General features: G+C 63.1%; 49 protein-coding genes, 1 tRNA gene and 1 pseudogene. 23 read left to right on the forward strand and 28 right to left on the reverse strand.

Translation table 11 applies throughout. The annotated features are described in order from the left end of the window. On the forward strand, positions 1–741 hold a 741-nt coding region (locus FJW05_RS26055; protein WP_348639836.1), incomplete at its 5' end, for an ankyrin repeat domain-containing protein. A gap of 28 nt (positions 742–769) precedes the next feature. On the opposite strand, the gene FJW05_RS26060 is transcribed toward FJW05_RS26055, so the two are convergent. Together FJW05_RS26060 and FJW05_RS26065 are read right to left on the reverse strand one after the other, a co-directional pair. After that, a complete protein-coding gene (locus FJW05_RS26060) occupies positions 770–1,297 on the reverse strand; it encodes a gamma carbonic anhydrase family protein (RefSeq protein ID WP_140636817.1) in 528 nt (175 codons plus the stop codon). 19 nt (positions 1,298–1,316) lie between these two features. Continuing rightward, positions 1,317–1,661, reverse strand: a complete 345-nt coding sequence (locus FJW05_RS26065) for a hypothetical protein (protein ID WP_140636819.1) — start codon at positions 1,659–1,661, stop codon at positions 1,317–1,319. A 110-nt stretch (positions 1,662–1,771) separates the two neighbouring features. Here FJW05_RS26065 and FJW05_RS26070 point away from each other — a divergent pair, with 110 nt between their 5' ends. Together FJW05_RS26070 and FJW05_RS26075 are read left to right on the forward strand one after the other, a co-directional pair. After that, positions 1,772–2,500 (forward strand): hypothetical protein, encoded by a 729-nt coding sequence (locus tag FJW05_RS26070; protein WP_140636821.1) that lies wholly within the window; start codon positions 1,772–1,774, stop codon positions 2,498–2,500. Positions 2,501–2,690: 190 nt separating this feature from the next. Beyond that, positions 2,691–3,935 (forward strand): cytochrome P450, encoded by a 1,245-nt coding sequence (locus FJW05_RS26075; RefSeq protein ID WP_140636823.1) that lies wholly within the window; start codon positions 2,691–2,693, stop codon positions 3,933–3,935. 228 nt (positions 3,936–4,163) lie between these two features. Here FJW05_RS26075 and FJW05_RS26080 read toward each other — a convergent pair whose 3' ends face one another. The 5 genes from FJW05_RS26080 to FJW05_RS26100 all read right to left on the reverse strand — a co-directional run bounded on the left by FJW05_RS26080 (position 4,164) and on the right by FJW05_RS26100 (position 8,114). Further along, the gene (locus tag FJW05_RS26080; protein ID WP_140636825.1) at positions 4,164–4,508 is read right to left on the reverse strand and encodes a cupin domain-containing protein; all 345 of its coding nucleotides are present in this window, start codon (positions 4,506–4,508) and stop codon (positions 4,164–4,166) included. Between the two features lies 1 nt (position 4,509). Then, entirely contained in the window at positions 4,510–5,790 is a 1,281-nt protein-coding gene (locus FJW05_RS26085) for an O-acetylhomoserine aminocarboxypropyltransferase (protein ID WP_140636826.1), read from the reverse strand. A gap of 157 nt (positions 5,791–5,947) precedes the next feature. After that, on the reverse strand, positions 5,948–6,469 hold the full coding sequence (locus tag FJW05_RS26090) for a CoA-binding protein (RefSeq protein ID WP_140636828.1): 522 nt from the start codon (positions 6,467–6,469) through the stop codon (positions 5,948–5,950). Beyond that, positions 6,466–7,248, reverse strand: coding sequence for an AAA family ATPase (locus FJW05_RS26095; RefSeq protein ID WP_140636830.1), 783 nt, complete (start codon positions 7,246–7,248; stop codon positions 6,466–6,468). Before FJW05_RS26095 ends, FJW05_RS26090 begins: the two co-directional genes overlap by 4 nt. Before the next feature lie 44 nt (positions 7,249–7,292). Further along, a complete protein-coding gene (locus tag FJW05_RS26100; RefSeq protein WP_140636832.1) occupies positions 7,293–8,114 on the reverse strand; it encodes an enoyl-CoA hydratase in 822 nt (273 codons plus the stop codon). A 150-nt stretch (positions 8,115–8,264) separates the two neighbouring features. On the opposite strand from FJW05_RS26100, the gene FJW05_RS26105 reads away from it, so the two are divergent. From FJW05_RS26105 to rpsI, 5 genes and pseudogenes are all read left to right on the forward strand, one after another. Then, the gene (locus FJW05_RS26105; RefSeq protein ID WP_140636834.1) at positions 8,265–8,720 is read left to right on the forward strand and encodes a PaaI family thioesterase; all 456 of its coding nucleotides are present in this window, start codon (positions 8,265–8,267) and stop codon (positions 8,718–8,720) included. A gap of 39 nt (positions 8,721–8,759) precedes the next feature. Beyond that, entirely contained in the window at positions 8,760–8,939 is a 180-nt protein-coding gene (locus FJW05_RS26110; RefSeq protein WP_210239111.1) for a type II toxin-antitoxin system HicA family toxin, read from the forward strand. 51 nt (positions 8,940–8,990) lie between these two features. Further along, positions 8,991–9,369 (forward strand): annotated as a pseudogene (locus FJW05_RS26115) (type II toxin-antitoxin system HicB family antitoxin). A 651-nt stretch (positions 9,370–10,020) separates the two neighbouring features. Then, positions 10,021–10,485: a 50S ribosomal protein L13 gene (gene rplM / locus FJW05_RS26120; RefSeq protein ID WP_040983169.1), complete on the forward strand. Its 465-nt coding sequence runs from the start codon at positions 10,021–10,023 to the stop codon at positions 10,483–10,485. After that, entirely contained in the window at positions 10,485–10,955 is a 471-nt protein-coding gene (gene rpsI, locus FJW05_RS26125) for a 30S ribosomal protein S9 (RefSeq protein ID WP_140636836.1), read from the forward strand. Before rplM ends, rpsI begins: the two co-directional genes overlap by 1 nt. Positions 10,956–11,047: 92 nt before the next feature. Here rpsI and FJW05_RS26130 read toward each other — a convergent pair whose 3' ends face one another. Beyond that, on the reverse strand, positions 11,048–11,956 hold the full coding sequence (locus FJW05_RS26130; protein WP_140636838.1) for a LysR family transcriptional regulator: 909 nt from the start codon (positions 11,954–11,956) through the stop codon (positions 11,048–11,050). Positions 11,957–12,051: 95 nt separating this feature from the next. Here FJW05_RS26130 and FJW05_RS26135 point away from each other — a divergent pair, with 95 nt between their 5' ends. Beyond that, entirely contained in the window at positions 12,052–12,924 is an 873-nt protein-coding gene (locus tag FJW05_RS26135) for an aldo/keto reductase family oxidoreductase (protein WP_140636840.1), read from the forward strand. Between the two features lie 220 nt (positions 12,925–13,144). Here the strand turns inward: FJW05_RS26135 and FJW05_RS26140 are convergent, their stop codons facing one another. Further along, entirely contained in the window at positions 13,145–14,203 is a 1,059-nt protein-coding gene (locus FJW05_RS26140; RefSeq protein WP_140636842.1) for a glycerophosphodiester phosphodiesterase family protein, read from the reverse strand. An 83-nt stretch (positions 14,204–14,286) separates the two neighbouring features. Next, entirely contained in the window at positions 14,287–15,501 is a 1,215-nt protein-coding gene (locus FJW05_RS26145) for an acyltransferase (RefSeq protein WP_140636844.1), read from the reverse strand. Between the two features lie 124 nt (positions 15,502–15,625). Between FJW05_RS26145 and speB the strand changes: the two genes are divergently transcribed. Beyond that, positions 15,626–16,627, forward strand: a complete 1,002-nt coding sequence (gene speB, locus FJW05_RS26150; RefSeq protein WP_140636846.1) for an agmatinase — start codon at positions 15,626–15,628, stop codon at positions 16,625–16,627. Between the two features lie 29 nt (positions 16,628–16,656). Further along, on the forward strand, positions 16,657–17,589 hold the full coding sequence (argC, locus tag FJW05_RS26155; RefSeq protein WP_140636848.1) for an N-acetyl-gamma-glutamyl-phosphate reductase: 933 nt from the start codon (positions 16,657–16,659) through the stop codon (positions 17,587–17,589). Between the two features lie 52 nt (positions 17,590–17,641). Here the strand turns inward: argC and FJW05_RS26160 are convergent, their stop codons facing one another. Then, positions 17,642–18,733 (reverse strand): COX15/CtaA family protein, encoded by a 1,092-nt coding sequence (locus FJW05_RS26160; RefSeq protein WP_140541325.1) that lies wholly within the window; start codon positions 18,731–18,733, stop codon positions 17,642–17,644. Between the two features lie 151 nt (positions 18,734–18,884). Between FJW05_RS26160 and FJW05_RS26165 the strand changes: the two genes are divergently transcribed. Then, the gene (locus FJW05_RS26165) at positions 18,885–19,100 is read left to right on the forward strand and encodes a DUF2842 domain-containing protein (protein ID WP_140541324.1); all 216 of its coding nucleotides are present in this window, start codon (positions 18,885–18,887) and stop codon (positions 19,098–19,100) included. 33 nt (positions 19,101–19,133) lie between these two features. On the opposite strand, the gene FJW05_RS26170 is transcribed toward FJW05_RS26165, so the two are convergent. Further along, positions 19,134–20,192 carry a polysaccharide deacetylase family protein gene (locus FJW05_RS26170; protein ID WP_140636862.1) on the reverse strand — a complete coding sequence of 353 codons (1,059 nt, stop codon included), beginning with the start codon at positions 20,190–20,192 and terminating at the stop codon, positions 19,134–19,136. 90 nt (positions 20,193–20,282) lie between these two features. On the opposite strand from FJW05_RS26170, the gene FJW05_RS26175 reads away from it, so the two are divergent. Next, on the forward strand, positions 20,283–21,512 hold the full coding sequence (locus FJW05_RS26175) for a GNAT family N-acetyltransferase (protein ID WP_140636864.1): 1,230 nt from the start codon (positions 20,283–20,285) through the stop codon (positions 21,510–21,512). Positions 21,513–21,733: 221 nt separating this feature from the next. Next, complete coding sequence (locus tag FJW05_RS26180) at positions 21,734–21,976, forward strand: hypothetical protein (RefSeq protein WP_246672195.1); 243 nt, start codon at positions 21,734–21,736, stop codon at positions 21,974–21,976. Between the two features lie 119 nt (positions 21,977–22,095). Here FJW05_RS26180 and FJW05_RS26185 read toward each other — a convergent pair whose 3' ends face one another. Then, positions 22,096–22,530 carry a peptidylprolyl isomerase gene (locus FJW05_RS26185; RefSeq protein ID WP_140636866.1) on the reverse strand — a complete coding sequence of 145 codons (435 nt, stop codon included), beginning with the start codon at positions 22,528–22,530 and terminating at the stop codon, positions 22,096–22,098. Positions 22,531–22,813: 283 nt separating this feature from the next. Then, positions 22,814–25,045 carry an exopolysaccharide transport family protein gene (locus FJW05_RS26190; protein ID WP_140636868.1) on the reverse strand — a complete coding sequence of 744 codons (2,232 nt, stop codon included), beginning with the start codon at positions 25,043–25,045 and terminating at the stop codon, positions 22,814–22,816. A gap of 262 nt (positions 25,046–25,307) precedes the next feature. Here FJW05_RS26190 and FJW05_RS26195 point away from each other — a divergent pair, with 262 nt between their 5' ends. The 4 genes from FJW05_RS26195 (at position 25,308) to FJW05_RS26210 (ending at position 29,963) form a co-directional block, all read left to right on the forward strand. Next, entirely contained in the window at positions 25,308–25,871 is a 564-nt protein-coding gene (locus FJW05_RS26195; RefSeq protein ID WP_140636870.1) for a polysaccharide biosynthesis/export family protein, read from the forward strand. A 10-nt stretch (positions 25,872–25,881) separates the two neighbouring features. Then, a complete protein-coding gene (locus tag FJW05_RS26200; protein WP_140636872.1) occupies positions 25,882–27,012 on the forward strand; it encodes a glycosyltransferase family 4 protein in 1,131 nt (376 codons plus the stop codon). A 96-nt stretch (positions 27,013–27,108) separates the two neighbouring features. After that, positions 27,109–28,644 carry an undecaprenyl-phosphate glucose phosphotransferase gene (locus tag FJW05_RS26205; protein ID WP_140636874.1) on the forward strand — a complete coding sequence of 512 codons (1,536 nt, stop codon included), beginning with the start codon at positions 27,109–27,111 and terminating at the stop codon, positions 28,642–28,644. Continuing rightward, positions 28,641–29,963 carry an O-antigen ligase family protein gene (locus tag FJW05_RS26210; RefSeq protein WP_246673637.1) on the forward strand — a complete coding sequence of 441 codons (1,323 nt, stop codon included), beginning with the start codon at positions 28,641–28,643 and terminating at the stop codon, positions 29,961–29,963. The genes FJW05_RS26205 and FJW05_RS26210 overlap by 4 nt, the downstream gene beginning before the upstream one ends. On the opposite strand, the gene FJW05_RS26215 is transcribed toward FJW05_RS26210, so the two are convergent. The 6 genes from FJW05_RS26215 to FJW05_RS26240 all read right to left on the reverse strand — a co-directional run bounded on the left by FJW05_RS26215 (position 29,955) and on the right by FJW05_RS26240 (position 37,071). Then, a complete protein-coding gene (locus FJW05_RS26215) occupies positions 29,955–31,721 on the reverse strand; it encodes a tetratricopeptide repeat protein (protein ID WP_210239112.1) in 1,767 nt (588 codons plus the stop codon). The two genes, FJW05_RS26210 and FJW05_RS26215, sit on opposite strands and share 9 nt — an antisense overlap. 248 nt (positions 31,722–31,969) lie before the next feature. Then, entirely contained in the window at positions 31,970–32,815 is an 846-nt protein-coding gene (locus FJW05_RS27555; RefSeq protein ID WP_181165081.1) for a hypothetical protein, read from the reverse strand. Between the two features lie 48 nt (positions 32,816–32,863). After that, entirely contained in the window at positions 32,864–33,058 is a 195-nt protein-coding gene (locus FJW05_RS27855; protein ID WP_246673638.1) for a hypothetical protein, read from the reverse strand. A 22-nt stretch (positions 33,059–33,080) separates the two neighbouring features. After that, on the reverse strand, positions 33,081–34,316 hold the full coding sequence (locus FJW05_RS26230) for a hypothetical protein (RefSeq protein ID WP_181165082.1): 1,236 nt from the start codon (positions 34,314–34,316) through the stop codon (positions 33,081–33,083). Between the two features lie 221 nt (positions 34,317–34,537). Continuing rightward, a complete protein-coding gene (locus FJW05_RS26235) occupies positions 34,538–35,866 on the reverse strand; it encodes a TfuA-like protein (RefSeq protein WP_140636878.1) in 1,329 nt (442 codons plus the stop codon). Then, on the reverse strand, positions 35,863–37,071 hold the full coding sequence (locus tag FJW05_RS26240) for a YcaO-like family protein (protein WP_181165083.1): 1,209 nt from the start codon (positions 37,069–37,071) through the stop codon (positions 35,863–35,865). Before FJW05_RS26240 ends, FJW05_RS26235 begins: the two co-directional genes overlap by 4 nt. A gap of 142 nt (positions 37,072–37,213) precedes the next feature. On the opposite strand from FJW05_RS26240, the gene FJW05_RS26245 reads away from it, so the two are divergent. Further along, a tRNA-Pro gene (locus FJW05_RS26245) sits at positions 37,214–37,290 on the forward strand. 136 nt (positions 37,291–37,426) lie between these two features. On the opposite strand, the gene FJW05_RS27560 is transcribed toward FJW05_RS26245, so the two are convergent. Next, entirely contained in the window at positions 37,427–37,591 is a 165-nt protein-coding gene (locus FJW05_RS27560) for a hypothetical protein (protein WP_181165085.1), read from the reverse strand. 106 nt (positions 37,592–37,697) lie between these two features. On the opposite strand from FJW05_RS27560, the gene FJW05_RS26250 reads away from it, so the two are divergent. Continuing rightward, positions 37,698–38,765: an acyltransferase gene (locus FJW05_RS26250; protein WP_140636882.1), complete on the forward strand. Its 1,068-nt coding sequence runs from the start codon at positions 37,698–37,700 to the stop codon at positions 38,763–38,765. Between the two features lies 1 nt (position 38,766). On the opposite strand, the gene FJW05_RS26255 is transcribed toward FJW05_RS26250, so the two are convergent. Continuing rightward, a complete protein-coding gene (locus tag FJW05_RS26255; RefSeq protein WP_140636884.1) occupies positions 38,767–39,780 on the reverse strand; it encodes a sugar-binding transcriptional regulator in 1,014 nt (337 codons plus the stop codon). Between the two features lie 151 nt (positions 39,781–39,931). Between FJW05_RS26255 and FJW05_RS26260 the strand changes: the two genes are divergently transcribed. After that, the gene (locus tag FJW05_RS26260) at positions 39,932–40,714 is read left to right on the forward strand and encodes a hypothetical protein (RefSeq protein ID WP_140636886.1); all 783 of its coding nucleotides are present in this window, start codon (positions 39,932–39,934) and stop codon (positions 40,712–40,714) included. 17 nt (positions 40,715–40,731) lie between these two features. On the opposite strand, the gene ptsP is transcribed toward FJW05_RS26260, so the two are convergent. The 5 genes from ptsP to FJW05_RS26285 are packed head-to-tail and all read right to left on the reverse strand — an operon-like array spanning position 40,732 to position 45,451. Then, positions 40,732–42,717, reverse strand: coding sequence for a phosphoenolpyruvate--protein phosphotransferase (ptsP, locus tag FJW05_RS26265; RefSeq protein ID WP_140636888.1), 1,986 nt, complete (start codon positions 42,715–42,717; stop codon positions 40,732–40,734). A gap of 48 nt (positions 42,718–42,765) precedes the next feature. Then, positions 42,766–43,146: a PTS glucitol/sorbitol transporter subunit IIA gene (locus tag FJW05_RS26270; RefSeq protein WP_095767656.1), complete on the reverse strand. Its 381-nt coding sequence runs from the start codon at positions 43,144–43,146 to the stop codon at positions 42,766–42,768. Positions 43,147–43,172: 26 nt separating this feature from the next. Next, positions 43,173–44,177, reverse strand: a complete 1,005-nt coding sequence (locus FJW05_RS26275; RefSeq protein WP_140541311.1) for a PTS glucitol/sorbitol transporter subunit IIB — start codon at positions 44,175–44,177, stop codon at positions 43,173–43,175. Between the two features lie 15 nt (positions 44,178–44,192). Then, positions 44,193–44,960, reverse strand: coding sequence for a PTS glucitol/sorbitol transporter subunit IIC (locus tag FJW05_RS26280; RefSeq protein ID WP_140541310.1), 768 nt, complete (start codon positions 44,958–44,960; stop codon positions 44,193–44,195). A gap of 53 nt (positions 44,961–45,013) precedes the next feature. After that, positions 45,014–45,451 (reverse strand): transcriptional regulator GutM, encoded by a 438-nt coding sequence (locus FJW05_RS26285; RefSeq protein ID WP_095767894.1) that lies wholly within the window; start codon positions 45,449–45,451, stop codon positions 45,014–45,016. Between the two features lie 189 nt (positions 45,452–45,640). Here FJW05_RS26285 and FJW05_RS26290 point away from each other — a divergent pair, with 189 nt between their 5' ends. Then, complete coding sequence (locus FJW05_RS26290) at positions 45,641–46,282, forward strand: hypothetical protein (RefSeq protein WP_140541309.1); 642 nt, start codon at positions 45,641–45,643, stop codon at positions 46,280–46,282. Positions 46,283–46,371: 89 nt separating this feature from the next. Then, the gene (locus FJW05_RS26295) at positions 46,372–47,043 is read left to right on the forward strand and encodes an HAD family phosphatase (RefSeq protein ID WP_140636890.1); all 672 of its coding nucleotides are present in this window, start codon (positions 46,372–46,374) and stop codon (positions 47,041–47,043) included. Positions 47,044–47,119: 76 nt separating this feature from the next. Here FJW05_RS26295 and FJW05_RS26300 read toward each other — a convergent pair whose 3' ends face one another. Next, complete coding sequence (locus FJW05_RS26300) at positions 47,120–48,280, reverse strand: DUF930 domain-containing protein (RefSeq protein WP_140636892.1); 1,161 nt, start codon at positions 48,278–48,280, stop codon at positions 47,120–47,122. Positions 48,281–48,491 lie beyond the last annotated feature (211 nt).

The following is a 48,491-nucleotide window of genomic DNA, read 5'->3' on the forward strand; positions in this document are numbered from 1 at the left end:
CACCCTCCCCGTCCCCAACGACCGGGTTTTAGGAGCCGGCCCCTGTCCCCGGGGCCGGCTCCGCCATTTCGGTCGCCGCCCGCCGGCTGCAACCAATCGGCGCTCAGCTGCCGAAGCGCCATGGTCGGCACGCCCTTCCCCGCCGAGGCGGATGGGAGCAGTATGGCTTGTTCGTTGCGGATGAAGGCGATGCTGGAAGTCCCTGAGGATCGCGGCGCCAGACACCGGCTTTTCAAGGCTATCGACGACGCCTTCAAGGCGGGTGACTTCGAGGGCCTTGGCAAGGCGCTCGGCGGCTCTGCGCGCTGGTTCGACGAGCGGATGCCATTCGAGCTCGGCCTTGGCCATCCGCTCGAATATGCGATCTATTGGAGCCCGGCCGCGTTCATCACCGCCTTGCTCGATGCCGGTACAAACCCGAACTACGAGGATCCTGCCGGGTTTCCTTCGATCATCGCAGCGCTGTCGACGGAACGGCCTGACCGGCTGGACGTCATCCATATCCTGCTCGCGCATGGCGCTGACCCGGATATGCGCGGCGTGAACGACTGGACTCCCCTGCACTATGCAGTATCCCGGCGCGACGCCGAGGCGATCCGTCTGCTGCTCCTGTCAGGCGCGGACCCGTCGCTGCGGACCCGCATCGACGACTACGAAACGGCGCTGGAAGGCGCGGAGGAGGCCGATTTCGAAGCCGGCGCCCTTCTGTTGCGTGAAGCGATGAACAGCCGCCGCGGATGAAGACAGGCGGAGTTGCTGCCCGCCGCCGTCACACTGTCTTGAGCTTGGCCTTGAAGCGTTTGGCATTGGCCACATAGTGCGCCGCCGAGACGCGCAGCCGCTCGATCGCCGCTTCGTCCAGCGTCCTTATCACCTTGGCGGGCGAGCCGACGATCAGCGAATTGTCCGGAAAAACCTTGTTTTCGGTCACCAGGGCGCCGGCGCCGACCAGCGAGTTGTTGCCGATCCTGGCGCCGTTCAGCACGATGGCGCCCATGCCGATCAGGCTGTTGTCGCCGATCGTGCAGCCATGCAGCAGAGCGCGGTGGCCGATCGTGCAGCCTTCGCCGATGGTCAGCGGAAAGCCCGGATCGGTGTGCATGATCGTGTGTTCCTGCACATTAGTGTCGGCGCCGATGATGATCGGTTCGCCGTCGCCGCGGACGACGACGCCGAACCAGAAGCCGGCATTGCGGCCGATCCGGATATTGCCGATCAACGTGGCGTCGGGCGCGATCCAGTTCGTATCGGCGTCCTCGAACTCGGGCACTTTCCCATCGATCGCATAGATCGGCATTGTTCGTCTCCGAATCGTCTCAACCAGCAAATTCGAAGGACCCTAAATTCTCTGTCGCCCAGGATGCAATGGCGATGAGGACGACGCCTAGCGCCAGCGCCCAGGCGATGGCCGTGCAGCCGCAGGACAACAGCGCAATCGTGCCGATGCGGCCCTCGCGCCGGGCGGCCAAGGCCTCGTTGGTGAGCATGAACGGCCCGGCACAGGCCGTTGCCGCGAGCGAACGCAGGATATGGATGGGCGAAACACAGGGTTCAGCAAAGGCCAGGCGCCGGCCGGCCAGCAATTCCATGGCCGATCCGGCCAGTCCGCAAGCCGTTAGACCAACCGCGAAAGCGTAAAGAACAAGCACAACGGGATCCATGTTTACCAACCGTTTACTATGAAAACGCACAGTCGTGCCAACGCGCTGCAAGAGCCATGCCGCGCAGGCTGTGCCGCCTAAAGACAGGTAGGCGGATCGGGGAAGAGCAAATGAGAGAGGCAAATGTTGCCGAGAGCGCGGACTTCGAGGTCGTCAACTCGACCTTGATGAAGCGGGTCTTTTGTATCTTCGCGGCGCTGGCGCTGCTTTCGATTGCCATCAGCGTCGGCGGCAAATGGCTTGGACGATCGATCGCCATGGCCGGCTATACCGATGACACGACGGTGCGCCAGATCGTCATGGGCAACAATCTCATCAGCGTGCCGGCAAACTTCATCCGCTTCGATCAGGCCAGGCGCGACGGCATCGCCTCGCGGCTCGACCTCTATCTGCGCTATCCCGAAATGGACGGCTACAGCACGGCCGCGCGCGACGACTTCAACCATGCGACGACCAGGAAGATCATCTTCCTGTCGTTCGAGCCGCGCATGATGTCGCGCGACATGAGCGGCCGTTTCGCGCCCATCTACAGCGCTCTGATCGAAAAGCCGGGGACGCCCGGCCCGGGCGGCACGACGGTTTACGCCTTCAGCGAAAAATCAGGCTATCTCAACGAGGTGTTGGCTGTTGCGGAGCGTCCCGGTAAGGATCCGTTCGTCGCCCGCTGCCTGAGCGGCCCGAGTGCCGGGGAATCGCTGGCGCCCTGCGAGCGCGACATCCAGGTCGGCGACGATCTCAGCCTCACCTATCGCTTTCCGCGCGAGCTGCTCGCGAACTGGCCGGCGCTCGACGCGGCGATTGCAGCCAAAGTGGCGGGTATCTTGAAGACGGGCCACTGACGCGACGCTCGATCATTTAGCCGGCTATCAAACTGGAGCGATGTCGCCCTCGAGACATCATTGCCGGCCTTGAGCAACCCGGCCTTAGACAGCTCGCAATGCCCACGCCGCTCGTCTGGCTCAACGCCTCGGCTTCACAGGCCAAGATACGGTCTGGCATCGCGTCGACAAGGCGCGCTAATGGTCTGAGATGACCGATTTGATACCTGCCTATCTCGAGTTTGATCCAAAAAGCCGCCGTCTGCGGCTCGATCCGCATGAGCCAGCCTTCGTGCAGAACCCTTACGAGGCCTACGCCTTCCTGCACGGCACTGCCAACAGCTTCTTCTGGGAAGATTATGGGTTCTGGTGCTTTGGCGGCTTCGATGAGGTCAACCGCTTGCTGCGCGACCGCCGTTTCGGCCGGCAGAATCCGGCCGGAATTCCCGACAGCCGCGGCATCGGCGGCGACCGCTCGCATCTCGCGGCCTTCGACGCCATCGAGGCCAATTCCATGCTGGAGCTCGAGCCGCCGGTGCATACGCGGCTGCGGACATTGGTCAACCGCGCCTTCGTCTCACGCCAGGTCGAGCGGCTCAGGCCGCGCATCGAGGCCTTGGCCAACGAGCTGATCGACCGCTTCGAGCCAAACGGCGTCGACCTTCTGCCCGCTTACGCCTCGCCCTTGCCGATCACCATCATCGCCGAAATGCTCGGCGTTCCGGTCGAAATGGGGCCGCAACTGCTCGACTGGTCGCACCAGATGGTCGCCATGTACATGCATGGCCGCACGCGCGAGACCGAGGAGACGGCCAACCGCGCCGCACGCGATTTTTCCGAATTCCTGCGCGGCTATATTGCGAAGCGGCGCAAGAAACCCGGCGACGATCTGCTGTCGCTCTTGATAGAAGCCCAGGAGAACGGCCAGAAGCTGTCGGAAGACGAGCTGGTTTCCTCGGCCATCCTGCTTCTCAATGCCGGCCATGAAGCGACCGTGCACCAGACCGGCAATGCGGTGCGCTCGATCCTGGCGCAAGGCGGCAATCCGCGGCGCTTCTTTGCGACACCGGAGGCGAATGTCGCGACGGTCGAGGAATGCCTGCGCTACGACCCGCCGCTGCATATGTTCCTGCGCTACGCCTATGAAGAGATGGAAGTTTCGCCGGGCATTTTGGTCAAGCCCGGGGAGATGGTGGCGCTGCTGCTCGGCATGGCCAACCACGATCCGTTGGCTTTTGCCGAGCCCGACACCTTCAATCCGGCCCGCATGGACCAGAAGAACGTCTCCTTCGGCGCCGGCATCCATTTCTGCATCGGCGCGCCGCTGGCCCGGCTGGAGCTGCAGGTGTCGTTGAAGACACTGTTCGACCGGCTGAATCTACACCTGGCGGAGATGCCACGCTTCCGCGACACCTATCACTTTCATGGGCTGGAGCGGGTGACTGTCAGTTTCTGAGCGAGGCGTAGCCGACTTCGTCATCCTCGGGCGTAGCGACGCGAAGCGGAGCGCAGACCCGGGGATCTATGCCGTTATTTTAGCCGAAGGATGCGGCGGTGCAGAATTCTGCACCGTGATGGCCGTCTTAACGTCGCGGCATGGATTCCATGGTCTGCGCGCGTCGCTTCGCTCCTTGCTTCGCCATGGAATGACGAGGCGATAGGCCTTCGCCAACCGGAAACCCACTCAAAGCCGGATCACATATTCCTTGCGCGTCGTCTCGAGCACTTCCCATGTGCCCTTGAACCGTGGCCGCAGCACGAAACTGTCGCCGGCCCGCACGGTGCGGGCCTTGCCGCCGTCCTCGGCGATCACCGAGACGCCGGACAGAATGTGGCAAAACTCCCATTCGTCATAGACGATGCGCCATTTGCCTGGCGTCGCTTCCCAGATGCCGGCATAGAGGCCGCCGTCGCGCTCCTCGACATTCCAGGTGCGGAATTTGGGATCGCCCGAAATCACACGGTCCGGCAGCGGCGCGCCGGCCTCAGGTTCGACGGTATCGGTGTTGAGCGCAAGAAAGGCCGACATATCAGACCTTGCCGAGCGCCTGCTCGAGATCGGCAACGATATCGTTGACGTCCTCGATGCCGACCGAAAGGCGGACGGTGTCAGGTCCGGCGCCGGCCTTGACCTTCTGCTCGTCGGAAAGCTGGCGATGCGTGGTCGAGGCCGGATGGATGACCAGCGATTTGGTGTCGCCGACATTGGCGAGGTGCGAGAACAGTTCGAGCGCCTCGACGAATTTGATGCCGGCCTCGTAGCCGCCCTTGAGGCCGAAGGTGAACACCGCGCCAGCACCCTGCGGCGAATATTTCTTCTGCAGCGCGTTGTTCTTGTCGCTTGGCAGGCCGGGATAGTTCACCCAGGCAACCTTGGGATGGTTCGACAGCCAGCCGGCCACGCTCGCGGCATTGTCGCAATGACGCTGCATGCGCAGCGGCAGCGTCTCCAGGCCGGTCAGGATAAGGAAGGCGTTGAAGGGCGAGATCGCCGGGCCGATGTCGCGCAGGCCGAGCACGCGGGCGGCAATCGCGAATGCGAAGTTGCCGAAAGTTTCGTGCAGGACGAGGCCGCCATATTCAGGGCGCGGCTCCGACAGCATCGGGTATTTGCCGGACTTCGACCAGTCGAAAGTGCCGCCGTCAACGATGGCGCCGCCGATAGAATTGCCGTGGCCGCCGATGAATTTGGTCAACGAGTGCACGACGATGTCGGCGCCGTGCTCGATCGGCCGCACCAGATAGGGCGAGGCCAACGTGTTGTCGACGATCAACGGCAGGCCGTGCTTGCGGGCGATGTCGCCGATCTTCTCGATGTCGACGAAGACGCCGCCGGGATTGGCAAGGCTCTCGATGAATATCGCCTTGGTCCTTTCGTCGATCTGGCTCTCGAAAGTCGCCGGATCGTTTGCTTCTGCCCAGCGAACTTCCCAGCCGAAGTTCTTGAAGGCATGGCCGAACTGGTTGATCGAGCCGCCATAAAGCTTGTTGGCGGCGACGAAGTTGTCGCCCGGCTGCATCAGATTGTGGAAGACGATGACCTGCGCGGCGTGGCCCGAGGCGACGGCAAGTGCCGCGGTGCCGCCTTCGAGCGCCGCGACGCGTTCCTCGAGAACCGCCTGGGTCGGATTCATGATGCGCGTGTAGATGTTGCCGAAGGCCTTCAGCCCGAACAGCGAGGCGGCATGATCGGCATCGTCGAAGACGAAGGAGGTGGTCTGGTAGATCGGCGTGGCGCGAGCGCCGGTCGCCGGATCGGGCTTTGCGCCCGCATGAACGGCCAAAGTGTTGAAACCAGGCGCACGAGTCATCGAAATCCCTCTCCTAACGTTCGAAAATCGCCGGGCATTCTTGGCGAAGCGCGGCCGGGAATGCAAAGAAGAAAATACCGTTCGGGGCGCGATCTACGACGAACGCCCGGGAAAATCCATTTCGTCCCGGAATAATTTTGCGCGAACTACCGCATGCTTATTTCTGTCTTACGCCGAAGCTCTGAAATCCCTGGCGCATCAGGGGTTTTTTCGACGACAGAACGCCGGAGTTGACGCCGGTCCAGCCGATCTCGCCGGACAGCTTGCCGTATTCGATCTTCGGGCAGCGGTTCATCACCACCTTGATGCCGACAGCTTCGGCGCGGGCAGCCGCCTCATCGTTGCGCACGCCAAGCTGCATCCAGACGACCTTGGGCAGCGGATCGAGCTGCAGCACCTGGTCGACGATACCGGGCACCGCCGAGGAAGCGCGAAAGATGTCGACCATGTCGACCGGCTGCGGCAGGTCGGCGAGGCTCGCATAGACCGTCTGTCCGAGGATCTGCTTGCCGGCATGACCGGGATTGATCGGGAACACCGAAAAGCCCTTGGCTAAAAGATATTTCAGCACGAAGTAGCTCGGCCGCACATCGTTGGGCGAAGCGCCGACCATGGCGACCGTCTTCACCGAATTCAGGATGCCGGCGATGTAGCTGTTGTCGTAGGTATCGTGGTTCATGGTTCGTCCTCATACAGCGCTTCGGCGAGAAAGGCAGCCGGATCGCTGCAGAAGTCGCGCATCATGCGAAAATGATCGGTGTCCTGAAAATCGATCAGGTCGAGGCCGAAGCGGCCGATGCGAAAGAGCCGCGCGTTCGGGCAAGCCATCAGCAGCGGCGAATGCGTTGCCATGATCACCTGCGCGGTGCCGGACTGCTCCATGCGTTGAAGCAGTTTCAGCAGTTCGATCTGGCGTGTCGGCGACAGGGCGCTTTCGGGCTCGTCGAGGATGTAGATGCCTTGTCGGCGGCAACGCTCCTCGAAGAAGCGGATAAAGCCCTCGCCATGCGACCATGACAGGAAATCGGGTGGTGGCGGCCTGAACGGATCTTCGAGCGCGGCTCGGTCGAGATAGCGGGCGACAGAATAGAAGGATTCAGCCCGGAAGAACCAGCCGGTGGTGACTTTCGGCAGCCAATGGCCGCGCAGCGTGTTGGCGAGCGCCGCGCCGCTCTTGTCGATGGCAATGGAATGGTCGACCGGACGGTAGCCTTTGCCGCCGCCGGCCTCGTCATAGCCGGCCAGCGCGCCGATGGCTTCAAGCAGCGTCGATTTGCCGGTGCCGTTCTCGCCGACGATGACGGTGATGGCGCTTGCGAATTCAAACTCGAATTCGCGGCCGTGGAAGATCGGCAGGTTCCACGGATATTGCTCCCAATCGGCGACGCGCGACGGCTCAAGCAGGATGCGCTTGAGATAGGGCGCTTTCAGCCGCGTCAGTTGCTTGCGGGCAGCCACGTCGAACCTTCAGCGATGGGATGGCGCGGTTCCATTCAGGCCGGCTACTCGTCGGTCCATTCGGGCTTGCGCTTGCCGATGAAGGCGCCGATGCCTTCCTCGGCGTCGCGCGCCAGCATGTTTTCCACCATCACGCGGCCGGTATGGGCATAAGCATCGGCCAGCCCCATTTCGGCCTGGGCATAGAAAGCCTCCTTGCCAGTCTTGATCACCAAAGAGGATTTGGATGCAATGGTTTGCGCATATTTGTTGACAACCTGAATCAGATATTCGCGCGGCACGATGCGGTTGATCAGGCCGAACTCCTTTGCGGTCGCCGCGTCGATCGTCTCGCCGGTGAGCAGCATTTCCATCGCCTGCTTGCGCGAGACGTTGCGCGACAGCGCCACCATCGGCGTCGAGCAGAACAGACCGATGTTGACGCCGGGCGTGCAGAAACTCGCCTCGTGCGAAGCGATGGCAAGGTCGCAGCTGGCGACCAGTTGCAGGCCGGCGGCGGTGGCAAGGCCGTCGACCTCTGCGATCACCGGCTTCGGGTGGCGCACGATCGTCTGCATCAGGTTCGCGCAAGCCGCGAAGGTCCTTTCGAAGAAGGCCTTGCCCCGATCCGGCTCGGCGCGGTGCGCCGTCATTTCCTTGAGGTCATGACCGGCACAGAACACTTTTCCCGACGCTGACAGGATAATGACGCGCACGGATTTATCCGTCTTCATGCGATCGAGCTCGGCCTGCAGCGCCGCCATCATCGCCAACGACAGCGCATTGGCCGGCGGGTTGGCGAGCGTGAGGCGCAGGATGCCCTCGTCCTGGCTGACAAGAACGGGGCCGTCGGCGACGGCGGGCTTGATGGCGACGACTTCAGCCATTTTTAAACCTCTCGATCAGCGCGCGCGGCCTATGGAGCAACAGAACTAGCACGCTGCCGGTTGAAGAACAGCCGCGAGACGTGTTTTCTCCGTCGCACCGTTTGGTCCAGGCGCACCGCCCGGAGCTGCTCATTCATATAGGACGCGCCGATGCCAGCCCAAAGCGATCTGAAGCCAATGCTCAACGCGGCGGAAGTCAATGCACTGATGGCAAGCGTCTATCCGCAGCTCAACGACAATTTCACCTCCTATGAGGCGATCGACGTTTTTCCGGGCGGCTGCACGGTGCGGCTGAACGCTGACGAGCGGCATCTGCGTCCCGGCGGCACGGTATCCGGTCCGGCGCTGTTCACGTTGGCCGACATCGGCGGCTATGTCTGCGTGCTCAGCCATGCCGGCCCGGACGCGCTTTCGGTGACGGTCAATCTCGACATCAATTTCATGCGCAAGGCCGAAGCCGGTCCGATAGATGGCCATTGCCGGATCCTGAAGCTCGGCAAGAGCCTGATGGTGTTCGACATCGATATTGTCGCGGGCCCGGACGGACACACTGTCGCGCACGCCACCGGCACCTATTCGATCCCGAGGAGGTACTCCCCAGGTTGATGCCGCAACGGATGCGCATAGGTTGGCATTTGATCGAGCGTGACAGTTGCCGCATCATTAAAGCGGCTGAGGGACGACGGCTTCGAACTGGTCTCAGTCTGGGGCTCGCATCACAAATTCCGCAAAGGCACCATAGTGCTTGTCGTTCCGCACCCGGAAAAAGATCAGCCAGTCGGCACCGCTCGCGCGATCGCCAAACAGGCAGGCTGGATTCGCTAGACCTGAATTCGTGTGCAATCAGGAGACTGCAAATGAAGAACTACTTTCGCGCTGGTTGAGAAGGATGTCGACAGCGCGTTTGGTATTCGCTTCCCCGATATTCCGGGCTGTTTTTCGGCGGCCAACGTACCGGAGGATATCGTGCCGAATGCGGTCGAAGCTCTGCAGCTTTGGGCCGAGGATATGTCCGTTCCCGAGCCATCCAGCCACGAGGCGATCGTATCGCTTCCCGATATCCGTGCCGCGCTGTCGGAAGGAGCCTACTTGGTCTCGGTGCCGCTGATCGACAATGACAGCGCCGTGGTCAGGGCGAACGTGACGTTCGAACGCGGTGTCCTGCGCGCGATCGATGCCGCCGCGCGAGCGCGGTATTACCAGATCTGCATTTCTCTCGAGCGCTGCCCGCAAGGAAATCGAAGCCAAACACTAGCGGCACTGCACAAGGATTTTGACCGGTCGGCTTCGGTCAACTCTGTTTTGCGTTGGCAGGTGGCACGCGTTGGAGATTGGCCGAAACGCGCCATCGCGATCGTCATTCCAGGGCGGAGCAGGAGCGAAGCTCCGTCGCGAAGACCCTGGAATCCATGCCATTACCTTCGCCAAGGGGTGCAACGGAGCAGAATTCTGCACCGTGGCGGCGCTTCCAAGTCGCGGCATGGATTCTATGGTCTGCGCCGCGTCGCTTCGCTCCTTGCTCCGCCATAGAATGACGACGTTGGGGCGGCGTTTGCGCTGATTACACGGAAATGAGTGGAAAATCTTACGCCAAGACAAACCCGCAAACCTTTCAAAATCCCTATGTCGGGGAACTAGCGGGGACCGTCAGCGCCGATTTTATCGTGTGGTAAAATAATACCTTTCCTCTAATCCATTGTTTTTGCCACATTTTATTGGACGAACTCGTTTTCCGTTACCTTGACGCACCAAGCGCCCTCGCCTATAAGCCGACCCGAAGCAGCGGCCCGCAAAGGCCGCCGTTTTGTTATTGGCGGAGCGGCTCCGGTCATCCCGTCAATCCAAGCAACAAGAAACGCCTTCTCTGTCCCTCCTGGACGGGAAAGGTCAAACCTGAGAGCAAAACATGGCTACCTTTTCGCAGAAGCCTGCGGATGTGGTGAAGAAGTGGGTGCTGATCGACGCCGAAGGTCTCGTCGTCGGTCGTCTGGCCACTGTCATCGCCAATCATCTGCGCGGCAAGCACAAGCCCACCTTCACCCCGCATGTCGATGACGGCGACAATGTCATCGTCATCAATGCCGACAAGGTGGTGTTCACCGGCAAGAAGTACACCGACAAGGTCTATTACTGGCACACCGGCCACCCCGGCGGCATCAAGGAGCGTACCGCGCGCCAGCTGCTCGAGGGCCGCTTCCCTGAGCGCGTCGTCGAGAAGGCCGTCGAGCGCATGATCCCGCGCGGCCCGCTCGGCCGCCGCCAGATGAAGAATCTCCGCGTCTATGCCGGCGCCGAGCATCCGCACACCGCCCAGCAGCCCGTCACGCTCGACGTGGCCAAGCTGAACTCCAAGAACAAGAGGGCTTCGTAATGGCTGAGCTTTCCTCGCTCGCAGAACTCGGCACCATCGCCGCGCAGCCGGCCGCGCCCGTGCATGTCCAAAAGCTCGACAAGTCGGGCCGCGCCTATGCCACCGGCAAGCGCAAGAACGCCATCGCGCGCGTCTGGGTGAAGCCGGGCTCCGGCAAGATCACCGTCAACGACAAGGAATTCGCGAGCTATTTCGCGCGTCCGGTGCTGCAGATGATCCTCAACCAGCCGATCGTCGCGGCCAACCGCGCCGGCCAATACGACATCGTCGCCACCGTCATCGGCGGCGGCCTCTCCGGCCAGGCGGGTGCGGTGCGTCACGGCATTTCCAAGGCGCTGACCTACTACGAGCCGGGCCTGCGCCCGGTGCTCAAGAAGGGCGGCTTCCTGACCCGCGACAGCCGCGTGGTCGAGCGCAAGAAGTACGGCAAGGCGAAGGCCCGCCGCTCTTTCCAGTTTTCCAAGCGCTAAGGAGCGCTTGGGGGCAAGTTCTCGAAGCACTAAGCGCCGCGAAGTCCGAGCATTTCGAAAAGGCCGCCCCCGGGCGGCCTTTTTGTTTTCTGCTACCAGTGCCCTATCGGCATCTTGATGTAGTCGATGAAGGCGCGCAGCGGCGCCGGCACCAGCCGCCGTCCGGGATAGTAGAGAAACGGCCCCGAGAAGCTTTGCCACCACGGCTCGAGCACAGGTTCCAGGATGCCGCTGTCGAAATACGAGCGCACCCAGTCCTCGAAGAGCCAAAGGATGCCGACGCCGCCGATCGCCGCATCGATGGCGAGATCGACGCCGCCGCCGATGCTGACGACCAACGGCCCCGTGGTATCGACCCGCACCACCTCGCCGTCGCGCTCGAATTCCCAGGGCGTCATGACCCCGCTGGGAAAGCGACCGCGCACGCACGCGTGCCCAAGCAGGTCACGCGGGTGTTGCGGCCGGCCGTGCCGATCGAGATAGGCTGGCGCGGCCGAGGTGGTGAAACGCTGCGTGCGCGGCCCGATCGGCACAGCAATCATGTCCTGCTCCAGCCGTTCGTCATAGCGGATGCCCGCATCGCAGCCGGCCACCAGCAGGTCGACGAAGTTCTCCTCCGCGATCACCTCCAGCCGGATGGCCGGATATGCAGCGAGAAATCCCGGAACGATTTTTGGCAGCACCAGCCGCGAGGCGCTTATCGGCACGTTGAGACGCAAGGTGCCGGCAGGCCGGTCACGAAAGCCGTTCACCACATCGAGCGCGGCCTCCACCTCACCCAGCGCGGGGCCAAGACGCGCCAGCAGGCTGGCGCCTGCCTCGGTCAACGCAACACTGCGTGTGGTACGATTGAAGAGCCGCACACCAAGCTGGGTTTCCAGACGACGGACAGCTTCGCTGAGCACTGACGCGCTGCCTGCAGTCACGCGGGCCGCTTCGCGAAAGCCGCCGGCGCGAGCGACGGCCATGAATGCCTGGAGGTCGTTGAGATCAGCCGCCATTGTTCTTATTTCCGCACAGGTCGTGCTGGTTATACCCTGTTATCAGGACAGCAGCCATCCCTTATCTCCCTCGCCGACAGCGAAGGAGAGCAACAATGTCCAGTGTAGACAAATCCGGTACTTATAAACTCGGCGACCGCTCGGTGCATCGGCTCGGCTATGGCGCCATGCAGCTGGCGGGCAAAGGCGTGTACGGTCCGCCGAAGGACCATGACGCGGCCATCGCCGTACTGCGCGAAGCGATAGCGCAAGGCGTGAACCATATCGACACCAGCGACTACTACGGTCCGTACGTCACCAACAAGCTGATCCGGGAGGCGCTATCGCCCTACCCCGACGACCTCACTATCGTCACCAAGATCGGCGCCCGTCGTGGGGAAGACGGCTCCTGGCTGCCGGCTTTTACAGCTGATGAGCTCGAACAGGCCGTGCACGATAATCTTCGCAACCTTGGCCTCGAGGTGATGGACGTCGTCAATCTGCGCATCATGTTCGGGGTGCACGGCCCAGCGGAGGGCTCCATCGAGGCGCAGGTCACCAAGCTTGCCGAGCTTCAGCGCAAAGGCCTGGTACGCCATATCGGCTTGAGCAACGTCACCCGCGCGCAGATCGCGGAAGGCCGCCGCATCTGCGAGATCGTCTGCGTGCAGAACCAGTATAATCTCGCGCACAGGGACGACGACGCGCTGATCGACGAACTGGCGCGCGACGGTATCGCCTATGTGCCGTTCTTCCCGCTCGGCGGCTTCAGCCCGCTGCAGTCGTCGACGCTCTCGGGCGTCGCGGAACGGCTCGGCGCGACGCCGATGCAGGTGGCGCTGGCGTGGCTGCTGCAGCGTTCGCCGAACATCCTCTTGATCCCGGGCACGTCGTCGGTCGAGCATCTGCGCGAGAATCTGGCGGCGGCGGAGCTCGAGCTGTCGGGGGATGTGCTCGGCGAGTTGGAGAGCGTGGCGAAGGCGGCGTGATGGACGATTAGCTGATCTCCCCCCTTGTGGGGGAGATGGCCGGCAGGCCAGAGGGGGGCGCGAAGGAACGCCGTCCCTAACGAGCTTGCGATCGATAATGACTTGGGAATGCGGGCGCGATTGACCTAGACACTGGATAGGCCGGCGGGACAGCGCCCTCCTCTGCCCTGCCGGCCATCTCCCCCTCAAGGGGGGAGATTATTCGCTCCAGCGCCGCGCTCTAATTGATACTCGCCGTATGCGCCGGCTCAGCCTGCTTGATGTCCGTCGTGTAAGGCACGCGATAGCCATTGGCGGCCAGCCACGCGATCGCCGCTTTCGGCTCGTCGGTCTGGATGATGGTAGCGCCGCGGTCGACCCAGAAACCCCAGGCTTCGCGCGGCAGGCTGGCGGCGACGGCAAGCTCGTCGCCGCGACCGCCGGCGAGGAAGCCGCCCGGCTTGTTGACGACGGCGTAGGTGTCGGCCCAGAGGTGCCAGTCGCCCCGCGCCGCTTCCGCCCGCATGCGGGCGCTGAACAGCGGCCCGCCGGCCGATGTCAGCGTCTCGGCGCCGTTGCGCCAAGTGATCAATTCGACGGCGCGCGGCGCGAAGGCCTTGTCGACCTCGCTGGCGAAAACTGCATCATGCACGGCGTCGTCGGCAAGGATCGGCATGAACTGGAAGCCGCCACCGGCCTGGGTAATCGCCGCGCTCGCGGCATCGATGCGCTGCCGGTTCCAGAGATTCTCCTTGACGATCACCTGATCGGCCATGCCGAGATCGCGCGCCTCCGCGACCATGCTAGGCAGGTCGGTCACCTCCAGCTTGTTGTCGAGATTGATCAGGATCCGGTCCCTGGTCGTCAGCAGCATCTCGCGCAGTGTCGATACAGTCTCTTTGGTGACGGCGCCCGTGCCCTCGACGACCAGCCGGCATTTCTTAAGCTCGGCCAGCGTGTATTTCACCACCTCGCCCTTGCACGTGGTCGTGCGGTCGAGCCAGCTGTCATGCATGATGACGAACTCGCCGTCTTTCGCGCGCCGGACGTCGACCTCGACGATCTCGGCGCCGATCGCGATCGAGCCCTCGACCGCGGCCAGCGAATTCTCGGCGTAAAGCGTCTTGCCGGCCTGCATGCTGCCGGCGCGATGCGCGGCGATCATCACATGGTCACGCCACTGGTTGGCATGCTCGAAGCGGTCGAGAATCTGGCTGGCCCGGCTTTCACCGGCTAAGCTTTGCCCCGCAACGGTGGCAAGGGCGGCGGAAAAGGCAAGGCTCAGCCAGAGTGTTCGCATCGGGGAATCGCTCCGTTCCGGGTTGGGACCCGGTTAGGCGATGCCCATGACAGCGCAGTGAACGAAGCCGGCTAGTTTTTGGATCAAATCCGCTTGGAAAGGCGGCGGAACCAGGCCAGCGCCGGCATTTCGACGAAGCGCCATGTGAACCATGACGCGGCGATGACGGCGATCAACATCGCGGCCAAAGCCGCGAAGCCGATCCAGGGCGAGCCGGTGCCGAAGCCGGTCGCATGGTCGCCGCGCAGCATCAGGTCGCCGACTATGCCGAGCCCAAGCTTGCGTTCGATCAGGCCGCCGACATTGATCATGCGGGCCTGGACGAAGATATGGACCATGTAGATCGAATAGGAGAGCGAGCCGAGCAGCAGCATCGGCCGGCTGCGCAAGGCCAAGCTGACCCACCCGCCCTCATGGGCAAAGAGATAAAGCGCCAGCGCGAAGACGACCGGTGCGGCAATGCCGGCGTCATTCGTTCCCGCCACCGAAACGAACAGCGCGATCACGACGATCATCGCCAGCTCGGCCAGCGTCCAGGCGAGGCGCCCTGCCCCGCCGCTCAGCGCCTGTCGCGCCTCTGCAATGGAATCGTGCTGAAACCAGGCAAGCAGCGCGCCGAGCGAGAAGCCGTAAAGACAGCGGATGAAGCCGAAATCGAAGGACACGTCCATATGGCGCGTCGAGACCGCGAGCAGGAAAAGCGGCGCCGTCACGGCTGCGGCGACGAGCCATATCCAGGCACGCTGGCCGGCGGTGAGCACGACGGCGGCGAAAAGCAGATAGGTGAAGAACTCGGCCGAGATGCTCCAGCTCGGCGCGTTCCAGCTCAGATGATCCTCAACACCCATGCCCTGCAGAAGGAAAAGGTTGGCGACCAGGCTCTTCAGGTCGAAGCCTGCGGTGAAGGGCGCCGGGCCCGTTCCGTGAAGCGCCGGCAGCACGAGCCGCAGCGCCTCGAAGCCGGCGAAGGCGGCGAGCATCAGGAGATGCAGCGGATAGATGCGGCCGAAACGCACGAGCGCGAACCGTGCAAGGTCGTCCTGCCCGGCGAGCCGCCCGCCATAGGCGCTGGCAATGACGAAACCGGAGAGCACGAAGAAGAAATCGACGAACAGATAGGAGCCGCCGACAAAGGCGCTCTGCGACACTATCGAGGTGGTCGGGAAGTGGAACAGCGCCACCAGCAGCGCGCAGATGCCGCGCCAGGAATCCAGCACCAGGAAACGCTCTCCGGCCGTCGTGCCGACACGGGTCGCGGCGGGCGCAGATGCAAGATTGAGCAAGGCAGTCTCACCCATAATGATACAGGTCCTGTGTTGCCGTGGCACTCGCCGAGCGCCGCTTCGTTTCCGCAAGCTGTGACTGGCATGTTGCGTGCCGGTTCTGTAGTTGTGGCTGCCCCGACGAAACCGAGGATTCCTAATGGCGAACAATGAGATCGACCATGCCTTTACCGCCCGCTCCAAGACGGGCGCGTCGTTCGAGCCGACCTATGCCGGCGCGCTGTCGTTCATGCGGCGCAAATATACGAAGGACGTGAAGGGCGCGGACGCGGTCGTGTGGGGCATTCCCTTCGACGCCGCCGTCACCAACCGGCCCGGCGCCCGCTTCGGACCGCAGGCGATCCGCCGCGCCTCGGCGATCCTCGACAACGATCCGCAATATCCATTCTCGCGCGACCTCTTCGAGCATCTTTCAGTGGTGGACTATGGCGATTGCCTGCTCGACAGCGGCAATCACCAGAAGACTCCCGGCACGATCGAGCGCGAGGCGGCCAAAATCCTGAAATCAGGCACGTTCCTATTGACGCTGGGCGGCGACCATTTCATCACCTGGCCGCTGCTCAAGGCGCATGCCGCGATCCACGGGCCGCTTGCGCTGGTGCAGTTCGACGCGCATCAGGACACCTGGCCCGACGACGGCAAGCGCATCGATCACGGCTCCTTCGTTGCCCGCGCGGTGAAGGAGGGCATCATCGACCCCGATCGCTCGATCCAGATCGGCATCCGCACCCACGCGCCCGACACGTTCGGTATCAAGATCCTCTACGGCCATGAGGTCGAGGAGATGCGCGCCTCCGACATCGCCTATGCGATCGTCGAGCGCACCGGCGGCAAGAAGACCTATCTCACCTTCGACATCGACTGTCTCGACCCGGCCTTCGCGCCGGGCACCGGCACGCCGGTGGCAGGCGGCCCCTCCTCGGCCAAGATGCTGTCGACACTGCGCCAACTCGGCCAGATCGACATCGTCGGCGCCGACATCGTGGAGGTTGCGCCGGCCTATGATCATGCCGATATAACGGCAATCGCCGGATCGATCATCGCCATGCATTATCTCGGTCTGCTGGCGGAGCGAAAGGCGCGGCTCGACGAACTGAGCAACGGCAATCATGCCGCGGCAAATCATGCCTACGGCATATGACATTGGAATCGCGAGGAATTTGGCAAGCGATGAAACCGAAAATCTTCATTGACGGCGAACACGGCACGACAGGCCTGCAGATTAGGGCGCTGCTGGCCGACCGTGGCGACCTGGAGATCATCTCCATCCCGACGGAACGCCGCAAGGAGACTGCCGCCCGCGCCGAGTTCCTCAACGCGGCCGATGTCGCGATCCTTTGCCTGCCGGATGCGGCGGCCAAGGAAAGCGTGTCGCTGATTGCGAACGATACAACCAAGGTGATCGACGCCTCGACCGCGCATCGCGTGGCCGAGGGGTGGGAGTATGGCTTCGCCGAAATGGACAAGGACCAGGCGAAGAAGATCGGCAGCGCGCGACGCGTCGCCAATCCGGGCTGCTGGCCGCAAGGGCCGATCGCGACGCTGCGGCCGCTGGTTGCGGCCGCCCTGCTGCCTGCCGACTTCCCGGTGACCGTCAACGGCATTTCCGGCTATTCAGGCGGCGGCCGGCCGATGATCGAGGACTATGTCGGAAAAGGCGAGGACGCGCCCGAGTTCCTGCCCTACGGGCTGACGCTGCAGCACAAGCATGTGCCAGAACTCCGCACCTATGCAAAGCTGTCGCACGACCCGATCATGCAGCCGGCCGTGGGCAATTTCGCGCAGGGCATGATCACCGTGGTGCCGCTGCAGCTCGGCGGTCTCGACCGGGTGCCGACCGGCGCCGAGCTTCACGCGGCGATTGCCGACCACTATGCGTCGATCGATGGCGGCGTAGTCGAGGTCGCGCCCTACACCCATACGGAGCGCATGTCGGAGATCGATCCGGAGATGTATAACGGCACCAACCGGATGAAGGTCTATGTGTTCGCCAATGACGAGAGGGCGCAGGCGCTGCTGATGGCCGTCTACGACAATCTCGGCAAGGGCGCGTCGGGCGCCGCGGTGCAGAACCTCGACCTGATGCTCGGCATCAAGCACTGAGCGGTCGTAAACCTGGAGCTTGCTGCCGCCGAGGCGATCCGCAAGGTTCGCCTCAGCCTCTGACGCGTATATCGGTCGGCAGCGGATAGGCGCCCTTGGTGCCGCGCCAATGCGCGGCAGCGAAGCCAAGCAACACAAGCGCGATCGTCTGATGCGTCAACGCCATGTGCAGCGGCACCTGCATCAATAGCGTGCCGATGCCGATCGAGGCCTGGACGACCACCAGCGCGAACAGAAGCGTGGCCCGGCGGGCATGGGTGGTGCCGGGCTGGCGCCGCCACGTCGCGATCATATGCCAGAGCGCCACGACAAAGATCGCATAGGCGCCCAGCCGATGGACGAACTGCACCGTCTTCGGGTTTTCAAAGAAGTTCAGCCAGGCGGGCTTCAGAAGAAGCAGATCGGAGGGGATCACCTTTCCATCCATCAGCGGCCATGTGTTGTAGGAAAGGCCCGCGTGCAGCCCCGCGACCAGCCCGCCGAGATAGATCTGGATCAGCGTCAGCAGCACGATGACGCCGGCGAGCCGCTGCGTCGACCGGTCGGCGGCCGGCTCGGAATGCGGCGCCAGGCCGCGCGCCACCACCATTGTCGCCGTGAAGATCAGCGCGGCAAGCGTCAGATGCGTCGCCAGCCGGTATTGGCTGACCGAGACGCGGTCGACTAGGCCCGAAGCTACCATCCACCAGCCGATGGCGCCTTGCAGTCCGCCGAGCAGAAGGATGCCGAGGAGCTTCAGCCCGAGGCCGCGTTCGATGCGGCGCGTCGCCCAGAAGAACAGCAGCGGCAAGGCAAAGACCACCCCGACGCTGCGCGCCAGGATGCGGTGCGCCCACTCCCACCAGAAGATCGATTTGAAATCCTCGACGCTCATGCCCTTGTTGATCTCGGCATATTGCGGGATCTGCTGGTAGCGCTGGAACTCTTCCTGCCATTCGGCGTCGTTGAGCGGCGGGATGACGCCGTGGATCGGCTGCCACTCGGTGATCGACAGCCCCGAGCCGGTGAGACGCGTGGAACCGCCGACCAGCACCAGCGCGACCAGCACCAGCAGCACGACGTAGAGCCAGCCGCGCACCAAAGCGCGGTTGTGGAGGTCGCGGTCGCGTGCGGCATAGGGGGCCGTGGCGGTGATGGCAGCCATTTCGCTTTCCCGGCGGTTGAAACGCGCGATTGGTGGACCAAGGCCGCTCAACTGGCAAGACTGGACAGCGCGGCACGCCGTCGCGCCGGGCCGCGACGGTTGCGCCCTCTTGTCATTCGGCCTAAGCGGGGCGAGTCAACGGAACCGCAACATGCCCATTCGCCTGAAAAAGCTGATCGGAACCATATTGCTGGTGGCGCTGGTCGTCTTCTACGCGCTGATCGCCTCCGCCATCGCGGTCACCAGGCTCGCCGAATACGGGCCCACGGCGCATCTCCTGTTCTTCCTGCTCAGCGGCTTTCTCTGGGTCCTGCCGGCCATGGCCATCATCAAATGGCTGATCATCGAGCCGCGCCCGAAGGGCTGATCCTAACCGGCGTCAGGCAAGCGCGAGGCAGGCCTAGACCGTAACGACCATCTTGCCCGCATTGGCCAGCGGCGTCGTGATGCCGGACAGCATCGTGCGGATATGCGCTAGGCTCTGATAGCGGCCATTGACGGAAATGCGCGGCAGCGCGTGCAGGAAGCCGGCATGCTCGGCGCGCAGCACGCCATGCCGCGTGGTCACCGCCGAGGCATAGCCTGCGTCGCGGGCAAAGCCCACCTCGCGGCAGCCGACCGCGCTGGCATAGCCATAGGGGTAAGCCAGATGACGCGGCTCCTCGCCGAGCTTTTCCTTGAGGACGCGGCGGACGTCGCCGATCTCATGGCGCGCATCGGCCTCGGACAGCCGCTTCAAGTTCCGATGGTTGATGGTGTGCGCACCGATGGTCACCAACGGGTGCGCGGCCATGATGCGAAGCTCATCCCAGTTCATCAACGTGCATGGGCGGCCCGAGCCGATTTTGAACCCAGTCGAACGGGCGAGCTCGCGCAGCGCTGCGCCCTGCTCCTCCTCGGGGACTTCCAAGGTCAGCCAGGCGTTCAGCCGCGCGACGGCCTGGATCTTTCGGCCCTGTGTCGAGCAATCGATCGTCGTCGACTTGCCCGCCATCGTCAGCGTCAGGCGCGAGCTGGTATCGACGATGTCCTCGATCACGTCCCACCAGAGATCGACGGCGCCGTCGATCAGGCCCGGGGCGACGTAGATGGCGATCGGCGCGCCGTGTTTCTCCAGGATCGGAAGCGCCTCGGTCATGTTGTCGCGATAGGCGTCGTCGGCAGTGATCGTGGCGAACTGGCCGCCTTTCCCGCCCGTCTTGATGCGTTCGATCGCTTCATCAAGGGAAACAAAGGCATAACCACGCCCCTTCATGTCCGAGATCAGCCTGTCGAGGAAAGTGGGAGCGATGTTCAGATGCCGATTGACGCTGTTCGGCTTCTCCGGTGCCGCGGTGACGCGGTGCAGCATCAGGATAGCGCCGATGCCGCCGACAAACGGCCGCGCCAGAGGCGCAAGGCCGGAGTAGCGGGCAAGGTTCAGCGCCAGTTTCCGGATTGCATCGCCCCCGTCGATCATTCCTTCACCTTTTGCGCCTAGGCTTATTCAAGCACGACATTCGCCTATGCGAACCCCAGGTTGCAACCAATACGTCTTAAGGATTGAGGGATGGTTGACGCCACCGCGTCATTTGACGGCAATCGGGTCGCGGCCAATGAGGCTTCCGCGCGCCCGGTGCTAGCCGACCAGGACCGGTGGACTGCGACCGCAAGCGACGGCACCGGCGTTGCCGACTACGTGCAATTCTGCGCCTCGGCGCTGTTCGCGCCGGCGCAAAGCGCATCCTGGGTGAGCAACTGGGCGGCCGCGACCGGCGCCGACATGGTTGTCGCGACGCTCTCCAGCGATGGCCGCCCGGCGCTGTCGCTGGCCCTGGAGATCGTGCGAAGCGGCCCGTTCAATGTTGCCCGTTTCGCCGGCGGGCGCCACGCCAACGGCAATTTCGCCGCCGCCGACCCGCGTTTCCTGCCTGCTATCGACGGCCGGGCAATCCGCTCGATGTTCCAGGCAATCGCGCGGGCGCGGCCGGATATCGACCTGATCTCGCTGGAAAGGCTGCTGCCAGACCTCGACGTCGTCGCCAACCCGCTGGCCGCGCTGCCCGGCTTTCCAAGTCCGAACCTTGCGCTTGCGGTCGATCTCGACGGCGGGTTCGACGCGCTGCTGTCGCGCGCGAGCGGCAAGCGCAAACGCAAGAAGCACCGCTCGCAGACGCGCAAGTTCGAGGCTGTCGGCGCCTTCCGCCGCATCGAGGCCCGCACCCGCGAGGAGGTCGACAGGCTGCTCGATGCCTTCCTCGAGATGAAGGAGGTGCGTTTCGCCAAGATGGGCATCGCCAATGTCTTCGGCGACAGGCAAGTACGCGACTTCTTCCGGGCGCTTTTCGCCGATGCGCTGGCCGAGGAAAAGCCGCCCTTCCTGCTGCACGGCCTGGACGTGGCGGGCAAGCTGCGCGCGGTGACCGGCTCCAGCCGGTCCGGCAAGCGGCTGATCTGCGAGTTCGGCGCTATCGCCGAGGACGATCTCTCGTCCACCAGCCCGGGCGACTTCCTGTTCTTCGACAACATCCAGGAAGCCTGCGAGCTCGGCTTCGATGTGTATGACTTCTCGGTCGGCGACGAGCCTTACAAGCGGCTCTGGTGCGACATCGAGGTCCAGCATTTCGAGGTGCTTGCGCCGCTGACACTTAAAGGCCGCGCATTGGCGACGACGATGCGGCAAGGCGCGCGCGCGAAGGCCTTCATCAAGAACAACCCGACGGTCTGGAAGCTGACCAAGATGCTGCGCCGCAAGGCTGCCGGACAGGCGGCGCCCGCCGCGGTCGAGGACGACAGCTAGAGCAATTCCAGGAAAAGTGTGAGCGGTTTTCCGTCCGGAATTGCGTAAAAACAAAGAGATAGAGCGGTTCGCCGTTTCCGTGAAACGGTGAAACGCTCTAGGCTGGCAAGAGTCGCACAATCGCCGTCGCGTTCCCAGGCGATGCGGGCAAACGGGCCGAGACCCAGAGGACCCGACGGAACCTATCGAGTGCCGAGAGGTTTTCGCACTCGGAAGGAGACATGGCTATGGCTAAGTGCGACCAGTGCGGCAACGACTATGACAAGGCATTCCTGGTGAGCCTGGGCGGGCAAACCTACACGTTTGACAGCTTCGAGTGCGCTGTCCAGAAGCTTGCGCCGACCTGCCCGCATTGCAGGGTACGGATCATGGGGCATGGCGTCGAGCAGGGCGATGTCATCTATTGCTGCGCGCATTGCGCCGGGCAGGAAGGGGCCAACGCCTTGACCGATCGCGCGCCTTGATATGCGCGGTCCCTTTGATCCTTCGCCGAAGGGCCATGCGGGAAGCCTTTTCCAGAGGTCAACGGAATCGTCGTGCTCAACGGCAAGATTCTTGGCAGCGCACTTAACTGCGACCCAGACTACGCCGCCTGAACGATCTCGACCAGTTCAACGTCGAACACCAGGTCCTTTCCGGCCAACGGATGATTGCCGTCGAGCTTGACGCTGGCGTCGTCCACGCCGATGACCGTCACTTGCATGGGACGGCCCTCGCGGCTGCGAGCCTGCAATCGGGCGCCAACATCGACGTTGATGTTTGCCGGCACGCTGGCGCGGTCGATGGTTACCACCGCTTCGGGGCGATGGGGGCCATAGGCATCGTCGGCGGGAACGGTGACGGTGCTTTTCGTGCCGACTTCCATGCCCTCCACATGCGTTTCGAGACCAGGAATTACCTGTCCTTCACCCAGTGTAAACTGCAACGGTTCACCGCCGGAAGAATCGAATTGGGTGCCGTCGACCAGACGCCCGGTGTAGTTGATGCGTACAGTGTCGCCGTTCTTGGCCTGTGTCATAACAGCCATCCTTTTGGGAGTTTGGGGGGCCGGCCTAGGGTTCACGGTCCCGCTGTCGATCATCCACGCATGAAGGTGCGTAGCGCGAAACATCAGAACTAGGTGCTTTGCCGCCGATGTAAAGTGCGGGAGCCGCCGAGAATGCCCGGGCCGGTCCTGTAGCCCGAGGATTATCATGCCCCGCATCCACTGAACCGTGCTCGATACGTCGCGGTCCCGGCCTCTGCTCCCAGCATCTCGAGGCGTTCGTAAGCGTGCAGAACAGCCCTATTGGCCCGCAGCCTTATGCAGCCGACCGGCGTCCGGGCAATGGATCTCCCGGCTCATGGCCGACCGGCGTGACCAGCGTGACGTCCGGATAGCCGTTCTCGATCAGCTTGACCGCGGCCTGCGTCACCTGGTCGTCGGCTTCCAGCATGGACAGGAAGACTTCGGTGCCGTCGCCGACCAGGCGGCCGATGCCTTGCGCGTCGGCCGGACCGCATTCGACCACGACGAGATCGTAGGCCGTGGTCAGCGACTGCATGATGATGGGCAGCCGGTCAGCGGCGCGCATGGCGCGGACAGGGTCGGCGGTGCCGACCGGAATGACATGCGCATCCGAATAAAGATCGGGGTGGATGACGTCGCTGAACTGCGCTTCGGAAGCAAGCAGATTGGTGATGCCCGGGAAAAGGCTCGAATCCAGCATCGGCCGCGATGCGGCGCCCGATGCCGTGAGGTCAAGCAGCAGCACGCGCAGGCCGGCGTCGGATACTTCACGCGCCACGAGCACGGCGGACGCGGCCGCTTCGTCGCCTTCCGGCGACACGAAGATCGCACGCGCCGCGCCGGAAGCGATCAGCTTCTCGGCAGCCTTGTCGACGTCGATCTCGCCGAGCCTGGACGGACCCGGTTTGGGTTCCGGCTCGGGCATTGGTTGCCCTGCCGCAACGGTGTCGGCTTCAAATGTCTCATTCTGCGCGATCGGCGGCTGCCTCTCCGGCCGTCGCTCGCTGGCCATGGCCGCCTCATAGGGCGCGAAAGGACCGTGGTCGTCCTCGATTTCGGCTACAACCGGCTCGGTGCGAGCCGCAGGCATCGCCACCTGCTCGATATCGGTGAAACGGGCGCCGGCGGACGGACGCATGGCGCGGCCCGAGAACAGCTCGCCAAGCAGCGTGCCGATCGCCATCAGCAGCAGCGAAGCGGCGGCGGCGGCCCCGGTGATCGGCCCGATCTTCGGGAAATAAGGTTGCGACGGCACCTGGGCCTGCGCGATCAGGCTCGCCGCCACAGGCGAGTATCTGCGATCCTTGCGCGAGGCTACCGCATTGTAACTTGCCATATAGGATTCAAGCTGTTGGCGCTGAACGTTCGCCTCGCGCTGCAAGGCATCCAGCTGCACCTGCTGCTCGCCGGCGCGCGCTGACGCGGCCTTCAAGGTGTTGACGTCCGCGATCAGCTGATCCTCGCGGGCCTTCGCCGTCTGAGCCTGGGCCGACAGCCCCCGGATGATCTTTTGCGCCTCATTGCGAATCTGGCCGTCGAGGTCGGCAAGCTGCGACTTCAGCGCCCGGATGCGCGGATGATTGTCCAGCAGGGTCGTGGAAAGATCGGCGATATTGGCCCTCAGCTCGACCTGGCGCTCGCGCAGGCGCTGGATCAACTCGGAAGACAGGACCTCCGGCACGCTGTCCAGCGAACCGCCATTCTGCAGCGCCCGGCGCACGCTCTCGGCACTTGCCTCGGCGGTGGCGCGGCTGGCGCGCACGCGCGACAATTCGCTCGACAGCTCAGAGAGCTGCTGGGTCGGAAGCACCGAATTGTTGCCGCCCATCAGCAGGTCGGACTGGGCGCGGAACGCCGCGACCTTGGCCTCGGCATCCCTCACACGATTCTGCAGATCGGCGATTTCGGGCGCCAGAAAGTTGGTCGCGGCGGCGTTCGATTCGAGCTTGGCGTCGCCCTTCGAGGCGATATAGGCCTCGGCAATGCCATTCGCGACCGCTGCAGCAAGCTTGGGATCCTTCGAGGCGAACTCGATCGCGATCGCGCGCGTCTTTTCAACGGCGTAGACATTGAGCTTGTCGTGCATGGCGTTCAGCACACGCTCGTCCGGCGGGATATCGAAGGGATCGCTTTTCAAGCCTACGAGCACAAGCACACGCCCGAGCGACGACATTTTCAGCGTTTCGTCGAACTCCGGCAACTTGTCCAGGTTGAGCTTGGTCGCCACCTGCTTGAGGATGTCGGGCGAGGAAATGATCTGGACCTGGGTGGCCACGCCCTGCTCGTCGAGAATCGGCTTGTCGTCATCGTTGGTGCCCGGCGGCCGGGTGTATTCCGATTCGCGCGAGCCGATCTCCAGCTTGGCTGTCGCCTTATAATAGGGCGTCGCGAGCCAAGCGAAGGCGAAGGCCAGCCCGGTGACCAAAAGCGTCACAAACACAATGCGCAGCCAGTTCCTCGCAAGGCTCGCGAAAAGCTGTCTCAGATCGACATCGACGTCTGCGGCCGCTGACTGGACGGACATGCATCCTGCTCCGAACTTTGAGTCGAGGCTGGACCGTAAAGAACTATGGTAACTCACCCGTTAAGATCAGAATGAATGCTTATTAGATAGCGCTCAAAGAAGATTGCGCGAAAGCAATAGAACAATTTGGTTTTTACCGATCTCCGGTCTCCCGGACCGAGCTCCTTTACCGCCCATTAACCCTAACAGGATGATAACGGTCGCACTTTCCTGGGGTTGTGCCGCGGCTTGCGGCAAGAGCGAAGAAGGTTCCTGGCCGGTCATGAAAAGCACTGCTCCCCTCTTTCGCGCTTTGCTTGCCCTGTCGCTGCTCACCGGCTGTTCGAGCTACCGCCCGACACCCGCCGCCTTTCACGAGGTGCTCGATCAGCCCTACCGACTCGGCGCCGGCGACCGCGTCCGCGTCACGGTGTTCGAGCAGGACGGGTTGACCAACACCTACAGCGTCGACCAGTCCGGCTATCTGTCCTTTCCGCTGGTCGGCGCGGTGCCGGCGCGCGGCCACACGGCGCAGCAGTTGGAAAAGGCGATCGCCGACAAGCTGCGCCAAGGCTATCTGCGCGATCCCGACGTTTCGGTCGAAATCGACCGCTACCGGCCGATCTTCGTCATGGGCGAAGTGGGCGCTGCCGGGCAGTATTCCTACGTGCCGGGACTCACCGTGCAGAAGGCGGTCGCCATCGCCGGCGGCTTCACGCCGCGCGCCAATCAGGGGAGCGTCGACATCACCCGCGACATCAACGGCAAGGTGATGACCGGGCGGGTGCTGACATCCGATCCGCTCCTGCCCGGCGACACCGTCTACGTCCGCGAACGGCTGTTCTGAAAAACCCGTCGTGGCGGTGAACCTCAGGATCGTGCACTGCTTTCGCTCACCTGTCGGAGGAATCTTCCGGCACGTGCGCGACCTGACTGAGGCGCAGGTCGCCGCCGGCCATGCGGTGGGAATCGTCTGCGACTCGACCACCGGCGGCGACTATGAGGAGCGCTTGTTCGAGGCGATGAAAGACAGCCTCGCGCTCGGCATCCATCGCACGCCGATGCAGCGTCATGTCGGGCCGGGCGACCTCGCCTCGGCCTGGCGTACCTATCGAATCATCCAGGAATTGCGGCCGGACGTGCTGCACGGGCACGGCGCCAAGGGTGGCGCCTATGCCCGGCTGTTCGGCTCACTGTTGCGGGTATCAAGGTTTCGCGTTGCCCGCCTCTATTCGCCGCATGGCGGCTCCCTCCACTATGACGAAACAACGGCGATGGGGAAGCTGTTCTTCGGCCTGGAGCGCTTCATGGCGCGCTTCACCGATTGCCTGCTGTTCGTTTCCGACTACGAGCGCAACACCTATCGCCGCAAGGTCGGCGAGCCGCCCATACCCAACACGCTTGTCTATAACGGCCTGCGCGCCGCCGAATTCGAAGCGGTGGCGACGGCGGCGAATGCCGCCGATTTTCTGTACATCGGCATGATGCGCGACCTGAAGGGCCCGGATATCTTCATCGATGCGCTGGCCCTGGCCGGCAACGAGCTCGGACGCCCCTTAAGTGCCGTGATGGTCGGCGACGGCGACGACTTGCCGCGCTACCACGCGCAGGTCGAGCGGCTCAGCCTCAAGAACCAGGTCCGCTTTCTGCCGCCGATGCCGGCAAGAGATGCTTTCGCGCTGGCCGAGATGATCGTCGTGCCGTCCCGCGCGGAGGCGATGCCCTATATCGTGCTCGAGGCTTTGGCCGCCGGCATGCCGATGATCGCGACCGCTGTCGGCGGCATTCCGGAAATCTTCGGCGAAGGCTCCGCTGCCCTGATCCGCCCCGACGCATCCCAGCTCGCCGCCAAAATGGGCTCGGCGCTCAGCGACTTCGGCGGTTATCGAAAACTGATGCCGCAAGCCGATGAGCTGAAGGCCCGATTCGGCGCGGACGTCATGGCCGCCGATATCGAGAAGGCCTATGTCGCGGCACTGAACAAATAGGCCGCGAGGCGCAACAACTCCAAAACCACCGGTTGTTTCAAGGCTTTCTTAGCTCTCTTTTGCTATGCAGTCGCGCGAAGCTCGCGGACAGTTCCCATGAATGAGATCGACCCCGCGCACCGCTTTTCCATGGATGCGGTGCGCAACTACGATGCTCCCGCCGACGGCGAAAAGCCTGGCGGCATTAACGATGTGGCGCGCCAGGTCGCCTCGCAGTACCGGCGCGATACGATGTCGCCGATCATGGTCAGCGGCGTGCTGCGCATGGTCGAGTTCGCGATGCTGTTCCTGTCTGGGCTCAGCGTCTATTTCTACTATGTCGGCTTCTTCAGCTATCTGGCCTGGCAGTATCCGCTGGCGATCGCGGCGACGTCGTTCCTGGCCGTGGTGCTGCTCGACGTGACCGATTGCTACCAAGTCGCGACGCTGATGCGCCCCCTCGCGAATTTCGGCCGGGTGCTGCTGGTCTGGGCCGGCAGCTTCGCGCTGATGGCGCTCACCGCCTTCGCCATCAAAGCGTCGGAAGACTATTCGCGCCTGTTGTTCGGCACCTGGTTCGTGGCCGGCTTCGCGCTGATCTTCGGCCTGAGACTGGTGATGTCCAGCCTCATCCGGCGCTGGGCGCGCGACGGCCGCATGGAGCGCCGCGCGCTCATCGTCGGCGGCGGCAAGGCGGCCGAGCAGCTGATCCGCTCGGTCGAGAAGCAGCCCTACAACGACATCCGCATCTGCGGCATCTTCGACGACCGCAACGACAAGCGCTCGCCGCCGATCGTCGCCGGCTACCCGAAGCTCGGCACCATCTCCGAGCTCATCGAATTCGCCCGCATCGCGCGCATCGACATGCTGATCGTGTCGCTGCCATTGACCGCCGAATCGCGCGTGCTGCAGCTTCTGAAGAAACTCTGGGTTTTGCCGGTCGATATCCGGCTCTCCGCGCATTCCAACGCGCTGCAGTTCCGGCCGCGCGCCTATTCCTATATCGGCTCGGTGCCGATGCTCGACATCTTCGACAAGCCGATCAACGACTGGGATTCGGTCGCCAAGCGCGCCTTCGATATCGTCTTTTCGCTCATCGGGATCATCGTCTTCTCGCCGGTGATGCTCGCCACCGCGATCGCCATCAAGCTCGACAGCAAGGGCCCCGTGCTGTTCAAGCAGAAGCGGCACGGCTTCAACAACGAGATCATCGAAGTCTACAAGTTCCGCTCGATGTTCACCGACCGGTCCGATCCGACCGCCAAGCAGACGGTGACCAAGAACGATCCGCGCGTCACGCGCGTCGGGCGCTTCATCCGCAAGACCTCGATCGACGAGCTGCCGCAGTTCTTCAACTCGCTGCTCGGCTCGCTTTCGCTGGTCGGGCCGCGCCCGCATGCCATCGCCGCGCAGTCGCACAACCTTCTCTACAACGAGGTGGTCGACGGCTACTTCGCCCGCCACAAGGTCAAGCCCGGCGTCACCGGCTGGGCGCAGATCAACGGCTGGCGCGGCGAGATGGACACCAACGAGAAGATCCGCATGCGCACCGAATATGACCTCTACTACATCGAGAACTGGTCGATGCTGTTCGACCTGCGCATCCTGTTCCTGACGCCGATCCGCCTGCTCAACACGGAAAACGCCTATTGAGCGCCATCGCCCATGAGTTGCCGCCGCAGGCTGGCAACCAGTTGCCACCCTCGGCGGTCAACGCCAAGCTGATCTCGCTGATCGCATCGGCTGCGATCGGCGCCGGCATCCTGCTTTCCGGCTTCGTCATCAGCGAGCCGGCGCCCTATGAAATCTACATGGCCGGGCTGATCGCGGTCTGGGCGCTGTTCGGGCTTCGGATCTCGCGCGCGATCGTGCCCCTGCTGGTGCTTCTGGTGGCAATGAACATCGGCGGCATGATCGCGATGACGCAGATGGCGGACCTCGCCAACACGCCGCTCTATCTCGCCGTCTCGCTGTTTCTCGCCTTCAGCGCGGTGTTCTTCGCCTCGGTGACTTCGGTCCAGCCGAGCCTCTACCGATTGATCTTCATCGCCTATGTCGTGTCGGCCGTGGCGACGTCGCTGCTCGGCATCGCCGGTTACTTTCATGCGTTTCCGGGCGCGGAAATGTTCACCAAATACGATCGCGCCGCCGGTGCCTTCCAGGATCCGAACGTGTTCGGGCCGTTCCTGGTGCTGCCCGGCACCTATCTGCTCTATCTGCTCTTGACCGGCCCGGTGTCGCGGATGCCGCTTCTGGCGGTGCCGCTGCTCATCATCACCGCCGGCATCTTCTTCTCGTTCTCGCGCGGCGCCTGGGGCATGTTCGCCGTGTCGGCGGTGCTGCTCACCGCGTGCCTCTTCCTGCAGAGCGCCAGCGGCAAGTTCCGGCTACGCGTGGTGGTGATGACGATCGCTGCCGCGGCGCTGCTGGTCATCGCCCTCATCGTCATCCTGCAGTTGCCCGGCGTGTCGGACATGTTCACGCAGCGCGCGCAGCTCGAGCAGAGCTACGATTCGGCGCGACTCGGCCGCTTCGCCCGCTATTCGATCGGCTTCCAGCTGGCGATGGAGCACCCGTTCGGCATCGGCCCGCTGGTCTTCGGCACGATTTATGGCGAGGACACGCACGACATCTGGCTGAAGGCGCTGATGGATTATGGCTGGCTAGGCTTCGTCTCGTTCCTGACGCTGACGTTATGGACGATCGGCGCCGGCTTCCGCATCCTTCTGCGCGACCGGCCGTGGCAGCCGTATCTGCTTTGCGCCTATGTCGCCTATCTCGGCAATATCGGGTTGGGCACCTTCATCGACATCGACCACTGGCGTCATCTCTACCTGCTGCTCGGCCTGGTCTGGGGCGCGATCGCGCTGGAGTACCGGCACCAGCGGGAATTGCGGCTGGCGCAAGCACTGGTTCCGGCAGTGGCCGCGCCGCCTGTCTCGGGCAAGAGCCGTGCGGCAGTGTTACCTTAATCCGGCTTTTAGCAGGCCATCGACAAGCAGCTCAGTGTCCTCTGGATATTTGTGCGGGGGCACTTTACGCCACTGCTCGGTGGTAAAATTCGGGTGCACCTGCAACAACGCATGAGCATGTCTTTCCGCTTCCCGGGTATTGCCGAGATGGGCATGGCTCGCTGCCATAAGCCGATGGCCCTCGGAGCCGTCCCGCATCTTTTGCAACGTCTCTATGGTCTTTTCATATTCGCCCAGTTGGAAATAGGCATCGCCCAGATACCAAAGATAAGCATCGGGATAGTAGGGGTTCAGCCGCATCGCCCGCTCGAGTAGTTGCACCGAGCGCTCCGCCTGGCGAACGTAGACAAGGCAGTCGCCCATTTCGGCCAGCAGATCGGCGTCGTTGGGATTGAGCTGCAAAGCGCGTTCATAGGCGGCGATCGCCGGATCGTGTTCCTTTTTGTAGAGATGGGCCAAACCCATCTCTGAATAGCCGCGCGCATCGAGATCGTCATGCAGGACGGCCAGATTTGCCAGGTTCAATGCCTCGTTCAGCGCTCCTTCCGGATCCTTGGTCCAGGCATAACGCCATTCGACGTTGAACGTCCGCGACAAGGCCGCATAGCTGCGGGCATAGCGAGGGTCGAGATTGCGTGCCTGCTCATAAAGCCGCCGGGCATGTGAATTGCTCTCGGGACGGAAGCGAAAGCTGAGATCCTGCCCGCGCAAGATCATGCCGTAGGCATGAATATTGGGATGGTTTTGCGATATCAACCGTCGCTTCTCGGCCATGTCGATATGCACGGCCAGCCGCGACGCAGTCGTCGCAGTCACGTCGTCCTGGAAGGCAAAGATATCCTCGATGCCGCCGTCGTAGCGTTCCGACCAGATCGTATTCTCGGTCTGCGCCTCAATCAGGTCCATGGCAATCCGAAGACGGTTGCCCGCACGACGCAAGCTTCCCGACAGGAGATAGCGAACGCCGAGCTGATTGGCGATCTCGCGCAGCGATTGCGTCCGCGCGGCAACGGCCAGTGTCGAGTGCCGCGCGATCACCATGAGGTTGCGGAACCGGCACAGATTGGAAATCAGGTCGGCTACGACACCTTGGCACAAGTGAAGGTCCGCCGGATCGCCCGAAACGTTCTCGAGCGGCAGGACTGCCAGCGAACTCTCCGGGGCGAAACGCTCGGGCGCAGGCGCGAAGGGCAGAGCCGAGACGCTGGGCTCGGCATGCGACAATTCGAAATCGACTGCGAAGACCTCTACCTCGTCAGCAATGTTTTTCAGCTTTTGCCTGCCCAGCGAGCGGAACGAGCACTCGCTATCACTGCGAACAATCTGGCGAACGGATTCAGCGATGCAGATGCCGCGCGGCGGCGCCAGCGATTGTATCCGCGCAGCCAAATTAATGCCGTGGCCATAGATCTCACCGTCGCTGGCGATCGTATCTCCAACGGTGATGCCGATTCGATATGCGACGGGTTCCTGGGCGCCCGACCATACCGCCTCGTTGGACATTTCCCGCTGCATCTCGATCGCGAAACGCAAAGCCAAAGCTGCACCAGGAAACAGCGCCACCAAGCCGTCGCCGGCGGTGTCGACAACTGAACCGCCATAGTCGCCGACAAGGCCGCGTATGAAGCTGAGCGATCGGGTCAGGCGAACAACCGTTCCGGCCTCATCCTGGTCCATGAGTCTGCTGTAGCCGTGCACGTCCGCGTAGACGATCGCGGACAGCTTTCGATTAAGCATCTCGTAGCGGCTAGTGACCATTGCTCTTCCCGCCGGTGTTCCCAACAACCACCGGGCAGTGCAGCATAGCACGCGGAAATCGCCAACAGCATCCTGGAAAGAAAGACGTGCTCAAAGGAATATTGCTGAGATTTAAAGGAATTAGCTTCTTCTAATGCAACGCCCGCGCGATCTGGGAGCGGCAAGGCTCCGCATGGTCCATCGGTAGCCGCGGCCAATCCTCGGCACGGTGAAGCACGCGCCCCGTTAGGGGGCGCGTCGCATGCAGGTCAATCGCTATTACCGCCGCCGCGGGCGCTCATGCCGCGCGCGCTCATTCCCCTTGCGCTCATGCCACGCGCGCTCATCCCCCTCGCACTCATCCCGCGCGCGCTCATGCCGGCACTGTCCATGCCGCCCGGCCCGCCGCCGCCCATTATCGCTGCAAGCAGCACATCCTCGAACATGCCTGTCTCGACATCCATGCGCACCGTGTAGTCGGCCTTGTCGTAGGACCAGACGCGCAAGCCATCGGCGAAGTCGAAGTCGGCTGCCGCGAGGCCCGTCAGTCCGGTCGGACTGGGTGAACGGGCGGCACTGAACGTGCCTAGATCCTCCGCGACAAGCTCCCCATCACCGTGCACAAGGAATATTATGGGCCTTGGGAGGTCGTAGTAGCTTCCCTCAAAACTGAAGCCATATATCCTTGCAAACCTGCCGTTTTGCAGTTGATCCTCAAGCAGTCTGTTCTTGCCGCTTCGGTTTGCCGCGCCCGGGCGGCGCCCGATGAATTCGAATCCGCCCTCGAGCTTCATGAAATAGCCGACGAAGCTATTCCCGCCGGTCACCTGGATTATCGCACCGGGAGGCGTGTCATCCTTGGTCCACCGACCGTCCGCGCCGCCGACCGTGTACACGCCAATCTGGTCCAGAACCTTTTGTTTCCAAACAACGATCTTGCTCTTATCCGCCAGACGCACACCATTCACGACCTTGTTGCCAGTCAATGCCGGTATGTTCTTGGCAGTCGCGACCTGCGCGACGATAGGATTTAGAAGTGGGTTCACCACCTGCAGATCGATTACAAAATGGCCGAATAGATTAATACCCGACACGCTAAGAAGGCTCTCCACCATAGCCGCAACCCTCCGGTTCCTGGATCACATGTCTAACATCAAACAGCATTATTTCTTGGCATCGCGCGGCCTTCTGGCTTCTGTTTTATTCTCAGCCGCTTCCACCTCATGCGTCACAACATAAGCGCGATCACTTTCACGCCATAATACGCTTACGACCTTACCTGGTTTTTTGGAGATGTTGTCTACATGGGCTTGCAACAATTCAATGTCGTCCATGATTTCGGTCACGACGTAAGGCATTGGACATTCCTCCTCATCTGACTCAAAGAACGCCGGCCCTGCTTCTGGCCAGTCTGTCTCGCGTTCCCATCTGTCTCGCAACGCGCAGATGCCGTGCACAACAAGCGCCATGACGAGCCGGCACGAATACCCTCGGCAAACCGAAGTGGCTTTTGGGCCCGAACGGCTTGATCTTGGGGCCGGCGCTCACAAAACCGATCGCGCGGCGGTTTAGGTTGACGTCGATGATTGTACGCCAGCGTCCGCCCGTCACCAGCTTGTCGACGGCGCGCAACGTGTTCCCCACCTTGGCATAGCTGAGATCGTCCGGCGAAAGCCGCCGCCAGGTTTCGGCGAGAAGCATGCCAAGCTCGTCGCGCGAGGCGACGAGTGCCTCGCGAAACGCCAAAGGCGACGCGGCATAGGCTTCGTCGAACATCGGCTGGATGACGCGGAAATAATCGAGGCTGTCCTCCAGCCTGTCGGACAGGTCTTCCTGGCTTTGGGTGATGAGGCCGCGCGCCACGAGCTCCTCATGGAAGAGGTCGACGAAGATGTCGAACATCGCGCCGGTCAGCGGCTGGGCAAGCGCATGCTCGTCGCTCCAGCCCTGGACGAAATCCAGCATCGACAGCGGGTTGGCCGCGAGCCTGATCTGGGTATTGGAGGATAGCTCGGCGATGCGGTTGACGAGATTGTGGGTGTAGAGATTGCCGTGACTGGTTTCCAGCAGCTCATCTATGACGGACTCGAAATGCAGGCCGGCGACAAGGGCGGCGAGGTCGGCCGAGGATTCGTGGAAGCCGTAATATTCCGCGCTGGCCGTCCCGGGGTCGGGCACGCCGATGGTGGAATAGATGACGCAGTGGCCGACCTCATGGGCGACAACGTCGAAATTGAGGGTGAACGGCTCGATCTCGCCATCCGTCGTCTCGTGGATGCCAACCTCCAGAAAGCCGTAACCCATGAATGCGTTTTCGTGCAGATTGCGCTGTATCACCAGTTCCAGGCGGTCGAGGTCGCGCTGGAAATGCCAGGCGATGGGATGGCCGAAATATTTCTCCCACACGTCCAGCGTGAAACGCACCGAGCCGAACAGATGCGCAGCCTCGAATGTCGGATCGCCCGAACCGATGTGATCGAAATGCCCATCGAGATCGGGAAACGCCGGGGGAAAGACGCCGCCGCGCCAAGGTGGCATCAAGTAGAGTGGGTCGCCGCGGACATTTTCCGCAAGACCGTAGGCAAACGCCTTGCCAATGGGGTCGACGACATACATGCGCCCGTCGCCCGGGCCAGGGCCGACCGATCCCGCAGGCGAAGACACGAGCACGATTTCAGGACGACGAAAAGCCTTGAGGAACGGCGCTTGGGCGAAAAGCCGGAAGCGCGTCCCATTCCTGAATGCAGAGCCTTCCTCTCCAGATGTCACGCTTGCCCCCTCGGATGGACAAAGACATGCACGTCAAACTGGCTGCAATATCGTCGGCGAATGCGGTTTCAAGTTAGCCCGTTTTCGTCAGTCAGGCCAGAGTCATCGGGCGAGCGGCGGACCATGAAAGCGTATGCATGAGCCAGCAGGTCATAGAACCTGTCGACGCCGGGCAATCCGATGGAGAGGGCATAGTCGGCAATGTCGCGAGGGACGGGGCGGCCGAGTTGGGTTGCAAAAAACCATGCGGCAAGCAGGGCACGCGGCATTGGCGCGGATATTGATGGCGGGTGACGCTCCCTGGCGAGCGCACTGTCTCGATAACCAGGGTAAAGGTCGAGTTCGCGCAGCCGGTCGAGCATACCTTGACGCAACTCTGCATCGCGCTCTCGCGCGAGCGTCTCGACAACCGTATCATCCTTGATCATACGATCAAGGCCAGCGAGATCCGTACCATTGTCGTGCGCCCAGCCGATGACGTCCGCGTGCCGCATAAGCCCGCGTCGCGAGCGAAAATCGCCCATGGCACGCTTTACCGCCTGGCGATCCGGCGCTGCATGCTCGCCACGGGCCAGCAGACGAAGCAGTGCCTCGCGGCGCAATTGCGCATAGTCGCCGCGCAGCCGAAGCTCGTCGAGAACGGCATCCTGTTCAGCCGTGGCCTCGCCGCCTGACTTGCCGGTTGCGTTTCGCCAGGACGCATTGTGCCAGTTCTCCGTCCACTCGAAATGAAAATCGGGAGGCCCCTGCACGGCGCCGCGGCGGACAAACGCGTCCATCTCCTTCAGCAGTTCCAGCCCGTCTTGGCGCTTCCTGTCGACCTTGCCCGTTCGCAGCCAGGCCGCCAGCTCCTGCTCCGTGCGCGAATCGCCGACGTCGGCCAGCACGTCGGGCCAGGTTCTTTCCCGGTAGAAGCGCGCCTTTGACGAGGCTGCAAGGCGCGCCCCTGTCGGTCTGTCGATGATCCCTTCTGCAACCGCCCGCTCGAGCGTCGCGCGGATATTGACCATCGGTTCGCTCAGATGGATGTAGCCGGTCTCCGGCGGACCATGAATGAGCGCGACCTCGTCGTCGTCGGTGAGATCGCCGTCGCGATAGGCTTCGAAAATACGCCCGACGCCGCGCATGCCGAACGAATGCAGCTCCGCGGCTCGGAGCGCGCCCATGCTGGACGCACCGAACACGGCGATCCCTTGTGTCAAGGACCAAAGTATCTCCTTGTGCAAGACAGCCGGCTGACCGTCGAAATAACCGTCGATGACGCCGATTGCCCTGGGGCCGTCGCGCGTGGCAGCATAAAGGTCGCCCTGGCGCACGGGTGGGCGAAATTCGAATCCGTCGTGGGATGCAATGTCCTGCACCCGCAGACTTGGGCCGCAAAAGACGATCGGATTCACTGTCTGTCATCCAACGTTCGGCGGGCTCGCTCGCCCGGCACGTAGGCGTCGTGATCGTCAGGGCCTTCGAGGCCAGGTATCACGACGCGAACCACAGGCAGGCCGATATCCTCCTTGGACAGATCGACGGTGATGATCTCGCTTACGCCTGCCGCCTGCAACCTTTCGACCAGCCAGGCTACATTGCGTGCAATCCCGTGTGCAGCCCTCCCTTCGGCAGGGCCAAGTCGCCTCGTGCCGGAACGTTCGGTCAGCAATCTCTCTGCCTGCCGGCGACGTTTGTCCCGATAGTCTTCGCCATATTCCTCGGCGGTCAGATCGTCTCGGGCCGCCGATACGTAGGTCGTTCGCACCTGAGCCGCCTCGATGAGCGCCTTCAAGAAGGCGGTCTCCGGCACCGGGTGCGCTGCCGCGCCTATCCCGTAATGGCTGTTTTGGTCCCGGCGATCCGCGATCAGGCAGAAAAAGGCAGGCACGCCAACATCAGAGGTTGTTTCCCACGCCGCGACGTCGAAGTCTGCATTCTCGAGCTTTTTCAACACTTCACGACTCGGGCCGTCCGGCGCGCTGCCGAGATCGACACTGGTGCGCCGGCGCCGAGCAGACGACAGTTGGTTCCACAGAGCAGTCGCGTCGCGTTCGACGATCTCGCAAATTCCATGATGAATCGCCTCGTCGACCGTATTCCCAGAGGCGAGCCCGTTGCTGCTGCAGTCAAAGAAGCCGCTTCCAGGCGGCGGCGGGACGGTGAAGTTGGCTCGCACCGATTCGAACGGCAACCAGCGCGACTCGCCGGAGATCATCTCCCGGCCTTCAATCCATAGCGTCACGATATCCCTCGTGAATGCCCTGCGGGTGACGCGAGGCAGCCTTCCAATCTCGGCGAACCGATGTGATTGCGAGAGTTCAGCCATACTGCCGAGCTTCAGGGGGCGCTCGATGTGCTCCGCGTGGTAAAGTTCCGCCGCTTCCAAAAGGCCCGAAGCCATGGCTGATTCCAGGTCGATGCCCTTGCCTTGCGAAACAGCCAGGGACCGGGCGTTGGGGCGACATACCATCACCACCGGTATGCCAATGCGATCGAGCCCGGTGACATTGGCGACCCTGGTGATGCCCATCCGCGCCCAGTGCGGGCGAATCCGAGCAATCGCGCTACGGGCACCCTCCGCGTGATAAGGAGTTCCTGGCACCGTGCCATTCGCCAACGACACTATCTCCTGATCCCCGGGTAGATCGCGAGACATTAGCGATTTCTGCCGGCGCACAACAGAGCAGGCCGGGCTATTCAGCCGGGCACCGAATTCGGTTGACCCGCACTGCCTTATCACGATACATCGCCACCCGGTCCGGAGTGTAGCGCAGCCCGGTAGCGCACTTGACTGGGGGTCAAGGGGTCGTCGGTTCGAATCCGGCCACTCCGACCATTTGAAAGAGAACTTCCCCCCAAGTTCTTAGGTTGAGCCGAAGGCTTCCGCTCTTTGGGCAACCGTTTGGTCCAAAAACAGCTTCTCGTTGATTTTAGAGTAGTTCCGCGACTTATCGGCAGAAGCTTGGGGGCTGTCACGCGAGCGGAAGATCTATCTGGCCAGGAGGCCGAAGATCGTTGTCCGTCCGCCAGTAGAGCATGCGGCGCGCTTCTTCGTCGGCGATCAGAATCGTCGACGCAGTCAGGTGCATGGCGCCGAGCAGCGCCTCGGTTTTCCCCATGGCGCCGAGCGCTGACACCGGCGTGGAGCGTTAATGGGTTTGTTAATGCGGCTCGGCGTATAGGATTCCAAGCAATATCGACAGTTCTGGGCACCGCTTCGCGCTGACAGCCACGGCACTCTGTATGAAACCGAAGCCTTCTTCAGCCGGATCGAACCTGGCGCAGCTGACCAGCTTGCGATTTTTCGCCGCTCTCTATGTGCTTGCCTATCATTCGGCAAACATCGACGGAGCGCCACACCTCTTCGCTAGTTTCGTGCAGAATGGCTACCTCGGCGTCTCGTTCTTCTTCCTGCTTTCCGGGTTCATCCTCGCCCATTCCTACGTCGACAAGATGTCCGATTGGGACGACGTCCGACGGTTTGCCGTAGCGAGATTTGCCAGAATTTATCCGGTTTATATCCTTGCTCTTGTCGTGGCTTTGCCGCTGTCAAGCCTGCCTTTCGATCTCCCGCTTGCGTCGCTTGCGACACTTGGCCTTATTCAAGCCTGGGGCGCACCGACGTCAATGCTCGGATTCTTCTGGAATTCTCCGGGTTGGACACTTTCGATCGAGTTCTTTTTCTATCTCATGTTCCCGTTGCTGCTTCCCGCGCTTTCGAGGCTTACAACTGGAGCCCTGTGGATCAGCCTGGCAATCGCAGTGCTGATTTTCATGGTTATGTGTCTGCCGAGTCTCGGACCGACCGGCTACCTTGCGTTCGACTGGATGAAGCTGGTGCCTCTCCCGCTGCTGAGGCTGCCCGAATTCATGACCGGCATCGTCTGCGCTCTGCTGTTTAGGGCAGGCGCGTTCGATCGCTTCCGCAGCGACCTGGCCGCCTTGATGGCCATGGCGTTTACGCTAACCACGGTTGTCTCGACATACACGGTGACAGGAGGGTTCGCGGTGATCGGCTTTGTTGCGTTGATTGCGACCTGCGCCGTGAATGACGGCAAGACCCGACGCGCACTGTCGTACAAGCCGCTCGTGCTGCTGGGCAATGCAAGCTATGCCCTCTACATCCTGCAAATTCCGGTCCGGAAGTGGGTTCCGATAATATTTACTGGAGAATGGGATTGGGTCGGGAGCCTTTTGTATCAGCCTTTGCTGATCATCGTCTCGCTCGTCGTCTTCATTCTGGTGGAGGAACCTGCCCGCAAGCACCTGCGCTCCTCAATTCCGCAGCGAGCGAGCCCTTCCGTCGCATGATTCAAACGCCATGCGCCGAGAGCATGCGCCGCGCGCTTTCCTCGTCGGTGATCAGGATGGTCGGCGCGATCAGGTTCATGGCGCCGAGCAGCGCCTCGGTCTTTTCCGCGCCGCCGGAGGTGAGAATGCGGATCGGCGCCTTGCGCAGGCGGTCGACATCCACCGACATCACATGGCTGTTGACGGGATGGTCGACCAGATCGCCGTTGCGGTCATAGAAATGAAACAGGAGATCGCCGACGGCGCCGCGCGCAAGCAAGGCCTCGCGGTCGGCTTCCTTGAGGAAGCCGCCGCGCGAGAAGGTGGTGGCCGAAGCGATGCCGCCGACGCTGAGCAGCACGGCGTCGAGCGCATCGGCCATCTCGAAAATCTCCTGCAGGCCGCAGCGTTCGACCAGCGCGATTTTTGTCTCGACGCTGTCGACGACCGCAGGCGTCGGCATCAGATAGCCGTCGCCCTGGAAGATCTGGGCGAAGCGCCAGGCGAACTCGGCCGGGTTGACCCGGCGCGCGACGCCGACGCCGCCGAGCAGCGAGATCACGCTGAAATCGGTGAGCGATTTGGCGCTGATGAAGGGCAAGGTGTTGAACAGCGTGACGCCCCAGCCGACGCCGACCCGCATGCCGGATTTCATCGCATCGGACAGGAACATGCCGGTCTTGGCGGCGATCGCCGGGATCGGATCGGCGTTGGGGTCGGTGAGCGGCGCCACCAGCGCCTGCTGCAGCCCGAAAGTCCTTTCCAGCGCGCGCTCCAGCCGCACGATCTCCAAAAGCTCGCTCTCGATGGAGATCTTCACCTCGTTGCGTGCCCTCGCCTCCGCCAGCATGCGCACGATGGTGACGCGGCCGACGCCGAGCACGTCGGCGATCTCGTTTTGCGTCATCTGCTCGACGAAATACATCCAGGCGGCGCGGATCCTGAGGCGGTCGGTCCGGCTTTCGCTGACGACCTGCTCGGATGCCTCGGCCGCCGCCCTGCCGTTTTCTGGTTCGCCCTGCCGTCGCCTGCCCAATTTCCCCTCCAACCCCGGCGGTGACACCGCCCCGCCGATTCTGCATGCTGGTTAAATATCGTCTATTGATCTACCAAGCGAGACGAACAATCTAGAGAGGGCGACTGGCGCCCAAGCCGTGACCGGCTTCAGCATTTCGAGGCAATTGGCAATGCTGCGACAAATTTCCGAGGATGTCCGCGCCAACCTGAAGGACCGGCTTCGGGAGCTGCGCGATGCCATCCGCCAGAACCGCCACGACAGCGCCGGCGACCCCTCGCACGATATCGCCGGCAATTTGCCTCCCTTCCCTGGCCGCAGCCTGCTTGGCCACGCCGCGAGCGCCGTCGACGAGGCGCTGACGATCGCGGAATCCTTCGTGCCGCATTCCCGGCCGCTCAAGGTCGACGGCACGACCGTCAAAAGCCTGCGGGCCTATTTCCCGCATGGCGATGAAGACCGGCAGATCGGCGGCGAGCGTCAGTTCAGGCGCGACATGTACTATCTGACCCGCGCGGTCCTTGCCGGCTACGGCATCGATAATCCGCGCGTCCACGAAGCGAGCTTTTCCGCCGTGCATGTCGCGATGCGCAAGCGCTACGCGGATCTCCTGGCTGGCGCGACGGCGGACGCGGCATCGACGGACCAGGTCGCGGCGGCCTGCGCGGCTCTGCTCGTCGAATGCCTCAACCACCGTCCTGTCCAGCCTGGCGAGATCGGCACAGGGCCGGCGATAGCCGGCGACCGGTCTCTCGACATCAGGTGCCTTGCGCCCGTGGCGCTTGCCTGCGGACTGGCGACCAAGGCGGACGGGACGCCCGAGCCCGACATTCTCGAGATCGCGGTGCTGGCGGCCGAGGTGCGGGAGGACCGCGTCCGGCGGGCCTGTGCCCAGCCCAATGCCGTCCAGGAACTGACACCGGTTCTCGCCACCCTGCTCGCGCATCTAGCGTAACCGCCGCGAATTATCCGCTACCGTTCGGCCGCCATGGCCGCGATCGTCTTCTTGGCGCGCTGGATCGAGGCCGGGCTCATGCTGAGCTCGGTCAAGCCCATCCCGATGAAGGTGGGGATCAGGTCCGGACGGCCGGCGGCCTCGCCGCACATTCCCACCATGATGCCGGCGGCGACACCGGCCTTGGCCGTCAGCTCGATCGCCGACATCACCGCCGGATTGGTGACGTCGTTGAGCTTGGCGACCGTCGGATTGAGACGGTCGGCGGCCATGACATACTGGGTCAAGTCGTTGGTGCCGATCGAGAAGAAAGCCACTTCCCTTGCCAGGGCCGGCGCGATCAGTACGGCGGCCGGCGTCTCGATCATCACGCCGAGATCGAAATCGGCATGCGGCATTCCTTCGGCCTTGAGTTCGTCGGCGCATTCCTCCACCAGCGCACGCGTGCGCGTGACCTCGGTAATCTCCGAGACCATCGGCAGCATGACCTTGATGTTGCCGTGGACGGCGGCCCTCAGCAGCGCCCGCAGCTGCTTCTTGAAGATGTCGGGGCGGTCCAGGCACATGCGGATGCCGCGCCAGCCGAGGAAGGGATTTTCCTCGTCGGGGAATTCGATGCCGGCGATCGGCTTGTCGCCGCCGATGTCGAGCGTGCGCACGATGACCGAATGCGGCGCGAACGCCTTGGCCAGCGCGCTGTAGGTTTCGGCCTGCATGTCCTCCGACGGCAGATGCATGTGGCGCATGAAGAGCAGCTCGGTGCGGAACAGCCCGACGCCCATGGCGCCGGCGTCCTGCGCCGCCTCGATCTCCTCCAGCGATCCGATATTGGCCGCGACCTCGATCACCGTGCCGTCGGCGCGGGTAGGCGTCATGCCCTTGAACGCTGTCAGCCCGGCGCGCTCCTGCGCGGCAGCCTCGATGCGCCGGGTGAAGTCAGCCCGCGCAGCCTCGTCCGGATCGACGACCACATGCCCTGCATTGCCGTCGATCGCCACCTCTTTGGCGGAGCGCAACTCGTTGACCTTGTCGCCGAGACCGAGCACCGCCGGGATGCCGTGCGAGCGGGCGATGATGGCAATGTGCGAGGTGGCGCCGCCATGGCCGCAGACCACGCCGCCAATGCGCTTCAGCGGCGCGCGCGCCAGATCCCAGGCGCCGATGTCGTCGGCAATCAGGATCGCGCCCTGCGGGATGGTTTCCAGGCTGACTTCGTCCTGGCCGAGCAGCGCCAGGCAGATCTGCCGGCCGACGGCATGGACGTCGTCGGCCCGGGCGTTGAGATAGTGGTCGTCGACCGCGCTGAAATCGGCGGCGATGGTGGCGGCCGCGCCGATGACGGCGGACACAGCGTCATCGCCTTCCTTGATCAGCTTCTCGGCCTCGCCGGTCAGGCTGTCGTCGGCGGCGATGTCGCGCAACGCGGCGACGATGCCGCGGTCGCCGGCGTTGAGGTTGTTCTCGGCAAGCGTGCGGTCCATGCGGGACTGGACGCTGGCGACGGCGCCGCGGAAACGCTCGAGCTCGCCTTCGATCTCATCGGCCTGCAGGCGCCTGCCCGGTCCCGCGATCTCCGGCGGGAAATGGGCGAAGGCCGGCCCGATCGCCACGCCCTCGCTTGCGGCGACGCCTTGAAGTTTCGGGGTTCCATCCACCGCCGCGGCAGCAGGCAGCGCGGCCTCACGAGCGGGCGCTGCGGCTGCGGTTTGCGAGCCCTCATCACCCGCCTCGTTTTCGTCGTCGAGACCGGCGCGCGGGTTCTCCAGATAGCCGATCAGCGCCTCGATCGCCTCGATCGCGTCGGCGCCGTTGGCGCGCACGGTGACTTCCTGGTTCTCCTTGACCGCCAGGAGCATCAGCTTGACCGAGCTCTTGGCGCTCACCACCTTGCCGTTCTTGACCAGCTCTACGTCGGATTCGAAACCCTTCGCGAGCTTCACGAACCGCGTGGCGGGACGGGCGTGCAAACCTTCGTGCACTCTGACGATGGTCGAGCGTTCCATTGCAATTACTCTAGGTTTAGGCGCCGTCGACAGACAGCGCGGATATTATCAGGCGGCGATGGTGATGACAGCGCCCGGTGTCAGGGCGGCCACGAGCGCTCCGGTGTCGACCTCGGACGCGCAAACTTCGCCGGGCCTTTCGGCCTCGGATGCTCCGTTGAAGGAGATCACGACATGGCCCATCTCGCGCACCTTGCTCCACGCCGTGGAGCCAACCGCCGTTATCGTCGCCGAAACCGGTCCGAGCGTGATCGACGCGCCCTTTTGCGGCGCGTCGTCACTGGGCCCCTGCTCTGCCAAGTGCAGCACCGAGACTTCGGCGAGTTCAGGAGGCGAGCCATCCGCGAACAGGATGACCACGCCGCCCTCGGCGAGGTCCGCCACTTCAGGCCCGATAGCTGTGACCCGTGTCTTGAGAAGAACCGACATATGGCGAACCTCGTTGTTACGCGTTTTTAGAACACGATCAGGGAGACGACCCATGCGATCAGCACGGAGACCGGGCCCATGATCTGGCGGCTGATGAGCACCGCCGGCACGCCGATCTCGATCGTCTTCGGCTTGGCCTCACCGAGCGCCAGACCGACGGGAACGAAGTCGCAGCCCACTTGGGTGTTGTAGGCAAACAACGCCGGCAGCGCCATTGCGGGCGAGATGGTGCCGTTGGCGATCTGCGGGCCGATGATGGCGACGCCGATGACCTGGGCGATGACCGCGCCTGGGCCAAGGATGGGCGACAGGAACGGCAGGCCGCAGATGGCCGAGATGACCAGCAGGCCGACGATGTTGTTGGCCAAGGGTCCCATCGGCTGTGCCAGCACGTCGCCGATGCCGGTGTAGAGGATCAGGCCAATCAGCATGGTCACGAAGGCCATGAAGGGCAGCACGTTGCGGATAACCTGATCGATGGTGCGGCGGCCGGAGTTGAAGAAGATGCCGACGACACGGCCCATGACACGGCCGATCGAGCTGATCAGGCCGATAAGCCCGCCCTCGTTCGGCAGCGGCTCGGCCGCCCTGGCAGTGGTGTTGTTGCTTGTACTCATTGATGCTGCTCCCCCCGCAGTGGTGACCGCTTCGGATCCGTCCGCCATCGTGACGTTGGCCGGCTTCACGCCCGAAACGTAGATGTCTTCCGTGATGAACTGGGCGAGCGGACCCGCCTGGCCGACCGGTGTCAGATTGACGGTCGGGATACGCTTGCGCGGATAGACGCCGCAGCGCGCGGTGCCGCCGCAGTCGACGACGACGACCGCCATCTCGCTTTCGATCGGCGGCGCCTTGAAGCCGTCGACCGCTTCGGCGCCGGTCATATCGGCGATAAGCTGCGCCACCGGATGAATGCCGCCACCGGTTACCGACACGACCTTGCTGCGCTGCTCGGTCGGTTCGATGACCAGCGGGCCGCCCCAACCGGTGGAGCCCCTCGAGATCTTTACTGCCTTGTATGTCTTGGCCATGGTGTCCTCCCGCCCTTAGAGCTCGACGCCCTGGCGGCGTGCCATGATGGCCGTGATGCGCTCGGTCAGCATGCCCTTCAGCAGGATGACGACGAGGCCGACGAGGGCGTACCAGATGGCCACCTTGACGTGATAGCCGTTGGCGATGACGCCCCGCTTCTCGAGATCGAGCAGCGCGACCAGCATGCCGCCCCAGACGAAATATTCGCCGGGGTTGATATGCGGGAAGAGGCCGAGCGGCGGATGCACATAGGACACCGCCGCGTCGTAGAAGGCAGGCTTGTGCTTTTCTTCCAGGAAGGAGCCGAAGGTGTAGGCCATCGGGTTGGTGAGGAAGAACACCGACAGGACCGGCAGCACGGTGTAGCGGGTCAGCGCGATACGGCCGGCGCCGCGCGCCAGGCCGTGGACGCGCTCTTCGCCGACCAGTTCGGTGACGGCGTAGAAGGCGGTCATCAGCACGACCAGGGTCGGGATGATGCCGGTGACGAAGCCGGCGAACACTTCGCCGCCCTTCTGGAAGATGCCGATGAAATATTTGCCGATCGCGGTCAGCCAGCCGAGCTGCTCTTCCTGCTGCACATTCTTCAGCTGTTCCTTGAGCTGATCGGCGGTGACCGGCGCATTGTCGGTCGTCGCCTGCGCCAGGACCACGAGATGATCGGTGGCATGCTCGACGCCGAGCTTGCCGTGCCAGGCAGCATCGGAGACCATGGTGCCTGCGACATGCAGGTTGTGCACCGCCAGGTCGGCATGCTGCGCCAATAACGAAATTACAGACATTTCTCCTCCTTATGACCCCCGCCGGTCATTCCCAGCCGGCTGCCGGCGTCGCTTTAAGCCCTTGCTACATTCAAACCGGACAGGCCCGGCTTCTTCCCCGGCTCCGACCGCGCGCGGTCGATCTGCTCGATCGCCCGTTTCACGGCCTCGGCCACACCGGGTTCCCCCTCCCCCATGATCGCAGGGTTGGACCGGAGTCGATCGAGGGGGATACCCTCGAATTCTTCATGTCGCTTGAACTTGGTGAGCACCGAACGACCGCTCATGACCATCATGCGGCGCACGATGAGATCGGGCGTCACGACGACGAGCGCGATGGTACCCTTGGCGAGCCGGCCGCGGAAATTGCCGGCGCCGACGAAGCCGTCCTTGAACTCTCCGGTGACGCCTTTGAAGACGTCCGCATAATGCCGCATCTGCAGCCAGACGCCGAGCGATTGCAGCGCCCAGACGACAAACAGCAGAAGCAGCGCCCACTGCCAGATCGCCATTTCGGTTTCCTCCCGATTCTCTTCCTCCGGCACATATTGGACGGAGGCGAGATGACCCGAAAGTGAGAACATTTGTTTCCTAGAATGTCAACATGTATTATATTAGCCGCCGTAACGCTCCACAGGCGGCTGACCGATTTCGGCAACGGCAGCGCCTGTGCTAGCCTGTCGCCAAACGGGATATGAGACATGGATCTGCCTTTCAGGCACGAACTGGCGCTTATGCCGGACCTTCGTCACCGGCTGCGGCAGCTGCGCTGGTTCCGCGCCACCTTCCGCAGCAGCGCGAAGGTGGTGTCGGAAACCTTTGGCGTTCGTTTCGAGATCGACGAGGCCAAGCTGACGCGCGCCTTTCTCGACTGGATCGACGTCATGGAAGCGCAGAAGCGATTCGCAGCCGTCGACCGCGCGGACTTCATCGTGTTCGCCGCCGGGCTGGTGCTGCGCGAGCTGATCCGGCAGGCGCCGGCGCGAGAGGTCTCCGGTCTTACCGAAATGATCGAGACGGAAGCCAATGCCGGCACGGCGGAAATCGTGCGCTTCTGGCCGGAAGGTTTTCTCTATACCAACTACTGCGTGTCGGCGATCCTGGCCGTGCACGAGCAGGAATTCGGCACGGCGCCCAGCATCGACAAATGCGCCGACGACCTGCGCACCTGGTGGTCCTACCGCGAGAACGCGACGGAAATGCCCGCCTATGCCGTGGCCTTCCTCGACCGCTTCCTCGGCGCCGAGCCCAACTGGATCACCCCCGACCGCGCGCAGTCGCGCCAGGCCATGCAGCGCGCGCTTGGATCCACGCCGGTCAGCGAGGCGCTGCGCCAGCTTTGATGCGCAGGAGATGCATCCGCATCACTATTGAACATCTGACTTTTTATCGATAGCGATGTGCGTATTGGCACAGAGGCCGGGAGAAGCGCGTGGCGCAACCTAGACTGATTTTCGACTGCGACGGCGTTCTCGTCGACAGCGAACCGCTGGCCGCCAAGGCCTATGAGCGCGTCTATGAGAAGCATGGCATGCCAGGCGTCCATGGCGGCATCATCGCGCAATGCATCGGCATGAAGCAGGCCGACATCATTGTCAAAATCAAGGAACTGACCGGCCATCAGTTCCCGCCCACCGCCGACGGCGACATCTGGGCCGAGACCAAGCTGCTCTTTTCGGAGGAGCTGAAGCCGACATCGGGGATCCTGCCGTTCCTGAGCGCGCTTGCCGGCGACCGCTGTGTCGCCTCGTCATCTTCGGTCGAACGCATCAACCACAGCCTGTCGGTGACCGGACTGTCGCGCTTCTTCGGCGAGGCGATCTTTTCCTCCTCGATGGTCAAGAACGGCAAGCCGGCGCCCGACATCTTCCTCTACGCCGCCGAGAAAATGGGCGCGAACCCCGCCGACTGCATCGTGGTCGAGGATTCGCCTTTTGGCGTCCAGGGCGCGGTTGCGGCCGGCATGATCGCGATCGGCTATACCGGCGGCGGGCATACCTATCCCGAGCACGGCGCCCGGCTGAAGGCCGCAGGCGCGGATTTCGTCTGCGCCGACTGGCACGACGTCAGCCGGCAATTGGCCGCGCTTGGTGTGCCGGCCTGAGCTTGTTGGAGCATGATCTTCTCCGGAAACCGGTTCCCACCTTTTGCATTCGCTGACCTTCGGTTGGGATCATGCTCTAGCGGAGACTGGGGAAGCGACGCCGGGTCCACTCCCCAGGCGGGACCAATCCCCCCACGCGGAAGTTGAAGGACAGGACCCTCGTTGCATCGGCGTCGACCTCGCAGCGGAAGCTGAGATCATACCATTGGGTTGTCGTGCTGAAGGCAGCCTGCGGAGGGTTAAGAACATTGCCTTGTTTCAAGGGAATGGTCGGCAGCCATTTGGGCGAGTAATCGGCACTCTGCAGCTCCTGGTTCAGAACGTTGGCGCACAGGTTGGCTACGCGCTGATCGCGCGGCACATTCTCCATCGAGCTTGTGGCCAACGCGTTGCCGGTCGCACCCGGCGAGTAAAGCTTTCTGACGCCCGGCAGGCCGGAATAGATCGGCGATCCCGCAACCTCGCTGTCGGCGGGGCTTGACCTTCCCGGGTTCCCGCTCGGCGCTCTCAGAGCTCTTGCGGATTTGAACTTCATCGCCTTGGAAGGCTTGGGCTTTGCTTGTTCGGCCGGCGCAGGCTTGTCGCCGGCCTCGGCCGTCAACGGCTTTGGCGTTTCGGCAGCTTGCTTTTCGGCGGTTTGCGGCTCCTGCTTGTCCTGCTGCTGTTTGTCAGTGTCCTCAGTTGCCTGCTTCTCCTCGCTTTGCGCGGGTTTTTCGTCCGGCGCAGTGGTTACCGGCTTCTCTTGAGCCTTGTTGGTGTCCGCCTGCTGCTCGGGCGTTGCAGGCGGAGCCGGCTCGTTGGGCGCGGGCCGCGACGAGACGGGCGGCTTCGCGGGTTCATCCTTGGCCGGCGACGGAGCATTGGCCGGCGCGCTGCCGCCGTTGAGAGATTTCTCCGGGCCGGTATCCTTCTCGCCATACTGAAAAACGCGCTTCAGAACCGGGATGTCCTGGGGTTTCGGCGGCTGCGGCGGCGGTGGCTTTTGCACGGCCTGCTCGGGCGGCTTTTCGGCCTTCTTTTCGGGCGTCGGCTCCGGCGGCTTCGGAGCGGGCTTCGGCTTGGGCTGCTCGGGCGGCGGCACGATCGCGACGTTGACCGGCTGTTCCTGCTGGTCCGGCTGTTGCTCGGGTCTCGGCAAGCCGAAGAACAAGAATGCTGCGATCAGGGCATGCAGGAATAGCGATGCGGCCAAGGCCCACCGCCAATTCCGAAACCATTCCCGCATCTTGCCGTTCATCGCGCCCCGATGTGGAACGAAATGACGGCGGCTTCAAGCGCCGGCAGGGATTTGCGCTAGCTGCCGGCCTGACAAGTCGGTGATCGGAGGGCCTGTGGCGTAAGCAAGCCGGATCAGGGGCCGGCAGGGATTGGCTTACACCAGCATGCCCATCGGGTTTTCGATCAGGCGCTTGAAGGCGCCGAGCAGTTCCGCGCCGAGCGCGCCGTCG

It is taken from the genome of Mesorhizobium sp. B2-9-1 (assembly GCF_006439455.1).
Classification (GTDB): domain Bacteria; phylum Pseudomonadota; class Alphaproteobacteria; order Rhizobiales; family Rhizobiaceae; genus Mesorhizobium.

Bases quoted from the DNA above. Each gene is read 5' to 3' on its own strand.
- FJW05_RS26180 (WP_246672195.1), top strand. From the start codon at position 21,734: ATGGCTATGGCTAAGTGCGACCAGTGCGGCAACGACTATGACAAGGCA.
- FJW05_RS26170 (WP_140636862.1), bottom strand. From the start codon at position 20,192: ATGATCGACGGGGGCGATGCAATCCGGAAACTGGCGCTGAACCTTGCC.
- FJW05_RS26190 (WP_140636868.1), bottom strand. From the start codon at position 25,045: ATGTCCGTCCAGTCAGCGGCCGCAGACGTCGATGTCGATCTGAGACAG.
- ptsP (WP_140636888.1), bottom strand. From the start codon at position 42,717: ATGGAACGCTCGACCATCGTCAGAGTGCACGAAGGTTTGCACGCCCGT.
- FJW05_RS26075 (WP_140636823.1), top strand. From the start codon at position 2,691: ATGACCGATTTGATACCTGCCTATCTCGAGTTTGATCCAAAAAGCCGC.
- FJW05_RS26165 (WP_140541324.1), top strand. From the start codon at position 18,885: ATGCCCATTCGCCTGAAAAAGCTGATCGGAACCATATTGCTGGTGGCG.
- FJW05_RS26300 (WP_140636892.1), bottom strand. From the start codon at position 48,280: ATGAACGGCAAGATGCGGGAATGGTTTCGGAATTGGCGGTGGGCCTTG.
- FJW05_RS26290 (WP_140541309.1), top strand. From the start codon at position 45,641: ATGGATCTGCCTTTCAGGCACGAACTGGCGCTTATGCCGGACCTTCGT.
- FJW05_RS26215 (WP_210239112.1), bottom strand. From the start codon at position 31,721: ATGGTCACTAGCCGCTACGAGATGCTTAATCGAAAGCTGTCCGCGATC.
- FJW05_RS26060 (WP_140636817.1), bottom strand. From the start codon at position 1,297: ATGCCGATCTATGCGATCGATGGGAAAGTGCCCGAGTTCGAGGACGCC.
- FJW05_RS26175 (WP_140636864.1), top strand. From the start codon at position 20,283: ATGGTTGACGCCACCGCGTCATTTGACGGCAATCGGGTCGCGGCCAAT.
- FJW05_RS26280 (WP_140541310.1), bottom strand. From the start codon at position 44,960: ATGTCTGTAATTTCGTTATTGGCGCAGCATGCCGACCTGGCGGTGCAC.
- FJW05_RS26230 (WP_181165082.1), bottom strand. From the start codon at position 34,316: ATGTATGTCGTCGACCCCATTGGCAAGGCGTTTGCCTACGGTCTTGCG.
- FJW05_RS26105 (WP_140636834.1), top strand. From the start codon at position 8,265: ATGCCAGCCCAAAGCGATCTGAAGCCAATGCTCAACGCGGCGGAAGTC.
- FJW05_RS26205 (WP_140636874.1), top strand. From the start codon at position 27,109: ATGAATGAGATCGACCCCGCGCACCGCTTTTCCATGGATGCGGTGCGC.
- FJW05_RS26135 (WP_140636840.1), top strand. From the start codon at position 12,052: ATGTCCAGTGTAGACAAATCCGGTACTTATAAACTCGGCGACCGCTCG.
- FJW05_RS27555 (WP_181165081.1), bottom strand. From the start codon at position 32,815: ATGGTGGAGAGCCTTCTTAGCGTGTCGGGTATTAATCTATTCGGCCAT.
- FJW05_RS26065 (WP_140636819.1), bottom strand. From the start codon at position 1,661: ATGGATCCCGTTGTGCTTGTTCTTTACGCTTTCGCGGTTGGTCTAACG.
- FJW05_RS26270 (WP_095767656.1), bottom strand. From the start codon at position 43,146: ATGTCGGTTCTTCTCAAGACACGGGTCACAGCTATCGGGCCTGAAGTG.
- FJW05_RS26070 (WP_140636821.1), top strand. From the start codon at position 1,772: ATGAGAGAGGCAAATGTTGCCGAGAGCGCGGACTTCGAGGTCGTCAAC.
- FJW05_RS26140 (WP_140636842.1), bottom strand. From the start codon at position 14,203: ATGCGAACACTCTGGCTGAGCCTTGCCTTTTCCGCCGCCCTTGCCACC.
- FJW05_RS26195 (WP_140636870.1), top strand. From the start codon at position 25,308: ATGAAAAGCACTGCTCCCCTCTTTCGCGCTTTGCTTGCCCTGTCGCTG.
- FJW05_RS26145 (WP_140636844.1), bottom strand. From the start codon at position 15,501: ATGGGTGAGACTGCCTTGCTCAATCTTGCATCTGCGCCCGCCGCGACC.
- FJW05_RS26080 (WP_140636825.1), bottom strand. From the start codon at position 4,508: ATGTCGGCCTTTCTTGCGCTCAACACCGATACCGTCGAACCTGAGGCC.
- FJW05_RS26185 (WP_140636866.1), bottom strand. From the start codon at position 22,530: ATGACACAGGCCAAGAACGGCGACACTGTACGCATCAACTACACCGGG.
- FJW05_RS26285 (WP_095767894.1), bottom strand. From the start codon at position 45,451: ATGGCGATCTGGCAGTGGGCGCTGCTTCTGCTGTTTGTCGTCTGGGCG.
- FJW05_RS26130 (WP_140636838.1), bottom strand. From the start codon at position 11,956: ATGGCGGCTGATCTCAACGACCTCCAGGCATTCATGGCCGTCGCTCGC.
- rplM (WP_040983169.1), top strand. From the start codon at position 10,021: ATGGCTACCTTTTCGCAGAAGCCTGCGGATGTGGTGAAGAAGTGGGTG.
- FJW05_RS27855 (WP_246673638.1), bottom strand. From the start codon at position 33,058: ATGCCTTACGTCGTGACCGAAATCATGGACGACATTGAATTGTTGCAA.
- FJW05_RS26250 (WP_140636882.1), top strand. From the start codon at position 37,698: ATGAAACCGAAGCCTTCTTCAGCCGGATCGAACCTGGCGCAGCTGACC.
- speB (WP_140636846.1), top strand. From the start codon at position 15,626: ATGGCGAACAATGAGATCGACCATGCCTTTACCGCCCGCTCCAAGACG.
- FJW05_RS26260 (WP_140636886.1), top strand. From the start codon at position 39,932: ATGCTGCGACAAATTTCCGAGGATGTCCGCGCCAACCTGAAGGACCGG.
- rpsI (WP_140636836.1), top strand. From the start codon at position 10,485: ATGGCTGAGCTTTCCTCGCTCGCAGAACTCGGCACCATCGCCGCGCAG.
- FJW05_RS26100 (WP_140636832.1), bottom strand. From the start codon at position 8,114: ATGGCTGAAGTCGTCGCCATCAAGCCCGCCGTCGCCGACGGCCCCGTT.
- FJW05_RS26085 (WP_140636826.1), bottom strand. From the start codon at position 5,790: ATGACTCGTGCGCCTGGTTTCAACACTTTGGCCGTTCATGCGGGCGCA.
- FJW05_RS26160 (WP_140541325.1), bottom strand. From the start codon at position 18,733: ATGGCTGCCATCACCGCCACGGCCCCCTATGCCGCACGCGACCGCGAC.
- FJW05_RS26090 (WP_140636828.1), bottom strand. From the start codon at position 6,469: ATGAACCACGATACCTACGACAACAGCTACATCGCCGGCATCCTGAAT.
- argC (WP_140636848.1), top strand. From the start codon at position 16,657: ATGAAACCGAAAATCTTCATTGACGGCGAACACGGCACGACAGGCCTG.
- FJW05_RS26275 (WP_140541311.1), bottom strand. From the start codon at position 44,177: ATGGCCAAGACATACAAGGCAGTAAAGATCTCGAGGGGCTCCACCGGT.